The organism is Streptomyces glaucus (assembly GCF_039533365.1).
GTDB classification, from domain to species: domain Bacteria; phylum Actinomycetota; class Actinomycetes; order Streptomycetales; family Streptomycetaceae; genus Streptomyces; species Streptomyces glaucus.
Genome location: NZ_BAAATK010000043.1, coordinates 1 through 57,671 on the forward strand (window position 1 = coordinate 1; position 57,671 = coordinate 57,671).

A 57,671-nucleotide genomic window follows, 5' to 3' on the forward strand; every position below is an offset into this window, starting at 1 on the left:
CGGCGGTGCCCGGCCCGCGGCCCGGGCGGGCGGCCGGGGCGCCGCGCCGGAAGGTGAGCGGGGCGTGCGGCGGCCGGTGACGCGCCCATGCGGAAGGCCCGCCCCCTGGAGAGCTGCTGTCAGGGGGCGGGCCTTCGGTCGTTCACGGGCCTCAGACGGCCGTCGCCGGCACGTAGGGGGCGAGGTCCGCCGCCAGTTCCTCGTGCACCCGCAGCTTGAGCAGGGTGCCCTCCGCGGTGTGCTCCTCGGAGATCACCTCGCCCTCGGTGTGGGCGCGGGCGACGAGCTTGCCGTGGGTGTACGGCACGAGCACCTCGATCTCGACCGAGGGGCGCGGCAGCTCGCTGTCGATCAGCGCGAGCAGCTCGTCGATGCCCTGGCCGGTGCGGGCCGAGACGGCGATGGACCGCTTCTCCACGCGCAGCAGCCGCTGCAGCACCAGCGGGTCGGCCAGGTCGGCCTTGTTGATCACGACGATCTCGGGCACGCCGGTGGCGCCGACGTCCCTGATCACCTCGCGCACCGCGGCGAGCTGCTCCTCCGGAGCCGGGTGCGAACCGTCGACCACGTGCAGGATCAGGTCGGAGTCGCCGACCTCCTCCATGGTGGAGCGGAACGCCTCGACCAGGTGGTGCGGCAGGTGTCGCACGAAGCCGACGGTGTCGGCCAGCGTGTACAGCCGCCCGCTCGGGGTCTCCGCCCGGCGCACGGTCGGGTCGAGGGTCGCGAACAGCGCGTTCTCGACCAGCACGCCCGCGCCGGTGAGGCGGTTGAGCAGGGAGGACTTGCCGGCGTTGGTGTAGCCCGCGATGGCGACGGACGGCACCTTGTTGCGGCGGCGCTCCCGGCGCTTGATGTCGCGGCCGGTCTTCATCTCCGCGATCTCCCGGCGCATCTTCGCCATCTTCTCGCGGATCCGGCGCCGGTCCGTCTCGATCTTGGTCTCACCGGGGCCGCGGGTCGCGAGACCGCCGCGGCCACCGCCCATCTGCCGGGACAGCGACTGGCCCCAGCCGCGCAGCCTCGGCAGCATGTACTGCATCTGCGCGAGCGCGACCTGCGCCTTGCCCTCCCGGGACTTGGCGTGCTGGGCGAAGATGTCCAGGATCAGGGCCGTACGGTCGATGACCTTGACCTTGACGACGTCTTCGAGGTGGATCAGCTGGCCCGGGCTGAGCTCACCGTCGCAGACGACGGTGTCCGCGCCCGTCTCGAGGACGATGTCCCGCAGCTCCTCGGCCTTGCCGGAGCCGATGTAGGTCGCCGCGTCGGGCTTGTCGCGACGCTGGATGACGCCGTCGAGCACGAGCGCGCCCGCGGTCTCCGCGAGGGCGGCGAGCTCGGCGAGGGAGTTCTCCGCGTCCCGCACGGTGCCCGAGGTCCAGACGCCGACGAGGACGACCCGCTCCAGACGGAGCTGGCGGTACTCGACCTCGGTGACGTCCTCCAGCTCGGTGGAGAGGCCGGCGACGCGACGCAGCGCCGCGCGCTCGGAGCGGTCGAACTGGTCGCCGTCCCACTCTCCGTCGATCTCGTGGCTCCAGGCGACGTCCTCTTCCATCAGGGCATCGGCCCGAAGACCCTCGGGGTAGGCGTGCGCGAGGCGCTTGGTGTCCTGGGAAGGGGAAGAAGAGGAGGTCATTGGGTCCTTACGTAGCTGGGAAAGGGATGAGGATCCGTTTGCGTCGACGGAGCGGAACCGGTTTCCGGCCCGTCCCGGGGGATGGTCCGGGGGACATCCGCCCTTCGGAGCCGGCCCGTCGCTGTTCACAACGCACGAGTACCCCGAAGGATTCCCGTGACCCGTGCCGCGCCGGTCCGAAGATGGTCGCACGGCACGAGCCGTCTCGTCACCGCCTTTTGCCGGCCGCCGGCCGCGTCCTGCCGGTCCCTCCGGCCCGCCGGGCGTCGCGGGGACCCGAGTGCGCGCGTGGGGGCGGGCAGCGGGGTCCGCCGCTGCCGGCGCACGCGTACGGCAGCGGGAGACGACGCGCGCCCGGCGCACCCGAACGGGGACCGGGGCGCCCGCCGGGCACGGACTCGGCGCCCCCGGTGCGGGCTCACGTCCCGGTCGGCACGCTCACGCCCTCGTCGTCTGCGGCTGTGCCCGGCACACGTCGTACACGCCGGCCACGTTGCGCATGGCGCGCATCAGGGCGGGCAGGTGGGCGGCGTCCGGGAGCTGGACGGTGTACGTGTGGCGCACCCGCTGCTGGGCCGGGGGTTCGACCGTCGCGGAGACGATCTCGGCGCCCTCGAGGGCCATGGCTTCGGTGAGGTCCGCGAGGAGATGGGGGCGGACGAACGATTCGGCGAGCAGGGTGACCCGGCATTCGGCGGTGTCTCCCCAGCGCACGCCGACCTCCGCGCGTCCCGCGCTCTTCATCCGCGCCACCGCGGCGCACTCGGCACGGTGCACGGTCACCGCTCCCCCGCGGACGGCGAAGCCGGCCACCCGGTCGGGCGGTACGGGGGTGCAGCAGCCGGCCAGTCGTACGGTCGCGTCGGGCAGGTCCACGAGGACGTTGTCGGTGGCGGGGCGGGCGGCCGGGCCCTCCGGGGCGGGCCGCGCGGCCGCCCGTGCCCGGTCGGCGGAACGGGGGGCGGCCCCTTCGCCGGCCGGGCGGAGGGCCGCCGGGGGGACCGTTCCCTCCTCCCGCACCTCGTCCTGCGGGGCGTCGCCGTGCGACGGATGGGCCGCCAGCCACCGCTGGATGGCGATGCGGGCGGCGGGTGTGTGCGCGTGCTCCAGCCATTCCCGGGAGGGCTCGGAGGCCGGGTCCTGCCCCATGAGGAGCTGGACCGTGTCGCCGTCCCGCAGGACGGTGCTCAGCGTCGCCAGGCGGCCGTTGACGCGGGCGCCGATGCATGCGTGCGCGTCCTCGCCGTACTGGGCGTACGCGGCGTCCACGCAGGTCGCGCCCTCGGGCAGGGCCAGCGTGCCGCCGTCGGGCCGGAAGACGGTGATCTCGCGGTCCTGGGCGAGGTCCTCGCGGAGGGTGGACCAGAAGGTGTCGGGGTCGGGCGCGGCCCGCTGCCACTCCAGGAGGCGGGAGAGCCAGCCGGGACGGGTGGGGTCGACGCGTTCGCCGTCGGCGGGGTCGTCGGAGGCCGGCGCGTAGGGGTTGCCGAGGGCGACGACACCGGCCTCGGCGACCTTGTGCATCTGGTGGGTGCGGATCAGGACTTCGACGACCTGGCCGTCCGGGCGCGCCACCGCGGTGTGCAGCGACTGGTACAGGTTGAACTTGGGGACGGCGATGAAGTCCTTGAACTCCGAGACGACGGGCGTCATGCAGGTGTGCAGCTCGCCGAGCACCGCGTAACAGTCGGCGTCCTCGTTGACGAGCACCAGCAGCCGCCCGAAGTCGGCGCCGCGCAGCCGGCCGCGTTTGCGGGAGACGCGGTGCACGGAGACGAAGTGGCGCGGCCGGATGAGGACGTCGGCGGGGATGTCGGCCTCCCGGAGGACCGAGCGCACCTCGTCGGCGACCTCGGCGAGCGGGTCGTCCGCGCGGGCCGCGTTCTCGGCGAGCAGCTCCCGTGTGCGCTGGTACTCCTCGGGGTGCAGGATCGCGAAGACGAGGTCTTCCAGTTCGGTCTTGAGCGCCTGGACGCCGAGCCGTTCGGCGAGCGGGATGAGGACGTCGCGGGTGACCTTGGCGATGCGCGCCTGTTTCTCGGGGCGCATCACGCCGAGGGTGCGCATGTTGTGCAGCCGGTCGGCGAGTTTGATCGACATCACGCGGACGTCGTTGCCGGTGGCGACGAGCATCTTGCGGAAGGTCTCGGGCTCGGCGGCGGCGCCGTAGTCGACCTTCTCCAGTTTGGTGACGCCGTCGACGAGATAGCGGACCTCCTCGCCGAACTGCTCGCCGACCTGGTCCAGGGTCACGTCCGTGTCCTCGACGGTGTCGTGGAGCAGGGAGGCCGTCAACGTCGTGGTCTCGGCGCCGAGTTCGGCGAGGATGAGGGTCACGGCGAGCGGATGGGTGATGTACGGCTCGCCGCTCTTGCGCATCTGGCCGCGGTGCGAGGACTCGGCCAGCAGGTAGGCGCGGCGCAGGGGTTCGAGGTCGGCGTCGGGGTGGTGGGCGCGGTGGGCCTCGACGACGTGGCCGATGGCGTCGGGCAGCCGGTCGCGGGCGGTGGGGCCGAGCAGTGCGGCGCGGCCCAGGCGGCGCAGGTCGATCCGGGCGCGGGCCTTTCTGCGGGGCGCTGTCGGCGTCGTCGCGCCCGGTGCGACCGGGCTCGGCGTGACCGGGCCCGATGTCACCGGGCCTGGGCTCGCAGGGTTCGTGACCTCCGCGCTCATGGGCACCTCCGGCTGCGTGGACCGGCGGACGGGTACCCCTGGCGCACGGGTCCAGGGGATGGTGTCGGTCCCCCGTCCGGGCCGGTGCTTGATGCTACCGAGCCCATCACGTCCCGCTGACCGGCTCTCGCCGAGCCCGAAACGGATCACCCATTCGAGCGAAGGCGGGCGGGTTCACGTTTTCGCCCCGTCTGACCTGCGGCGAGGCGCGGTTCCCGGCCGGGCGGCCGGACGGCGGCCGCTCCCGCGAGGCGCTCCGCCCTGCGTCGGAGATCACAGTTCCGGGCCCGGGGAGGGGGGCCGTCAGGCCCTGCGTCGGGCGGCGTCCGCCAGCCACTCCGCGTCGATCTCACCCTCGGCGACGATCACGGCGGGGCCCGTCATCTCGATCTCGCCGTCGGGCCGCTCGGTGATCACGAGGGTGCCGCCGGGGAGGTCGACGGTGCAGGTGACCGGGGTGCCGGTGACCGCCGGGTCGGCGCCGTCCCGGCGGGCGGTGGCGACGGCGACCGCGCACGCGCCCGTGCCGCAGGAGCGGGTCTCCCCGGAGCCGCGCTCGTGCACGCGCATCGCGACGTGTCCGGGGCCGCGGTCCACCACGAATTCGACGTTCACGCCGTCCGGGTAGGCGGAGGCCGGGCTGTACGACGGCGGCGACAGCAGGTCGCCGGCGTGGGCGAGGTCGGCCACGAAGGCGACCGCGTGCGGGTTGCCCATGTTCACGTTCCGCGCGGGCCAGCTGTGCTCGCCGACGCGGACCGTGACCTCCCCCTCGGGGAGCAGGGCCTTGCCCATGCCGACGGTGATGTCGCCGTCCTTGGCGATGTGCACGGTCTTCACGCCCCCGCGCGTGGCCACCGCGACGTCCCCCTCCGCCACGTGCCCGGCGCGCTGGAGGTAGCGCGCGAACACCCGCACGCCGTTGCCGCACATCTCGGCGACCGAGCCGTCGCCGTTGCGGTAGTCCATGAACCACTCCGCCTCGGCCGCCATGTCCTCGGCCTCGGGATGGGCGGCGGACCGCACCACGTGCAGCACCCCGTCACCGCCGATGCCCGCGCGGCGGTCGCACAGGGCGGCGACGGCGGCCGGGGAGAGGTCGATGACGTTCTCGGGGTCCGGGACGATCACGAAGTCGTTCTCGGTGCCGTGCCCCTTGAGGAAGGCGATCCGCGTGCTCATGCCCCGATCGTACGGGGTGGGTGCGACGGCGCGTCGGGCCCGTCGGCGGCCTCAGCCCCGCAGCCGGGCCACCCGCCACACGGCCAGGACGACCACCGCGGCGACCACCACGACGTACGCGAGGACCACCCGCCAGTCCGGGCGGCGTCCGGAGCCGCGCTGCGGCAGGCCCGGCCAGGTGTAGCCCACCCGGCGGGCGGCCATCATGCCCCAGCCGGCCGCGCACGAGCAGATCAGCAGCCCCAGCATCGCGATCACGGCTCCGCTGTCGCCGAAGTCGAACGCCAGCGGGAAGGCGAACATCAGGGAACCGACCGCGGCCAGGCCGACGATGGGCGCGAGCTGCCAGATGCGCAGCCGGCGCTGTGGCCGCAGCTCGACCTCGACCTCGTCGCCGCCCGCGTACATCTCCTCGGGCTCCGGGCCGTCGGCGGTCACGCCGTCCGGCGTCTCGTCGGGCCCGTCCGGACTGAGACGGCCGCCGTCCGGCTCCGGTTCGCCGGGGCCGGCGGTGAGGTGCTCGGTGTCTTGTGCGGTGTCGCGAGGGCCGGCCTCCATCGCCACGCGCCCTCCCAACTCAGGACTCCACTTGGTCGATCGAAGCTCGATGATGGCACGGCGGCGGAGGCCGGGATGACGGCCTGGGCGTCCCGATGCCATCACGTGATCAGGCTGTAACCGGTCGTTCGACCAACGACAGGGCGAGGCGCGGGAGATCCGTGCGGTCGGCCGCGGCCCCGCTCAACCAGTGCACCCGGGGATCGCGCCTGAACCACGAGTCCTGGCGGCGCGCGAAGCGTTTGGTGGCACGCACGGTCTCGGCGCGGGCCTCCTCCAGCGTGCACTCCCCGGCGAGCGCCGCGAGAACCTGCTGGTAGCCGAGTGCGCGCGAGGCCGTACGCCCTTCGCGCAACCCCTGCGCCTCCAGAGCGCGCACCTCGTCGACGAGACCCGCCTCCCACATCCGGTCGACCCGGCGCGCGATGCGCTCGTCCAGCTCGGGGCGGGAGACGTCGACGCCGATCTGGAGGGTGTCGTAGACGGAGTCGTGGCCGGGGAGGTTGGCGGTGAAGGGCTTGCCGGTGATCTCGATGACCTCCAGGGCCCGGACGATCCGGCGGCCGTTGCTGGGCAGGATGGCCCGCGCCGCCTCGGGGTCGGCGGCGGCGAGCCGGGCGTGCAGCGCTCCGGAGCCGCGCAGCGTGAGCTCCTCCTCCAGCCGGGCCCTCACCTCCGGGTCGGTGCCGGGGAACTCCAGGTTGTCGACGGCGCCCCGGACGTAGAGACCGGAGCCGCCGACGAGGATGGGCCAGCGTCCGGCGGCGAGCAGCGCGTCGATCCGCTCCCGGGCCAGCCGCTGGTACTCGGCGACGGAGGCGGTGGCGGTCACGTCCCAGACGTCCAGGAGGTGGTGCGGGACGCCGCCGCGTTCCTCGGGCGTCAGCTTGGCGGTGCCGATGTCCATTCCGCGGTAGAGCTGCATGGAGTCGGCGTTGACGACCTCGCCGCCGAGCCGTTGGGCCAGGAAGACGCCCAGATCGGACTTTCCGGCCGCGGTCGGCCCGACGACGGCGATGACGCGGGGGGCGGGGGGTGCGCTGCTCACCGCCCCAGTTTCGCAAACCTCCCGCCGTGCCCTCGAACGAGTTATGTGACGGTGCGACCGCGGGGTCGTTGCCCGTTGCGGGGTCTCCGCCCGGCCGCCGCCTGCGGCGGCGCGCCGGACACCCCACCGGGTCCGGTCGGGCGGGGGACGCCCCGAGCTGCGCGGGATGTCATCCGCACGAGTAACGTAGGGAGTTGGCATGGGTGTTTTTGCACGTTTTTTCCGGATGTCGAGGAGCACGGAGGAGGCGCCGGCCGCCGGGACCGCGGCGCGGGACGGAGGGCCGGCCGAGTCCGCGACCGGGGGGCCGGCGGCGACGGGGACCGCCGGTGCCGCCGCCGCGGGGAGCCCCGGGATCCCCAGGCAGCGGTCCGCCGGCACGGCGGCCGACCGCGGGGCGGGCAGGAGCGCCCGCACCTGACCGCCCCGCCGGGGAAGGCGAACCACGGGGAAGGTGGGCCATGGGTCTGCTGGACAGCATGAAGGACAGGCTGGGCCCGGCGAAGGGCAGGGTCTCGGACCTCGCGCAACGGCACGAGGGCAGGATCCTGCACGGCCTCGACAGGGCCGCGCGGGTCGTCGACGAGAGGACCGGGGGCAGGTACAGCGACAGGATCCGGCGGGGCACGGGCAGGGCCAAGGAAGCCGTGGACCGGCTCGCGCACAAGGGCGGCCCCGGGGCCGGGGCGCACGGGCCGGTCCCGGAAGCGGACACGGACGGCAGCGCGCCGCCCCCGTCCGCACCGCCGCCGGTCTCCTGACCGGCATCGGGTTTCCCGGCCGGCGCAGCGGCGGGCGGCCGCGGGGCAGGACGTCCCCGGCCGTCCGCCGTTCCCCGCGGCGGACGGCACGGCCCGGCCGGGCTACGGCCGGTGCCCCGCCGGGATTCCGCTCCGGGACCAGGTGGCCACGAGGTACCCCACCCCGTACGGGGCGTCCTCGTACAGCAGCGCGCCGTCGAGGGCCGTGCCCTGCGCCGCGCCGGCGAGGACCTGCCAGGGTGCCCGGCCGGACACCCGCAGGGCGCGGGCGAGCCCGGCGTCCAGCGCCGCGAGGGCGGGCGCGTCCGCCGCGCCCAGCGCACGCGCGACCGCCGCGTCGAAGGGCGCCGCCCGCTCGTCGAGATAACCGGGGGCCTTGAGCGTGCGGCACGCGCTGGCGTCGCCCATCACCAGCAGCGCCACCCGCCCGGCCCGCGCGGCGATCTCCCGGCCGGCGTCGAGGCACCGCTCGGCCGCGAGGGCCTCCCCCACCGCCAGTCCCTCGACCGGGGCAGCGGCCCACCCGGCCCGCTCCAGCAGCCAGGCGGCCACGGCGAGCGCGTACGGCAGTTCCCGCCCGGCTCCCGCGTCCCGGCCCGGCCGTCCCAGCCGCACGCCGAGATCCACGCCGAAGCCGCGGAACGACCCCCGGGCGCCCTCCGGGTACGTCCGCGGTCCGGCGTCCCCGGGCCCGGCGCCGTCGTCCGGCCCGACGACCACGAGCCGGTCGGGCCGGGCGGCGGCGAGCACGTCCAGCGCGTCCGCGCACGCGGCACGCGCGGTGTCCAGCTCGGGCGCGGCGCCCGCGGCGACCTCGGGCACCAGAAGCGGCGGACAGGGGCAGACTGCTGCGGCGACAAGCATGATCGGCAGCGTAACCCCGTACGGCCGCCCCCACGCATCCGGCACCCGCCGCGTCCGGGGCCGCCGCACGCCCGCCGCCCCCCGCACGCCGCCGTGCCCGCGGGAGCGGACGGCGCACCGCGCGCCGGAACGGGCGGGCCGCCCCGGCCGCGGCCCGGGTGCCGCCGCTGCTCCGTCAGTCCTCGATCAGCACGTCCGTCAGGTCGATCAGAGTCAGGACGAGCACCACGAGCTTGCCGTCACTGATCACGTACTCCACGAACAGGTTCCGGGACAGGGCGATCTCGCGGGTCGACTCGTCGTCGCCCACCGGGTGCGAGAACTTGTGGCGCGGGTCGGCGACCAGGATGGCGAGTCCCCGCTCCAGCACCTCGCGCCGGTCGGCGGGGAGGCTGTCCCGCACGCGTGCCGCGCGCTCCGTGTACTCCACGCTGTACGGCATGGGGCTCTCCTTCCCGCCGTGCTCCGGGATCAGTCGCAGCCGCAGCCGCTCGCCGCGACCGGCAGCGGCTCGGGCGCGCCGATCTTCGGCAGGCCCAGCATCACGCCCGTCGGCCCGGCCTTCTGCGCGGCGTTGCGCTTCTCCCAGGCGTCGCCCGCGCGCGTGCGGCGGACGCTGCGCACCGGGCCCTCGGCGAGGAGGTGGTGCGGGGCCGCGTAGGTGACCTCGACCGTCACCACGTCGCCGGGGCGCACCTGCTGCTCCGGCTTGGCGAAGTGCACCAGGCGGTTGTCGGGGGCGCGGCCGGAGAGGCGGTGGGTGGTGCCGTCCTTGCGGCCCTCGCCCTCGGCGACCATCAGCTCCAGGGTGCGGCCGACCTGCTTCTTGTTCTCCTCCCAGGAGATCTCCTCCTGGAGGGCGACGAGCCGCTCGTAGCGCGCCTGGACGACCTCCTTGGGGATCTGGCCGTCCATCTCGGCGGCCGGGGTGCCGGGCCGCTTGGAGTACTGGAAGGTGAACGCCTGGGCGAACCGCGCCTCGCGCACCACGTGCAGCGTCTGCTCGAAGTCCGCCTCGGTCTCGCCGGGGAAGCCCACGATGATGTCGGTGGTGATCGCCGCGTCCGGGATGGCGGCCCGGACCTTCTCGATGATCCCCAGGTAGCGCTCCTGGCGGTAGGAGCGGCGCATCGCCCGCAGGACCGCGTCCGAGCCGGACTGCAGCGGCATGTGCAGCTGCGGCATCACGTTCGGCGTCTCGGCCATGGCGGCGATGACGTCGTCGGTGAAGTCGCGCGGGTGCGGGGAGGTGAAGCGCACGCGCTCCAGGCCGTCGATCGTCCCGCAGGCCCGCAGCAGCTTGCTGAACGCCTCCCGGTCGCCGATGTCGGAGCCGTACGCGTTGACGTTCTGGCCGAGCAGGGTGATCTCCGAGACGCCCTCGGCGACCAGGGCCTCGATCTCGGCGAGGATGTCGCCGGGGCGGCGGTCCTTCTCCTTGCCGCGCAGCGCCGGGACGATGCAGAAGGTGCAGGTGTTGTTGCAGCCGACGGAGATGGAGACCCAGGCCGCGTAGGCGCTCTCGCGCCGGGTCGGCAGCGTCGAGGGGAACGCCTCCAGCGACTCGGCGATCTCGACCTGCGCCTCCTGCTGCACGCGCGCGCGTTCCAGCAGGACGGGCAGCTTGCCGATGTTGTGCGTGCCGAAGACGACGTCCACCCAGGGCGCCCGCTCGACGATGGTGTCGCGGTCCTTCTGCGCGAGGCAGCCGCCGACCGCGATCTGCATGCCGGGGCGCCTGGCCTTCTTGGGCGCGAGGTGGCCGAGGTTGCCGTACAGCTTGTTGTCGGCGTTCTCGCGGACGGCGCAGGTGTTGAAGACGACGACGTCCGCGTCGCCGTCGGAGCCCTCGGGGGCGCGGACGTAGCCCGCGTCCTCCAGCAGCCCGGCCAATCGCTCGGAGTCGTGGACGTTCATCTGGCACCCGTAGGTGCGGATCTCGTACGTCATGGTGTTTCGAACGTCCACTGCCGGGCTCCGGTCGCTGCTGCTGGTCATGGCTCAAGAGTAGGCGGTGGCCGAAGGGCCCCGTCCCGGCCGTGGCCGGTACGGGGCCTCTCCCGGTGGTCCGCGTCGGGGCACCGGGGCCGTAGGGTGCGCCCGGCGCCGGACGTACCCTACGGCCGCGTCCGGGCAAGGGGCGCCCCTCGGGGCCGCCGGGCGGGCAGGGCGGAAGCGCGGGGCGGGGCCGGGCGCCTCCGGTCCGTGCGGACGCGGGGGCCGGGCCGCCGGCGGGCTGCGGCACCGGGGCGGGCCGGCGAACGCGCCACCCCGCCGCGGGCGGCCGTCGGCCCGGTCGCCGTCGGTGCGGCGCGCTCGCCGGTCCCGGACCGTGGCGGGCAGTTTGGGCGGTCCCGGACGAGGGACTTGCCCCTTACCAGGAAGGGCGGCTTCCGGAAAGTCCGCCGGTCAGCCGGAGGGAGCACCGCCCGAGATCCGCAGGCCCGCCGGCGCAGAAAGGACGTGCTCATGTCCGAGGAAAAGACCAGGACACAGGTGCCGCAGCACGAGACGCTGCCGCTGCCGGACTACGACCACCTTCCGCTGGGCAGTCTCCAGCACCGCATCCGCACCCTCGACGAGCCGGGTCTGCGCGAGGTGCTCGCCTACGAGGAGGCGCACGGCAACCGGCTCCCCGTGGTGCAGGCTCTCCGGACCCGGCTCCAGGAACTGGAGGGGGGCGCGCAGCCGTCGGAGGGCTCGCCGCTGGCGCCCGCTCCCGAGCACGCGCCTGCCGCCGACACCGGGTCCTCGGTGTCGCCCGTCACCTCGGGGCCGAAGATGAACCCGCCGTCCCAGGGCGCCCCGGAGAACCCGACACAGCCCCGCTCCACGGGCTGACGTGCGCGGACCGCCGGCTCGCGGTGCCGAGAGCGTCCCGGGCCCGGTCCGCGGTGACGTCCGGGGCCGGGCCGGCGGCGGGCGCCGAGCCGAAGCAAACGCGTCGCGGGCGTGCCCCGGCCCGGCCAGCGGGCCGGGCGGCACGGCCACGGCCGGCGGACCGCACCGCGTGTCCCGCGCCGCCCATCGGGCACTCGGCTCATCGGCCGGAACGGCTCCCCAGATCCGGTATGCACAAGGAGGAATCGTGCACCTGTCATTCCTGCAACCGCTCTTCGAGCGTCGCGGCCCGTGGGCCACGGTGTACTTCGATCCCGCCCAGAACGACGAGACGGGGGCCAAGCAGCGCGAGCTGCTGGTCCGGCAGGTCTGCCGGACGCTGGAGGAGGAGGGCGCCGACACGGCGACCGTCGAGGCCGTGAGCGACGCCCTGATGAGCGCCTCCCCCGAGGAGGACCCCGCGGGGCGGGTCTTCTTCGCCACCGGCGGGGAGGTGGTGCTCAGCCACCGTCTCTCCCGGCCGCCGCAGCGCCCGCTCGCCTGCTGGGCCCCGCTGCCGCGCCTGACGCCGCTGCTGGAGCTGTCCGGCCAGGACCCGGCCTGCCTGGTGGCGTACATCGACCGCACCGGCGCCGACTTCGAACTGCGCGCGGCGGCCGGCCCGCAGGAGGCCGGGCAGGTCGAGGGGCGGCAGCACCCCGTGCACCGCACGGGCTCGGCCCAGTGGAACGAGCGGCACTTCCAGCTCAAGGTCGAGAACACCTGGGAGCACAACGCGGGCGAGATCGCCGAAGCGCTGGCCGCCGCGTTCGAGGAGTGCGGCGCCGACCTGGTCGTCCTCGCGGGGGATCCGCGCGAGCGGTCCTCCGTGTACGACAGGCTCCCGGAGACGATCCGCAAGGTGACGATCGGGACCGAGCACGGGGGCCGGGCCGCCGGCTCCGACTCCGTCCCCCTGGAGGAGGTCATCGAACAGGCCCGTCGGCAGTACATGCGCCGTCGGGTGGAGGAGGTACTGGAACGCTTCCGCGCCGGGCGGGTGGGCACCGACCGGCCGACGGACGCGGTGGAAGGGGTTCCGGCCCTGGTGGAGGCCGCGCAGGAACACCGCATCGACACGCTGCTGATCCGGCCCGACGGGGCGGAACTGGCCCGTGAGACGTGGGTGGGGGCCGAGCCCGACCAGGTCGCGGTCCGCCGCACCGACGCGCAGACCCTGGGCGAGAGCGAACCCATCCTGGTACGCGCCGACGACGCGCTGCTGAGGGTGGCCGCCGTCACGGCCGCCGACGTCCTGGTCGTCCCTCCGGCGGAGGAGCGGGAGGACGACTCGGACCTTCCCACGGGGGGCCTCGGCGCACTGCTGCGCTGGACCTACGAGCCGTCCGGCGCGTGACGGAGGGCGGTCCCGCCGGCATCGGCCGACGAGCCGGGAGACGCGGTGCCGGCGGGCGGCGCGCCGCGCCGGGGCACGGCGGACGGGAAGCCCCGGCCGGCTCGGGGGAGGGCCGGCCGGGGCGGTCGGGGACGGGGCGGAGGGCGGTCGCCTCGCGGCGAGTGGCTCCGTGGGGCTTCAGCCGAACGATCGTCCCCACGGGCGATAAGTGAGGCCCGGGGACACTGTCCCCTCCGCACCCGCACACAGTTGAACCATGAACCAAAGCTGTTTCTTTCCCCGGGGGATGTGAGCCGCGCCACCCCTGCCCCGCCCGCCGCGGCCGGTCACGGCCCGCTGCGCCCGCGGCGCCGGCGGCTCGCCACCCGCGGGCGCGCCCCTCGTACGCGCGTGCCGCCCGGGATGGGTCCGCCGCCGCCCCGCCCGCGTACGGCGCGCCCCTCGCGCGCCGCGCGCCACCCGCCGGCCGGTTCCGGCCGGCGCGTCCTCACGGCTCGGCGTCCTCACGGCTCGATGAGCCCGGCGCGGATCGCGTAGCGGGTGAGTTCCAGGCGGTCGCGCACGCCGAGTTTGCGGAGCAGGTTCGCACGGTGGCGTTCGACGGTCCTGGCGCTGATGAACAGGAGTTCGCCGATCTCCCTGGAGGTGTGCCCCTCCGCGACCAGCTTGAGGATCTCCTCCTCGCGCTCGGTGACGGCCCGGGCCGGCAGGCCGTCGCCGCGGTGGAGGCGGTCCAGGTAGGAGCGGACGAGGGCGCGTTCGGCGCCCGGGTAGATGAACGGTTCGTCGCGTACCGCCGCCCGGCACGCCTCGACCAGGTCGCGGTCGGCGACGGACTTGAGGACGTATCCGCAGGCGCCGGCGCGCAGCGCCTCGAAGAAGTACTCCTCGTTGTCGTACATGGTCAGGATCAGGATGCGCAGGGCGGGCAGGCGGCGGGAGAGTTCCCGGGCCGCCTGCAGGCCGGTCATGCGGGGCATGGCGACGTCCAGGACGGCCAGGTCCACGGCGGTCTCCCGCGCGCGGGTCACCGCCTCGGCCCCGTCCCCGGCCTCGGCGACGACCTCCAGGTCCGGTTCGCCGTCCAGGATGAGCCGCACCCCGCGGCGGACGAGCGTGTGGTCGTCGGCGAGCAGGACGCGGACCGGCGCGGTCACCGGCCGGCCTCCGCGCCCGCCGGTATTCGCGGGCGCGGGCGGGCGGGCGCGGGACCGGCCGGCACGCACAGCCGCACGTCGGTGCCGCGCCCGGGGGCCGGTCCGAGCCGGAGGGCCGCCCCGGTCAGCAGGGCCCGCTCGCGCATACCGCGTATCCCGGCGCCCTCCGGGGCCGCGCCCGGACCGGTGCCGTTGTCGCGCACGAGGAGTTCGACGCCGCCGGGAAGCGGCCGGAGGTACAGGTCGGCGCGGTCGGCGGCGGCGTGCCGGGCCGTGTTGGTCAGGCTCTCCTGCGCCACCCGGTACAGGACGAGTTCCGATTCCGCTTCGAGCGGGGGCAGGTCGCCGGAGAGGTGGTGGCGCACGGTGAGCCCGTGGGTGGTGAACTCGGCCGCGAGCGAGCGCAGCGCGCTGGCCAGGCCCAGCTCCTCCAGGACGCCGGGGCGCAGCCGGCGCGCGATGCGGCGGATCTCCTCCAGGCCGGCCCGGGTCGCCTCCTGCGCCTGGCCGACCTCCTCGCGCAGGTCCGCGGGGACGCGGTCGGCGACACGCTTGAGCTGGAGGAGGACGGCGGTGAGGGTCTGACCGACCTCGTCGTGGAGCTCGCGTGCGACGCGGTGGCGTTCGCGTTCCTGGGCGCCGAGGGCGCGGGCGGCCCCCGCGGCGCGTTCGGCTTCGAGCCGGTCGAGCATGGTGTTGTACGTCGTGATCAGTTCGGCCGCCTCCGCCGGACCGGCGACCGCCGCGCGGACCCCGAGGCGCAGCAGGTCCGCGGTGGCCATGGCCCGGCCCAGCCTCCTCAGCGGGGCGAGGCCGAGCCGCAGGACGACCGCGTTGCCGGCCAGCAGCAGCGCGAGGCCCGCCAGGAGCAGCAGGGCCTCCCCGGGCAGGACGGGGGTGGACACGGTGACCGGGCCGAGCAGCAGCGCGGTGGCGGCGACCAGGCCCGCGGCGTTGAGCGAGAAGATCCGCCAGAACAACGACACGGTCCCGCTCCCGCTCCCTCCGGCCGGCGCGCACGACACCGCCGGGCCCAGTCTCGCCGCCGCCCGCCGGTCGCGTATATCCGTGATGACACCCATGTCGCCACCGTACGGGCGGATGACACCATGCGAGGACGCCGAGGTGATCACCGGCGTCACCCGCCTCGTCCACCTCGGCGACGAACCAGAGGTGCGCCGAGCGCGCCGCACGCGAGGAACAAGGGGAAGAAACGTGTCCGCTCCACGCCTGAAGGCGACGCCGCTGCCGGGAATCGGTGTCCAGTACGACCTGGTCACCCGGGAACACCGCCACCTGTCGGTCGTGGCGCACCGGGACGGCGCCCGCACGGTGAGCGTGTACCGGGCCGACGACCCCGATTCCTGCGCCCAGTCCCTGCGGCTGACCGGTTCGGAGGCGAGCGCCCTGATCGACGCGCTGAAGCCGTCCCACCACAGCGCGAGCCTGCTGTACACCTCGGACCTGGGGCTCGTCGCCGAGCGGATCGAGGTGGGCGCCGCCTCCCGCTGGAACGGGCGGGTGCTGGGCGACACCCGGATGCGGACCGAGACGGGCGCGTCGGTGGTGGCGGTGCTGCGGCGCGCGGAGGCGATCCCGTCGCCGGCGCCGGACTTCCGGCTGGCGGGCGGTGACACGCTCATCGTCATCGGCACCCGCGAGGGCGTGGACGCGGCCGCGGCGATCCTCGGACGGGGGTGATCCGGATGCACTCGTCCGCTCTCCTGCTGATCGAGTTCGGTTCCATCATCCTCGGCCTCGGCCTGCTCGGCCGGTTCGCCGCCCGCTTCCGTCTCTCGCCCATCCCGCTGTATCTGCTCGCCGGTCTGGCCTTCGGCGAGGGCGGGCTGCTGCCGCTCGGCGCGAGCGAGGAGTTCGTCGCCATCGGCGCCGAGATCGGCGTGATCCTGCTGCTGCTGATGCTGGGGCTGGAGTACACGGCCGGTGACCTGGTGACCAACCTCAAGGCGCACTATCCGGCGGGTCTGGTCGACTGCGCGCTCAACGCCCTGCCGGGCGCGGCGGCGGCGCTGCTGCTCGGCTGGGGACCGGTGGCCGCGGTCGTCCTGGCCGGTGTCACCTGGATCTCGTCGTCCGGCGTGATCGCGAAGGTGCTCGGCGATCTCGGCCGGGTCGGCAACCGGGAGACACCGGTGATCCTCAGCGTGCTGGTTTTGGAGGACCTGGCGATGGCGGTGTACCTGCCCATCGTCACGGCGCTGGTGGCCGGGGCCGGGCTGCTGGCCGGGAGCCTGACGCTGGCGATCGCGCTGGGCGCGGCGGGGCTGGTGCTGTTCGTGGCGGTGCGCTACGGGCGGGTGCTCTCCCGGTTCGTCTCCAGCGACGACCCGGAGAAGCTGCTGCTGGTGGTGCTGGGCCTGACGATCCTGGTCGCGGGCGTGGCGCAGCAGGTGCAGGTGTCGGCGGCGGTCGGCGCGTTCCTGGTGGGCATCGCGCTGTCCGGGGAGGTCGCCGAGGGCGCGCACACACTGCTGAGCCCGTTGCGCGACCTGTTCGCCGCCGTCTTCTTCGTCTTCTTCGGGCTGCACACGGATCCGGCCAGCATCCCGCCGGTCCTGCTGCCCGCCCTGGCGCTGGCCGTCGTCACGGCCGCGACGAAGATCGCCACCGGGTACTGGGCGGCACGGCGGGCCGGGATATCCGTCAGGGGACGCTGGCGGACGGGCGGCTCCCTGGTGGCGCGCGGCGAGTTCTCGATCGTCATCGCCGGACTGGCGGTGACGGCCGGCGTCGAGTCGTCCCTGGGTCCCCTGGCCACGGCGTACGTGCTCATCCTGGTGATCCTCGGGCCCCTCACCGCCCGCTTCACCGAGCCCCTGGCGACCCGCTGGACCCGCCGCCGCGCCGCCGGGAGCGGGCGGACGAGCGAGAGCTCACCGCGGCCGGCGGAGGCGGAGGCGTCCGTGGGGGACTGACGGCGGCACCGCGTACGGCCCCGTCCGGGCGGCGGCCGCACGGCCCGCGGCCGCCGGCCGGTCACCGCCCGGCGTACGCGGCTGCCGTCGGCGGCTCCGCCGCGTCCCGGCGCCCCGGCGTCAGGCGCCCCCACCCGGCGTCCACCCCTGCCGGCGCAGCACCCCCGCCACGTCCGGCGCCTCGTAGTGCTCGCCCTTGAGGACCTTGCCGTCGGAGCGGCGGGCGATCCGGCCGTCGGGACCCCGCTTGGTCATGTTGGAGCGGTGGATCTCGGCGATCACCGCGTCGAGGTCGATGCCGTGGACGAGAGCGGTGCCGTACGCGACGTAGACGACGTCGGCGAGTTCGTGCGCCAGCCGGTCCAGCGGGCCGGTGACGGCGACCTCGGCGACCTCGGCGGCCTCCTCGGCGAGCAGCTCCGCGCGGTGGGCCGCCATCTCCGGCGGGACCTGCGTGGGCGTGCTGCGGACGTCCAGCCCGAAGGCGAGGTGGAAGGCGCGGACCAGTTCGGCGGGTGAGGAACTCATGCGCCGACTGTAACGACCGCCGCCGGCAGCCTCCGCCCCCGGCCGCGGCACCCTGCCCCGCCCACGGCCCGCGTCCGGTCCCGCCCTGGTCAGTTCCCCGCCCCACCTGGCAGGATCGCGCGCATGTCCAAGGTGTTCCCCCGGATCGGCGGGCGCCGGGCCCTGCAGGGCGCGGCCGCCGGCGCCGTCGCGCTCGGGCTGCTGCTGTGGTGGCTGCTGCCGCTGGGCGAGAAGCCGCCGAGCGGGACGATCACGTTCAGCACGGGAACGCGCGCCGGCGTCTACCAGGAGTACGGCGAGCGGCTGCGCACCGCTCTCGCCGAGGACATGCCCGACCTGAGGGTGCGGCTGCTGACCAGCGCGGGATCGCAGGAGAACGTCGAGCGCGTGGCGACCGGGAAGGCCGACTTCACGATCGCCGCGGCCGACGCGGTGCAGACGTACGCGCTCGCCGGCCGGCCCGGCGCCGGCCGGCTGCGCGGTGTCGCCCGTCTGTACGACGACTACGTGCAGCTCGCCGTCCCGGCGGACTCGGACATCCGGTCCGTGGCGGACCTGCGCGGCAAGCGGGTGGCGGTCGGGCTGCCGGACTCGGGGGTCCGGCTGATCGCCGACCGGGTGCTCAGGGCGGCGGGCATCGACCCGGAGAAGGACATCACGCCCCGGTCCGACGGCATCGACACCGGGCCCGAGCGGCTCGGGCACGGGCTGGACGCGTTCTTCTGGTCGGGCGGGCTGCCGACGGACGGGCTCAAGCGCGTCGTCGAGACCTCCGGTCTGCGGTTCGTGCCGATCGGCGCCGACCTCGTCGCCGAACTGCACGAGCAGGGCGGCGCCACCCGCCACTACCGCGCCACGCAGATGCCGGAGTCGGCCTACCCCGCCGCGCAGAACGGTTCCGCCGTGCCGACACTCGCGGTGTCCAACCTGCTGATGACCCGCGAGGACACCGATCCCCGGCTCACCGAGTGGCTGACCCGGACCGTGATCAGGAGCCGGGACGGCATCGGCGCCCACGTGCACTCGGCGCAGCTGGTGGACGTGCGCACCGCGATCTACACCCAGCCGCTCGTCCTGCACGACGGCGCCCGGCGCTACTACCGCTCGGTCAAGCCGTAGGGCGGTTGCGGGGCACGGCCACGGTCACCTTCAGCCCGTGCGGCTCGTGGTGGTCGTAGGCGATCGAGCCGCCGCCGGCGGCGAGCAGTGCCCGGCAGATGGACAGGCCGAGGCCGGAGCCCTTGACGTTCTGGTGGCGGCCGCTGCGCCAGAAGCGGTCGCCGACGCGGGCGAGTTCCTCGTCGGTCAGGCCGGGGCCGTCGTCGGTGACGACGACGGTCGAGGTGGCGCCGTTGGAGGCGACGGCCACCGTGACGGTCCCGTCCTCGGGCGTGAACTTGACCGCGTTGTCGATGACCGCGTCCAGGGCGCTGGACAGCGCCACCGGGTCGGCCCACGCCGTGGTCGCCGGGCAGCTCCCCACCAGCCGGACGCCCTTGGCCGCGGCGGTGGGCGCCCAGGCCGCCACCCGTTCGGCGGCGAGGGCGCCGATGTCGATGAGTCCCAGGTCGGCCTCGGTGTGCTCGGCCAGGGCCAGGTCGAGCAGGTCGTCCAGGACCCGCGCCAGGCGCTTGCCCTCGGCCCGGACCGAGGCGATCTCCTCGTTGCCCTCGGGCAGTTCGAGGGCGAGCAGCTCGATGCGCAGCAGCAGCGCCGCCAGCGGGTTGCGCAACTGGTGCGAGGCGTCGGCGACGAAGGCGCGCTGCTGCTCCAGGACGTTCTCCACGTGGTCCGCCATCTCGTTGAACGACCGGGCCAGGCGCCTGAGTTCCGGCGGGCCCCCGGTGGCCGCGACCCGGGACTTCAGCCGCCCGGTGGCGATGTCGTGGGTGGTGGCGTCCAGCACCCGTACCGGTTTGAGCACCCAGCCGGTCAGCCGCAGCGCGGCGCCGACGGCCAGCAGCATCGCGCCGGCCTCGCCCGCGCCGATGACCAGCCAGCCGTGCAGGATCCGCGACCGCATCGGCCCGGTGGGCGAGTCCGTCACGACGACCGCGACGACGTCCCCGTCCCGGATGACCGGCGAGGCGACGACGAGGCGGCTGCGCTGCCAGGGCCACACCTGTTCCGGGTCGTGGCTGCGGCGGCTGAGCAGCGCCTCGTCGAAGGCCGCGCGCACCTCGCCGTGCTCGGGCAGGAACCAGTCCTCCGGCGCGTTGGCCATGCGCACGTCGTTGCGGTAGAAGACGCCCGCCCGTATGCCGTAGACGTCGTAGTAGCTGGCCAGTTCGCTGCGCAGGGTCTCCAGGCGCTCGTCGGGGCTGGTGGGCCGGGAGCCGTAGGGGGAGTCGGTGACGTACTGGGCGAGCGCGGCGAAGCGCGCGGTGTCGTCGATCCGGTCGACGACGACCTTCTGCTGCTGGGCCGCCGCGACGCTGGCGGCGAGCGGGACGCCGAGCGCGAGCAGCACGGCCGCCATCAGGACGATGAGCAGCGGCAGGAGACGCGTGCGCACCCCGGACCCGCTACGAGCCCGGGGCGACGAGGCGGTAACCGACGCCGCGTACGGTCTCGATGAGCGCCGGCATGCGCAGCTTGGCGCGCAGGGACGCCACGTGCACCTCCAGGGTGCGCCCGGTCCCCTCCCAGCTGGTGCGCCAGACCTCGCTGATGATCTGCTCCCGCCGGAAGACCACCCCGGGCCGCTGGGCGAGCAGGGCCAGCAGGTCGAACTCCTTGCGGGTGAGCTGGACGACCGAACCGTCCACGCTGACCTGGCGCGTCGGCAGTTCGATGCGGACGGGGCCGAGGCGCACCACGGTCCCGTCGGCCCCCGGGGCGTCCTCGTGGACGGTGCGCCGGCTGACGGCGTGGATCCGGGCGAGCAGCTCTCCGGTGTCGTACGGCTTGACCACGTAGTCGTCGGCGCCGAGGTTGAGGCCGTGGATGCGGGAGCGGACGTCGGAGCGGGCGGTGACCATGATCACCGGGGTGCTGGTCCGCTTGCGGATCTTGCTGCAGACCTCGTAGCCGTCCTGGTCGGGCAGGCCCAGGTCGAGGAGGACGACACCGAAGCCGTTGCCCTCGGGGACGAGTGCCTGGAGGGCCTCCTCACCGCTGCGCGCGTGCGTGACGTCGAACCCGTGCCGCGCCAGGACCGCCGACAGGGCGGCGGCGACGTGGTTGTCGTCCTCGACGAGCAGCAGTCTCATCCCGGCCCCCTTCGGTTCATCGGTCGTACGATCGGAGCGTGTACACATCGGTGTGCACGCGCGCGTGTTCCTCGTGCAGTCACGCTGATAGGACAGGACGGCGTCAAGAGGGTTCCGGTTGCTCGCCGGTTCCGTTATCTGGCCGATATGCACCCTGCTCACAAGTGCTACGACATGTGTCCGATTGCTATCGGATCGTGATCCTCAGATTCCCCTCAGATGTAATGACGCAGGTCGCACCGCGTTACTACTGTCCTCCGGAAACCGAGGAGGACGGAGCCTGAGAGCGATGACCGAAGTATCGGTGGCCGAGAAGGATGTGGCCGCGACCGACGAACTGGTCGTCCTGAAGAGCGTCAACAAGCACTTCGGCGCGTTGCACGTACTCCAGGACATCGATCTGACGATCGCCCGCGGCGAGGTCGTCGTGGTCATCGGACCCTCCGGGTCCGGGAAGTCCACCCTGTGCCGCACCATCAACCGTCTGGAGACGATCGACTCGGGCTCGATCACGATCGACGGCAAGCCGCTGCCCCACGAGGGCAAGGAGCTGGCCCGGCTGCGCGCCGACGTCGGCATGGTCTTCCAGTCCTTCAACCTCTTCGCGCACAAGACCGTGCTGGAGAACGTGACCCTGGGCCAGATCAAGGTCCGCAAGGCCGACAAGCGGAAGGCCGAGGAGAAGGCCCGCGCCCTGCTCGACCGGGTCGGCGTCGCCACGCAGGCGGACAAGTACCCCGCACAGCTCTCGGGCGGCCAGCAGCAGCGCGTCGCCATCGCCCGGGCGCTGGCCATGGACCCGAAGGTGATGCTCTTCGACGAGCCGACGTCGGCTCTCGACCCGGAGATGATCAACGAGGTCCTGGAGGTCATGCAGCAGCTCGCCCGCGACGGCATGACCATGATCGTCGTCACCCACGAGATGGGGTTCGCCCGCTCGGCCGCCAACCGCGTGGTCTTCATGGCGGACGGCCGCATCGTCGAACAGGCCACGCCGGACCAGTTCTTCAGCAATCCGCGCAGTGACCGCGCCAAGGACTTCCTGTCGAAGATCCTGCACCACTGACCGTCCGCCCCGATCCGTCGTCCGACCGCCCGCACGGATCCGTCACCGACGGCCCTCGTCTCTTCCTCACCCAAGGATGTGCACCATGAAGCTCCGCAAGGTCACCGCCGCCTCGGCCACCGTGCTCGCGCTCGCCCTCACCGCCACCGCGTGCGGCTCCGGGGACGGCGACGACAACGGCTCCGGCTCCGGCTCCGGCGGCGACAAGAAGATCGCCATCGGCATCAAGTTCGACCAGCCCGGCCTCGGCCAGAAGACCCCGCAGGGCTACGCCGGCTTCGACGTCGACGTCGCCACGTACGTCGCCGGGAAGCTCGGCTACAGCGAGGACCAGATCGAGTGGAAGGAGTCGAAGAGCGCCGACCGCGAGACCATGCTGCAGCGCGGTGACGTCGACTTCATCGCCGCGACCTACTCGATCACCCCGGAGCGCCAGGAGAAGGTCGACTTCGCCGGCCCGTACCTGCTGGCCCACCAGGACGTGCTGATCCGCGCCGACGACGACTCCATCAAGTCGCCGGAGGACCTGAACGACAAGAAGCTGTGTTCGGTGACCGGCTCGACCTCGGCGCAGAACATCAAGGACAAGCTGGCGCCCAAGGCCCAGCTGCAGCCGTACCCGACGTACTCGGCCTGCCTGCCCGGTCTGCAGAACGGCGCCATCGACGCGCTCACCACCGACGACTCGATCCTCGCCGGGTACGCCGCCCAGGCGCAGTTCAAGGGCAAGTTCAAGCTCGGCGGTTTCAAGATGACCAACGAGAACTACGGCATCGGCGTCAAGAAGGGCAGCGACCTCAAGGCGAAGATCAACGACGCGCTGGAGGCCATGGTCGCCGACGGCTCCTGGGAGAAGGCCGTGAAGGACAACTTCGGTCCGGCCGACTACAAGTACGAGCCCGCGCCGAAGATCGGCGACATCAAGAGCTGAGGCAGCGCCTGACAGGGTGCGCCGTCCCGGGCGAGGGAGGCGCACCGGGGCGGGTATCCCTACACGCGGAAGCGCGGGAGATCGTGTTCGACTTTCTTGGAGATTACGACCTGCTGGGAGCCTTCTGGACGACAGTGCAGCTCGCCGTGCTGTCGGCCGTCGGCTCCCTGATCTGGGGCACTCTGCTGGCCGCCATGCGCGTCAGCCCGGTGCCGCTGATGCGCGGTTTCGGCACCGCGTACGTGAACACCGTGCGGAACATCCCGCTCACCGTCATCATCCTGTTCACCTCGCTGGGCCTGAACCAGACACTGGGGGTCGCTCTCGGCGCGGACAGGGTCGAGACGGTCAACTTCCGGCTCGCCGTCCTCGGTCTGGTGCTCTACACCTCGGCCTTCGTGTGCGAGGCGCTGCGCTCCGGCATCAACACGGTGCCGGTCGGGCAGGCGGAGGCGGCCCGCGCGATCGGTCTCAGCTTCCGCCAGGTACTGGGTCTGGTGGTGCTTCCCCAGGCGTTCCGCTCGTCCGTCGGCCCGCTGGCGAACGTGCTCATCGCGCTCATCAAGAACACCACCGTGGCCGCCGCGATCGGTGTCGCCGAGGCGGCGGTGCTGATGAAGGAGATGGTCGAGAACGAGGCGCAGCTGCTGCTGATCTCCACGGTCATCGCGTTCGGCTTCGTGGTTCTGACGCTGCCGACCGGCCTGGTCCTCGGCTGGGTGGGCAAGAAGGTGGCGGTGAAGCGATGAGCTCCGTTCTGTACGACGCCCAGGGCCCTCGCGCCAAGCGGCGGAACATCGTCCTCACCGTGGTCTTCGTGGTCGCCCTCGCGGCCCTGCTGTGGTGGGTGTTCAGCACGCTCAAGGACAAGGGCCAGCTGGAATGGGTCCTGTGGGAGCCGTTCTTCACCAGCGGCGAGGCCTGGTCCACCTACATCTGGCCGGGCCTGGAGAACACCCTGAAGGCCGCCGCGCTCGCGATGATCATCGCGTTGCCGCTCGGCGCCGTCCTCGGCATCGCCCGGCTGTCGGACCACGTCTGGATCCGGGTGCCGGCCGCGGTCGTGGTCGAGTTCTTCCGGGCCATCCCGGTGCTGGTCCTGATGATCTTCGGCCTCGCCCTGTTCGCCGAGTACACCGACGTCAGCTCCGACGACCGCCCGCTGTACGCGGTCGTCACCGGTCTGGTGCTGTACAACGCCTCGGTCCTCGCGGAGATCGTCCGGGCGGGCATCCTGTCGCTGCCCAGGGGACAGTCCGAGGCGGCGGCGGCGATCGGCCTGCGCAAGAACCAGGTGATGCGGCTGATCCTGCTGCCGCAGGCGGTCACCGCGATGCTCCCGGCCATCGTCAGCCAGCTCGTCGTGATCGTGAAGGACACCGCCCTCGGCGGCGCCGTCCTCACCTTCCCGGAGCTGCTCTCGTCGGCCAACACGATGAGCGGCTACTACGGCGCCAACGTCATCGCCAGCTTCACCGTCGTGTCCGTGATCTTCATCGTGCTCAACTTCTCGCTCACGTCCTTCGCGAGCTGGCTGGAGGGCCGGCTGCGGCGGGGCAAGAAGTCGACGGGCGCGGTGGTCGGCGCCGGCGCGGTCGAGGAACTCGCGGCCCCCGGCGAGCACGAGGAGCTGCAGAAGACGGCCTGACGACGGATCAGGCCACCCGACGGGAGGCCGGACGGGACGGCAGGGACTCAGGAGGCAGTGGGCATGATCGCCACTGCCTCCTTCGCTTGACGCGAGCTGTGGCAATGGGTTGCATACGTTCTGTGATCGTGCACCCTGCTCCGACTTCCTGTTCATCCACGTTCCTCGCCAGGACGCCGCCACGGGCAGGGGGCGCCGCACCGTGGACCCGGTGATCATCGCCGGAGCGGGGCCCGTCGGGCTCACGCTCGCCCTGGCGCTGGCGCGCCAGGAGGTGCCGTGCGTCCTCCTCGACGAGGGGCCGGGCACGGACGAGCCCCGTCCCGCGCGCACCGTCGTCCTGCACGAGGACACCGCCGCCCTCGTGCAGCGGCTCAGCGGCGTACCGCTGGCGCGGGCCGGGTTCCGCTGGGCCGGATGGCGGTCGATGCGGCGCAGGCAGGTGATGCGCGAGATCGCGTTCGACGACACCGACCCCGCCCCCCTGCACATCGCCCAGCACGTCCTGACCGGCGCCCTGCGCGCGGCCCTGGCCCGCGAACCCCTGGTGAGGACCGCCGTGGACAGCCGCCTGGACGGAGTCGAGCAGGATGCCTCCGGCGTCACGGTCCGCACGCGCGGCCCCAAGGGCACCTGGTGGCGCGGCAGTTACCTGGTCGGCTGCGACGGCCCCCGCTCCACCGTGCGCAAGCTCCAGGACATCCGCTTCCCCGGCCGTACGGCGGTGGAGCGGCACGCCGTCGCCGCGCTGCGCACCGAACTCCCCTGGCAGGACCAGGCGTTGCTCCACCGGGCGCCGCCGTGGCGGACGTCCGGCCCGTCGGCCGGGGAGATCACCGCCCGTCCCCTCCCGGACGGCGTCTGGCGGGTGGACTGGCTGCTGCCGCCGGGCAAGGACCTGGTCACGCCCGAACTGCTGGTGACCCGGATCCGCGAGACGCTGGCCGGCTGGACCGGCGGCTCGGTCCCGCCGTACGAGCTGGTGGACACCGGCGTCCACACCGTCCACCACCGCCTGGCCCGCCGCTGGCGGGTCGGCCGGGTGTTCCTCGCCGGGGACGCCGCGCACCTGCTCGGCGCGCTGGGCACCCAGGGCCTCGACGAAGGACTCCGGGACGCCGACAACCTCGCCTGGAAGCTGGCGCTCGCCTGGCACCACGGGCCGCACGAGGCGCTGCTCGACAGCTACCAGACCGAACGGCGCGCGGTCGTCGCCGCCCGGCTGCGCGCCGCCGACCAGGCGCTGCCGCTGCTGCGCGGCGGCAAAGGGCTGCGGTCGGTGGTGCCCGGCTCCGCCCGCGGGCACGACGCGCTGCTCACCGACGGTCACCTGGGGCGCGGGTCGCTGGGCGCGCCGGGGGCGTACGCCGACTCGCCGCTGATGCCTCCGCGCCTCGAAGGGGAGGTCCCCGTCGAGACACCGCCCGGTTGGCCCGTCACGGACGTCGTGGTCACGGCGGAGGACGGCTCCTTCGTACGGCTGCGGGACCGGCTCGGCCGCGGGGCGCTGCTGGTGGTGCTGGTCGCGCCGGGCACGGGGGTGTGGGAGCGCAGGCACTGGGCGAGCGCCGGCCTCATGCCCCGGCTGGCCGCCGCGGTGGACTCGCTGCCGCGCCCCGCCGAGCTGCTGGTCGCCGAGAGCTATCCGGGCGCGGCCGCCCACACGGTGCTGCTGGTGCGGCCCGACGGCCACCTGGTCACGGCGCTGAGCGGGGTGCGCCCCGCCGACCTGCACGCGGCGGCGGAGGCCGCGCTGGGCGGGACCGGGCGGACGGCCGAGGAGGCGGAGGCCGGGGCCGGGGCCGGGACGCGCTGAAGGAGCGGAGGGGAGGCGGCCGCGGAACGCGCGCCGGGGCCCGTCGGGGACGTGCGCACCGGCACCGCGTCGGCCGCGCGGCGGGGCGGGGCCGTGTGATCCGTACGGTGACGGTGTCCGTCCGCCCGGTGCCGATGGGTTTGACCGGTGAGCACCGGCATGGTGTACTCCGGATCGTGATCGACACCTGCGTGCGCCTGTGGCGGAGGGTCCACATGGACCTCGTCCGCTACGCGGGCTGCGTGTGTCGCCCGTCCTGCTGAACTCGCATCGCTTCCCCGCGCGCTTCGCTCCCACACCCTCGCGCGCCCTTCGCGAACACCCCTCAGGACGGTACCCGTGTCTGTCTCTCCCGCCGCGTCCACCACCGCGTCCCCCGCGGCTTCCTCCGCCGCTGCCGCCTCCGTTCCCCCGCCCGATCAGGCCGGCCTGCTCGACTTCGTACGGCGTGCCGCCGCCGACGCCGAGCTGATCGCCTCGCTCCCGCTCGACCCGCAGGGCCGCACCTGGGTGCGGCTGGAGGGGCCCGGCGGCAGCGAGGCCTGGCTGATCGGCTGGCCGCCCGGCACGGGCACCGGCTGGCACGACCACGCCGACTCGGTCGGCGCGTTCGTGACCGCGTCGGGGGAGCTGAAGGAGAACTCGCTCGCCGCCCGGCTGCCCACCGAGGGCTGGAAGACCCTGGAGCTCACCGACGGCGTGGACCGGGAACGCCGGCTGCCGGCCGGGAGCGGCCGCGCCTTCGGCCGGCACCATGTCCACGAGGTGCTCAACGAGTCCCCCGACCGGCACGCCGTCTCCGTCCACGCCTACTACCCGCCCCTGCCGCGGATCCGCCGCTACAGCCGCAGCGGGCGGATTCTGCGCCTGGAGCAGGTCGAGCGCCCCGAGGACTGGCAGTGAGCGGCACGGGTGAACGGCCCGTCGGCATCGACGAGCTGCTGGAACGCGTACGCGCCGGGTATGCGCGGATCGGGCCCCGGGAGGCGTACGAGGCCGCCCGGGCGGGCGAGGCGCTGCTCGTGGACATCCGGTACGCCGCGCTGCGCGATCGGGACGGCCTGATCCCGGGCGCCCTGGTGATCGAGCGCAACGAACTGGAGTGGCGGCTGGACCCCCGAGGCAGCCACCGCGTCCCCGAGGCCACCAGCCACGACCTGCGCGTCGTCGTGATCTGCAACGAGGGCTACGCCTCCAGCCTGGCGGCGGAGTCCCTGCACCGGCTGGGCCTGCACCGGGCGACCGATCTGGCCGGGGGGTTCCAGGCGTGGCGAGCGGCGGGGCTGCCGGTTGCGGCGTAGGACCCCGGCGCTCCGGGCGTCGTGCGGTCACCCGGGAACGGCACCGTGTCCAGGCCCGGAGGACGGTACAGCGGTGCCGGGTCCGCGTCGGCCCCGGTGATGAGGAGGGGCCGGCGGAAGCCACCCCCGGTCCGCACCGTGCGCTCCCGTACGCCGGCGCACCCCGGCATGCGCGGCACGTGTCCTCGTCCGGGATGCCCGGGTCCGCGCGGAACCGTTCAGCACCCCTCGTCCTGCAGGAACTCCGTGTCCTCGCCCTCCTCCTCCAGCGCCTGCCGGACCACGCGCAGGGCCATGCCCTCGGAGTAGCCCTTGCGGGCGAGCATGCCGGCGAGGCGGCGCAGGCGCTTGTCGCGGTCGAGGCCGCGGGTGGCCCGCAGCTTGCGGGCGACGAGTTCGCGCGCGGTCGCCTCCTCCTGCTCGGAGTCCAGTCGGGCGACGGCCGCGTCGACCAGCGTGGCGTCGACGCCCTTGGTCCGCAGTTCCCGGGCGAGGGCGCGCCGGGCCAGTCCGCGGCCGTGGTGCCGGGACTCCACCCAGGCGTCCGCGAAGGCGCCGTCGTCGATCAGGCCGACCTCCTCGAACCGCGACAGCACCTCCTCGGCGGCGTCGTCCGGGATCTGCCGCTTGCGCAGCGCGTCCGCGAGCTGCTTCCGCGTGCGCGGGGTCCCGGTGAGCAGGCGCAGGCAGATCGCCCGTGCCTGCTCCACCGGGTCCCCCGGAGACCCCGCCTCCTCGGCCCTCGACGAGGAAGGGGCGCCTCCGTCCTCTCCGGACGGTTCCCCGCGGCCGCGCCGGCGGCCTCCGCGTGGGCCGTCCGCGCCACGGAGCCCGGCGCCGCCCCGCCGCGGCGAGCCGCCGCCCGCGGAACCGTCGCCGCGCTCCGCGCCGCCGTCCGGCCACGCTCCGCCGTCCGGCTCGTCGCCGTGCGTCCCGTACCGCTCGTCCGTGCCGTACGGCGCCGCGCGGCCGTGTCTCCGGCCCGCGCCGCGCGGCACGTCTCCCCCGTACGCGCCGTCTCCCGCCCCGGCGGAGCCGGCACCGTCCTGACCGGCACCGCCCGCCCCGGCGGAGCCGGTGCCGCCCGCCCCGGCGTGCGCGCGCACGGCGGCGTCCGGGCAGGCGTGCTCGGCCCAGTCGGTTCGTCGTGTCACGGGTCAGCTCTTGGCCGCCGCGGCCTTGGACTTGACCGCCTTGGCCGCCGATGCGGGCACCGCCGCGGCGGTCTCGGCCGGAGCGGCGACCGCAGCGTCCGCGGCCGGCTCGGCGGCCGGCTCCTCGGGCCGCACGCCGACGCCCAGCTTCTCCTTGATCTTCCTCTCGATCTCGTTGGCCAGGTCGGGGTTGTCCTTCAGGAAGTTGCGCGCGTTCTCCTTGCCCTGGCCGAGCTGGTCGCCCTCGTAGGTGTACCAGGCGCCGGCCTTGCGGACGAAGCCGTGCTCCACGCCCATGTCGATCAGGCCGCCCTCGCGGCTGATGCCCTGGCCGTAGAGGATGTCGAACTCGGCCTGCTTGAAGGGCGGCGCGACCTTGTTCTTGACGACCTTGACCCGGGTGCGGTTGCCGACCGCCTCCGTGCCGTCCTTCAGGGTCTCGATGCGGCGGATGTCCAGGCGCACCGAGGCGTAGAACTTCAGCGCGCGGCCACCGGTCGTGGTCTCCGGCGAGCCGAACATCACGCCGACCTTCTCGCGGAGCTGGTTGATGAAGATCGCGGTGGTCTTGGACTGGTTGAGCGCACCGGTGATCTTCCGGAGGGCCTGGCTCATCAGACGGGCCTGCAGACCCACGTGGCTGTCGCCCATCTCGCCCTCGATCTCCGCGCGCGGGACGAGCGCGGCGACGGAGTCGATGACGATGAGGTCGAGGGCGCCGGAGCGGACCAGCATGTCGACGATCTCCAGCGCCTGCTCGCCGTTGTCCGGCTGGGAGAGGATCAGCTGGTCGATGTCGACGCCGAGCTTCTTGGCGTACTCGGGGTCGAGGGCGTGCTCCGCGTCCACGAAGGCGACCGTGCCGCCCGCCTTCTGCGCGTTGGCCACGGCGTGCAGGGTCAGGGTGGTCTTGCCGGAGGACTCCGGGCCGTAGACCTCCACCACACGGCCGCGCGGCAGGCCGCCCACGCCCAGGGCCACGTCGAGCGCGGTCGACCCGGTCGGGATGACCTCGATGGGCTCCTTCGAGCGCTCGCCCATGCGCATGACCGCGCCCTTGCCGAATTGCCGTTCAATCTGTGCGAGTGCGGCGTCCAGGGCCTTCTCGCGGTCGGTTCCTGCCATGGGTTCCACCCGGTTTGCTTGAGTCGATCGCTTCACGTCAAAGACGCTAACGCCTGCCACTGACAATGCGCCCCGACGCAGGCCGGCCTGTGGATAACTCGGGCATATCTCCACCAGAGCCGCGGCGAAACGCCCTCGTCGCCCATGCCGGAGCCCTCATAAGAATAGATGTTCGATTTTTGTGTCAAGCGCGTCACACGGCACCCGGAAGCCCCGCCCGCACCGCCGCGGCGCTCCGGCGGGCGGGGACGTCAGGAGGGCGTCCCGCCGGGGTCCTCCGGACCCGGCGGCGTCTGCGGCCGCCGCCCCCACAGCCGCCGGGTGCGCGTGAGCAGGCCGGCGCCCGGCCCGCGTGTCCCTCCCCGGTGCCCGTGGACGCGGGGATCGTCCGTGACGGCGTACCGCTTCACGTACGCCCCCAGGAACGCCTGCAGCGTGGCCACCGCGGGGATGGCGATCAGCGCGCCGACGGCACCGAGCAGGGCGGTGCCCGCGATGACCGAGCCGAAGGCGACCGCGGGATGGATGTCGACGGTCTTCGAGGTCAGCTTGGGCTGCAGCACGTAGTTCTCGAACTGCTGGTAGACCACGACGAAGATCAGCACCCACAGCGCGTACCAGGGATCGACCGTGAAGGCGATCAGCATGGCCAGGGCGCCCGCGAGATAGGTGCCGATGGTGGGGATGAACTGCGACACCAGCCCCACCCACACGGCGAGCACGGGCGCGTAGGGCACCTCCAGGACCTGCAGCAGGACGTAGTGCGCTATGCCGGAGATCAGCGCCATCAGACCGCGCGAGTACAGATAACCGCCGGTCTTGTTGACGGCGATCTCCCACGCGCGCAGCACCTCGGCCTGCCGGGCGGGCGGCAGCACGGAGCACAGCGCGCGGCGCAGCCGCGGACCGTCGGCGGCGAAGTAGAAGGAGAACAGCGTGACCGTCAGCAGCTGGAAGAGGCCGCCGAGGACCTGCGCGGACACGTCCAGGACGCCGGTGGCGCTGTTCTGCACGTAGGTGCGCAGCCAGTCTGAGCGGAGCAGGCCCTCCTGGACGTCCACCCGGCGCAGCTCGGTGTTGAAGTGGATGTTGACCCAGTTGATGACGGAGTCGAGGTAGGCCGGGAAGTTCTCGACCATCGTGATGATCTGGCCCGCGAGCATGGAGCTGAGCAGGGTGACGAAGCCCGCGGACGCGATCATCACGGCCAGGAAGACGATGCCGGTGGCCAGCCCCCGGCGCAGACCGCGCGCGGCCATCCAGCTCACCGCGGGCTCGATGGCGAGGGCCAGGAAGAACGCGATGAGGATGTTGATCAGCAGGCCGGTGAGCTGGTGGAAGGCCCAGCTGCCCAGCTGGAACACGGCGTAGAGCGCGAGCGCGAGCACCAGGGCGCGCGGCAGCCAGCGGGGCATCCGGGCGTCCGGGCCGGCGGTGCCGGGGGCCGGGGGCCGGGGGCCGGGCGGCGTCGTGCCGGACGGGGAAGTGTGCGGGGCTGCCTGCCCGGTCTCGTCAGTCGGTGCCACGGTGCAAGTCTCGCCCACGTCATCGGCGGCCGGCTGCCGTCCCACGATCTTCGTGACCGATCAGCGCCTGTCCTGTGGCACGTTCATGACCGTGCACACCACGCGCCACACGTCCTTGGCCGCCCAGCCGGCGTCCAGGGCCTCCAGCACCGTGCGCCCGCCGAGCTCCGACATCACGTGATCGCGCGCGAAGGTGTCGGCGTAACCCGGACCGAAGTGGTCCGCCATCCGCTGCCAGAAGACCGTCAACCGCATGCCTCCAGTATCCCGCTCCCGGGGTGGGCCTGCGCCGTGGCCCCTCGCCGGGACCGCTTTCCGCCCTACGGTCTGACGCATGGCCGAAACAGGAGTTTCCGCGCTCCCCCCGACGCCGCCGGCGTCCACCCCGCTCGCGCGTGCCGAGCACTTCGTCTGGCTCACCGCACGCGTGCTGGAGCAGCGCCTCTTCGCGCACCACTTCCGGGGCGGCGGCGCGGACCCGGTGGAGACGGCGCTGGACGCCTACCGCAACGAGGACGGCGGGTACGGTCACGCGCTGGAGCCCGACCTGCGCGGCCCGGCCAGCCAGCCCCTGCACACCGCGTACGCGCTGCGCGTCCTGGACTCCATCGGCCGCTGCGGCGGACAGCGCGTGGAGCGCCTGTGCCGCTACCTGACCACCGTGTCGACGCCGGACGGAGCCCTTCCGGCGTTCCCGTCCGACCGGGACGGCCGTCCGGCCGCACCCTTCGTCCGGGGCGCCGGCGCCCCGTCCGGTGATCTCCTCGCCACCGGCCCGGTGGTGGGCCTGCTGCACCGCAACGAGGTGTGGCACGCCTGGCTGTTCCGGGCCACGGACTTCTGCTGGCAGGCGGTCGAGTCGCTGCGGACGGCCCGCCCGCACGAGGTCGAGGCCGCCGTGACCTTCCTGGACTCCGCTCCCGACCGTCCGCGCGCGGAGGCGGCCGCCGACCGCCTGGGGCGTCTGGTGCGCGAGCAGCGGCTCGCGGCCCTGGACCCGGACCGCCTCGGCGCCCGTCCCGTCCCGCCCGGCCACGCCCCCGGCGAGCCCCGCCTCCCGCACGACTACGCGAGGACGCCGCGCTCCCTGGCACGCGCGTGGTTCACGGACGCGGAGATGAGCCGCTCCCTGGACTTCCTCGCCGCCGCGCAGCAGCAGGACGGCGGCTGGCCCGCCCGCCGGCGGGCTCCGGCCCCCGCCCCGGAGGCCCGCTCCATGGCGACGGTCGAGGCCCTGCGCACCCTCCGGGCGTACGGCCGCGACCTCGGCTGACCCGGCACGGCCCCCTCATCCGCCCAGGGCCCGCACCCCGGCGGTCACCACCACCGCCACCCCGACGACCAGCAGGAACGGGGCGCGCAGCACCAGCGCCACGGCGGCCGCGGCGACCCCCGCGGCCCGGGCGTCCAGCACGAGCGCGGTCCCGTCGGCGAAGGTCTGCTGGGCGGTGAGCGCGGCGAGGAGGGCGACGGGCAGCAGGGCGGCCAGCCGCTTGACGAGCGGCCTCTCCAGGGCGGCCGCGGGCACCAGCAGCCCGGCCAGTTTGACGGCGTAGCACCCGAGGGCGGTCGCGCCGATCGCGATCCAGGTGTTCACCGTCCCCCCTCCCGCGCGCCGCCCCCGCGGCGTCCCTCCGCCCACAGCACGGCCGGCGCCGCCAGCGCGGCCACCAGGACCGGCGTCCCGGCGGGCAGCACCGGCAGCAGGCCGAGCCCCAGGAGCACGGCGAGACCGGCGACGACCCGTTCGACCGCGGTCCTCAGCATCGGCGCGAGCAGCGCCAGGAAGACCGCGGGGCCCGCCGCGTCCAGCCCCCACGCCCCGGTGTCCCCGACGGCCTCCGCGCCCAGCGCGCCGAGCAGCGTGGTGAGGTTCCACAGCACGTACAGGCTGAGTCCCGTCACGACGAACCCGATCCGGGCGCCGCGCCGCGTGGTCTGCGCGAGCGCGACGGCGGCCGTCTCGTCGATCACCCACTGGGCGGCCGGCGGCCGCACCGCGCGCGGGAGGGCCAGCAACTGCGACAGGCGCAGCCCGTAGAAGGCGTTCCGCACGCCCAGGAAGAAGGCCCCCGCGGCCGCCGTCAGCGGGTTGCCGCCGGCCGCGAGCGCCCCGACCAGCGCGAACTGCGAGGCCCCGGTGAACACCAGGAGACTGAGCGCACAGGTCTGCCCCAGGGTCAGTCCGCTGCCCGCCGAGGTCACCCCGAAGGCGAACCCGGACAGTCCCACCGCGACGCCGACTCCGAGGGCGTCCCGTACGACGGCGCTGTCCGGCCTTTCCCCGTCATGCGGGCGTATGTCCGGAAGAGTTGTCTGTTCTGCCACGGGCCGGACGGTAGGGCATCCGCCGCCGGGCGTCTTGTACGTTCTTGCGCTCCCGCTGGTAGGCCCCCGGGGGCACGCCGACGATCCGGGTGAAGTGCCGGTTCAGGTGCGGCTGGTCGGTGAACCCCACCGCCACGGCCGCCTCGGCCGGTGACGTGCCCGCGTCCAGCAGCCGCCGCGCCCGGCGCACCCGCGCGTCCGTCAGCCAGGCGTGGGGCGGCATGCCGTAGGCGTCCCGGAAGGCCCGCAGCAACGCGAACGGGCTGGTGGCGAACTCGGCGGCCAGCTGTTCCAGGCTCGGCGGCCGGGCCAGCCGCTCCTCCAGCACGGCACGCGCGCGTGCCGCGGTCCGGGCCCCCGCCGTCCGCGCCTCCCGCCGCGGCAGCGGCCCGCCGTTCAGCCGCAGCAGCCGGGTCACGGCGACCCGCAGCAACGTGTCGGCGGCCAGCGCGTTCCCTTCGTCCGCCGCCCGCAGCACCCGGTGCACCAGGCCGGCCGTGTACGGGTCGTCGACCACCGGCCGGACGAACCCCGGCGTGCCCCGCAGCGTGGTGGTCTCGGCCGCGATCCCGGCCACCACCTCGGGCGACGGGTAGACGGCCCCGTACCGCCACCCCTCGGGCACCCCGGCCCGCCCGGTGTGCGGGGTGTCCGGATTGATCAGCGCCAGGGCCCCGGCGCCCGCGTACTGATCGGCCCCTTGGTGGTGGAAGACCTCGACCCCGTCGGCGATGGCGGCGATCACGAAGTGCTCGTGCGTGTGCCGCACGAACGTCTTTCGGATGTAGCGGGCGCGCAGCAGATCGACCCCGGGCAGCTCGGCGTACCGCCAGTGCCGTGCCCGCTCGCCAGAACCTGCCATGAGGCCATTCTCCGTGCGGCCCGCCGCAGGGTCCGACCCGCCTCCGCGACCGCCCGCGGCGGGAGGGGGCGTGCCGGGATGTCCACCCGGCGGCGGGCGGCGTCCGGCACGGCCGCCATCGGGCCGGCAGCCCCGCCGGACGCCCCGTTCGCGCGGGCCGGCCGGATTGTCAGTGCCCGGGTGCACGATGGACGCATGGTCAGCGACACGCACCCGGCCCTGGACGGCTTCTCCCCCGCGACCCGCAACTGGTTCACGGGGGCCTTCGCCGCGCCCACCGCGGCCCAGGCGGGCGCGTGGCAGGCCATCCGCGCGGGCTCGGACGTGCTGGTCGTCGCCCCCACCGGCTCCGGCAAGACCCTGGCCGCCTTCCTCGCCGCCCTGGACCAGCTGACCTCGACGCCCCCGCCCGCGGACCCGAGGAAGCGCTGCCGCGTGCTGTACGTCTCCCCCCTCAAGGCCCTGGCCGTCGACGTCGAGCGCAACCTCCGCAGCCCGCTGACCGGCATCCGCCACGAATCCGTCCGCCTGGGCCTGCCCGAGCCCGAGGTGACGGTGGGCATCCGCTCCGGCGACACCCCCGCCGCCGAGCGCCGCGCCCTGTCCACCCGTCCCCCGGACATCCTGATCACCACGCCGGAGTCGCTGTTCCTGATGCTCACGTCGGCCACGCGCGAGGCGCTGACCGGCGTGGAGACGGTCATCCTCGACGAGGTGCACGCGGTCGCCGGCACCAAGCGGGGCGCCCACCTCGCCCTCTCCCTGGAGCGGCTCGACGAGCTCCTCCCCCGGCCCGCCCGGCGCGTCGGCCTGTCCGCGACGGTCCGCCCGGTCGACGAGGTCGCCCGCTTCCTCTCCCCCCGCCGCAAGGTCGAGATCGTCCAGCCGGAGTCGGGCAAGGAGTTCGACCTCTCGGTCGTGGTGCCGGTCGAGGACCTGGGCGAACTGGGCGGCTCCCCGGTCGCCGACGGCGGCGGGGGCGCGGAACGCCCGTCGATCTGGCCGCACGTGGAGGAGCGGATCGCCGACCTGGTCCGGTCCCACCGGTCCACCATCGTCTTCGCCAACTCCCGCCGTCTCGCGGAGCGCCTGTGCAACCGCCTCAACGAGATCGCGTACGAGCGGGCCACCGGCGAGCCCTTGGACGAGCACCACTCCCCCGCGGACCTCATGGGCAACTCCGGAGCCGCCCGGGGCGCGCCCCCGGTCATCGCCCGCGCCCACCACGGCTCGGTCTCCAAGGAGCAGCGCGCCCTCGTCGAGGAGGACCTCAAGGCGGGCCGCCTGCCCGCCGTGGTCGCCACCTCCAGCCTGGAGCTCGGCATCGACATGGGCGCGGTCGACCTCGTCGTGCAGGTGGAGTCCCCGCCCTCCGTCGCGTCGGGCCTGCAGCGCGTGGGCCGCGCGGGCCACCAGGTCGGCGCGGTGTCCACCGGCGTCGTCTTCCCCAAGTACCGCGGCGACCTGGTGCAGGCCGCCGTCGTCACCGAGCGGATGCGCGCCGGCGCCATCGAGTCCCTGAGGATCCCCGCCAACCCCCTGGACGTCCTGGCCCAGCAGCTCGTCGCCATGACGGCGATGGACACCTGGCACGTCGACGACCTGCTCGCCACGGTCCGCCGCGCCGCCCCCTTCGCGTCGCTGCCCGAGTCGGCGTTCACGGCCGTCCTGGACATGCTCGCGGGCCGCTATCCCTCCGACGCCTTCGCCGAGCTGCGCCCGCGCGTGGTGTGGGACCGGGTCGCGGGCACGGTCTCCGGCCGCCCCGGCGCGCAGCGCCTCGCCGTCACCTCCGGCGGCACGATTCCCGACCGCGGGCTCTTCGGGGTCTTCCTCGCCGGGGCCGACCCGAAGAAGGGCGGCGGCCGGGTCGGCGAACTCGACGAGGAGATGGTGTACGAGTCCCGCGTGGGCGACGTCTTCACGCTCGGCACCAGTTCCTGGCGCATCGAGGACATCACGCGCGACCGCGTCCTGGTCTCGCCCGCCCCGGGCGTGCCGGGCAGGCTCCCGTTCTGGAAGGGCGACCAGCTGGGCCGCCCGCTGGAGCTGGGCCGCGCGGTGGGCGCGTTCCTGCGCGAGATCGGCTCGCTGCCCGAGAAGGACGCCCGGCTGCGCCTCCTCGCCGCGGGCCTGGACGCCTGGGCCGCCGACAACGTGCTCTCCTACCTCGACGAGCAGCGCCGGGCCTGCGGCCACGTCCCGGACGACCGCACGATCGTCGTGGAGCGGTTCCGCGACGAGCTCGGCGACTGGCGGGTCGTCGTGCACTCCCCGTTCGGCGCCCAGGTGCACGCCCCGTGGGCCCTCGCCCTCGGCGCCCGGCTCTCCGCGCGGTACGGCATGGACGCGCAGGTCATGCACGCCGACGACGGCATCGTCCTGCGGTTGCCCGACGCCGATCTCATGGGCCTGGACCTGCTCGACCAGGAGCCGGTGCCGACCGGCCCGGAGTACGACGCGGACCGGGCGCCCGTCGGCGCGGCGGACGTCGTCCTCGACCCGGGCGAGGTCGACCGGGTCGTCACCGACCAGGTGGGCGGCTCGGCCCTGTTCGCCTCCCGGTTCCGCGAGTGCGCCGCCCGCGCGCTGCTGCTGCCGCGCCGCAACCCCGGCAAGCGCACCCCGCTGTGGCAGCAGCGCCAGCGCGCCGCCCAGCTGCTGCAGGTGGCGAGCGAGTTCGGCTCGTTCCCGATCGTGCTGGAGGCGGTCCGCGAATGCCTCCAGGACGTCTTCGACGTCCCCGGCCTGATCGAGCTGATGGGCGACCTGGAGTCCCGCAGGGTCCGCCTCGTCGAGGTCACCACCCCCGAGCCGTCCCCGTTCGCGCGCTCCCTGCTGTTCGGATACGTCGCCCAGTTCCTGTACGAGGGCGACTCGCCGCTCGCCGAGCGCCGCGCCGCCGCCCTGTCGCTGGACTCGCGGCTGCTGGCCGAGCTGCTCGGCCAGGCGGAGCTGCGCGAGCTGCTCGACGCGGACGTCCTGGCCGAGCTGGAGCGCGAGCTGCAGTGGCGCACCGAGGACCGCCGCGTCAAGGACGCCGAGGGGGTCGCCGACCTGCTGCGACTGCTCGGCCCGCTCACCGACGCCGAGCTGGCGGAGCGGGGCGCACAGCCGCGGTGGGCCCGGGAGCTGGCCGGTGCCCGCCGGGCGATCCGGGTGCGCATCGCCGGCGCCGACCACTGGGCGGCGATCGAGGACGCGGGCCGGCTGCGGGACGCGCTCGGCACCGCGCTGCCCGTGGGCGTCCCGGAGGCCTTCACCGAACCGGTGAAGGATCCGCTCGGCGACCTCCTGGCCCGCTACGCCCGTACGCACGGCCCGTTCACATCGGCCGCGGCGGCGGCCCGCTTCGGCCTGGGCGTCGCCGTCACCGAGGGCGCCCTGCACCGCCTGGCGGCGTCGGGCAGGGTCGTCCAGGGCGAGTTCCACCCGGCCGGGATCGGCCAGGAGTGGTGCGACGCGGCCGTGCTGCGCCGCCTGCGCCGACGGTCGCTCGCCGCTCTGCGGCACGAGCTGGAGCCGGTGCCGCCGGCCGCGCTCGCCCAGTTCCTGCCGCAGTGGCAGCACGTCGGCCGGGGGCACGCGCTGCGCGGCGTCGACGGGCTGGTGCGCGCCGTCGAGCAGCTGCAGGGCGCCGCCGTGCCCGCGTCCGCCCTGGAGAGGCTCGTCCTGCCGTCCCGGGTGACGGACTACACCCCGGCGATGCTCGACGAGCTCACGGCCGCCGGGGAGGTGGTGTGGGCCGGGGCCGGCGCCCTGCCCGGCAAGGACGGCTGGATCTCCCTGTACCTGGCGGACGCGGCCCCGCTGCTGCTGCCCTCCCCGCACCCCCTGGAGCCGACCGCCCTCCACCAGTCCGTCCTGGACGCCCTCTCCGGGGGCTACGGCCTGTTCTTCCGCCAGATCGCCGACCAGGTCCGCGCCGCCACCACGCACCCCGACGTCACCGACCCGCAACTGGCCGACGCCCTCTGGGACCTGGCCTGGTCCGGGCGGCTCACCAACGACACGCTCGCGCCCCTGCGCTCCCTGCTGGGCTCCGGCCGCACCGCGGGCGCCACGGCCCACCGCGCCAGGCGCGCGGTCCCGCGCGGGCGCTACGGCTCCCTGACGGCCGCCGCCCGTCCCGCCTCCCGCGGCGGGCCGCCGACCGTCGCCGGCCGCTGGTCCCTGCTGCCCGCCCGTGAGGCCGACCCCACGGTGCGTGCCCACGCCCTGGCCCGCACGCTCCTCGACCGGCACGGCGTGGTGACCCGGGGCGCCGTCACGGCCGAGGGCGTCGAGGGCGGTTTCTCGGCGGCGTACCGCGTCCTGTCCGCCTTCGAGGAGAGCGGTCAGGCCCGGCGCGGCTACGTGGTGGAGGGGCTCGGCGCCGCGCAGTTCGCCATGGACGGCGCGGTGGACCGCCTCCGCGCGGTGGCCGGCGCCCGCGAACGCGGCGACGACCTGCCGCGGCCCGGCTTCGGCAGCCGGCTTCCCGAGGGCTCCGCAGCCGTGTCCGCCGGCTTCGGACCACCCGGTGCCCGCGACGCCTCCGGCTCCCTGGACGACTGGGACGCCTCCGCCCCCGGCGCCGGCCGAGCCGGCTCCGCTCCCGACGGGCACGGCGAACACGACGGGCACGACGAGCACGACAGGTACGACGGGCACGGCAGGTACGGCGCGCACGAGGGGCACGACCCCACCGGCCTCGACGACGATCTCGCCTGGACGGCTCCCGGCCCGTCCGCCCCCGGCGATCACGTCTCGCCCCGCGCGTACTCCTCCCCCGACGGCGGCGGCCCGGGGAGCGGCTTCCCGTACGGCACCGGCGGCCCGGGCGGCGACGGCCGCCACACCCCCGGCAACGGCTTCGCCGGCCACTCCCGCGCCGGCTCCCGAGCCGTCGTCCTCGCCGCCGCCGACCCCGCGAACGCCTACGGGGCGGCGCTTCCCTGGCCCGAGCCCCCGGCCGGCGCCGGGCACAAGCCGGGCCGGAAGGCGGGCTCCCTCGTGGTGCTCGTCGCCGGCGATCTCGCGCTCTACGTGGAGCGCGGCGGCAAGACGCTGCTGGCCTGGCCCTCCGACCCGGACCAGGAGCCCGCCGACGACGCCCGCCTGCGGGCAGCCGCCGAGGCCCTCGCGGAGGCCGCCCGCGCCGGCCGCCTGGGCACGGTCACGGTGGAGCGTGTCAACGGCGCCCCGGCCCTGACCTCCCCCCTCGGCGCCCTCCTGGAAGCGGCGGGCTTCGTCGCCACTCCCCGGGGCCTGCGCCTGCGCGCATGAGCAGGACCATCCGCGGTACCGGGGAAAACCCGCACGGACGCACCCGGCCGCGGCACCGGAGGACGCCTCAAGGACACGCCCGCCCCGCGGAGCCCGCGCATCCGGGAGGACGCCCGCGTCGGGGCATCCCCGCTCCCGCCCGTGCCACCCTGGAACCATGCCCGAAGGAGACACGGTCTGGCAGACCGCGAGGCGGCTGCACGGCGCCCTCGCGGGCAAGGTGCTGACCCACAGCGACCTCCGGGTGCCCAGGTACGCCACGGCCGACCTCACGGGGCGCACCGTCCTGGACGTCACCCCGCGCGGCAAGCACCTTCTCACCCGCGTCGAGGGCGGCCTGACCCTCCACTCGCACCTGCGGATGGACGGTGCCTGGAAGGTGTATCCCCACGGCCGGCGCTGGAGCGGCGGCCCGGGCCATCAGATCCGCGCGGTCCTCGGCAACACCGAGCACACGGCCGTCGGCTACCGCCTTCCCGTCCTCGAACTCCTCCGCACCGCCGACGAACACCGCGCCGTGGGCCATCTGGGCCCCGACCTGCTGGGGCCGGACTGGGACGCCGGCCGCGCCCTCGCCAACCTCCTCGCCGACCCCGCCCGCCCCCTCGGCGAGGCCCTCCTCGACCAGCGCAATCTCGCCGGCATCGGCAACATCTACAAGTGCGAGCTGTGCTTCCTGCTCGGCGTCACCCCCTGGCTCCCCGTCGGCGAACTTCCCGCCGAGCACGCCGGCAGGCTCCCCGCACTGGCCAAGAAGCTCCTGGAGGCCAACCGTGACCGCCCGGTCCGCACCACGACGGGCCGCCGCGGCCAGGAACTGTTCGTGTACGGCCGCGCGCCTCGCCCCTGCCTGCGCTGCCACACGCCCGTCCGCGTGGGTGAGCAGGGCGACGGCTCCCGCGAACGCCCCACGTACTGGTGCCCGGTCTGCCAGCAGGGCCCGGCTCCGCGAACCCCGCACCCTTGGCAGGGGAACCGGCGCCGCACCCCTCGGTGACCCGCCCGGCCGGCACCCGTCCACACCGGCCCGGCCCAGCGCGCCCCCGCCGCGGGCGCGCTTCTCGGCCGCCTCGCCGGGAAAGCCGCCCTCTTCCCGGCCGTGCCGGACCGACGAGGCGGAGGATGCCGCCGCACCGTCTGCCGCCGGCCCGTCCCCGCACCCGGCCGCACCCTCCGCAGCCGGTCGCGCCCCTGTACCCGCCCCGGACGCGCCCGTCCCACACCCGGCTTGATCATCCGGCCGGCGGGCGGCGCGACGATTCCCCGGCGGCCGCCCGCCGGCCCCGCCACGCCCGCCGCCACCGTCCCGCGTCCACGGCCCCTGCCGCCCGGTCGCCGGGCGCGCAGTGCACCGGCAGCACGCTCAGTCCCCATCCCCCGGCGGCGACCACCCCCTCGACCGCTCCCGCGCCGGGCACCAGCGCGAGCCGCAGCACGGCCCACCACCACAGCCCTCCGAACCCCAGAACGGCTCCCCAGCGCACGATCCGCCCCGACATGGCCCGCCACCACCTCCAGCCCGACGCCGAACGGCCCCCGGCGTTCCGAAAGGACGCGCCGAGGACGCACAGGCGCACCGCCCGCCGGGCGGCGGGCGCCGGCCGCTGCCCGGCGGGCGTCAGCCGTTCTCGGCCTGGAACATCCAGTGCTGCTTCTCCAGGCCCGCCGTGATCCGGACGAAGACGTCCTGGCTCACCGGATCCGCCTCCCCGGTCGCCCGGATCCGTTCCCGCATCCGGGCGATCACCGCCCCCAGCGCCTCGACCAGCGTGCCGACCGCGGCCGAGTCGTCGACCCATCCCTCGGGCGTCACTCCGATCCCGCTGCCGACAGCCACCGTCGCCGCGCGCCCGTCCGGCGGGACCCCCAGCGCCGCGGCGCGCTCGGCCACGGTGTCGGAGTGGACGCGCGCGAAGTCCACGACCTCGTCGAGCTGCGTGTGCACGGAGCGGAAGCGCGGCCCGACCACGTTCCAGTGGATCTGCTTCGCCACGAGGGCGAGGTCCACCAGGTCGGCCAGGGCGCCCTGCAGCGCCTCGGCCACGGTCTTCAGGTCCACGTCGGACAAGGAGCTCTTCACGACGTACATCCGCACCTCCTCGGGGGTCCCCGCCAGATCCCTCCACGATGACCGGGCCGCCCGGACCCGGCAAACGCACCGCGGCGGCCTTCGGCGCGCCCGGAGCCGCCCTCGCCGCCCGCGCATACGAAAACCCCGGCCGCGCCCCTCCGGGTCTCCCCGGAGAAGCCCCGGCCGGGGCCTCGCACGTCGTTCAACGCCGCGTCGGCATCAGGGATGCCGCACAACAGGTGCGGTTCGGTGCCGCGCTCACGCGGCGACGACGTCCACCGCCTCGGAGGGCGCCTTGATGGTCACCCGTTCCGGTGGCACACCGGTCACCGACACGGAGCCCAGCATCGGACGAACCGGCGTGGGCACGGGCTCGCTGGGGGTGGCCGCAGCGGACTGGGCCAGTTCGGCGAGGGCGAGTTCGTCGCTCACTTCCCGCATGAGTTCGGACATCCGTACGTCCAGCGCGTCGCAGATGGCGGCGAGCAGCTCGGAGGAAGCCTCCTTCTGCCCCCGCTCCACCTCGGAGAGATAGCCGAGTGAGACTCGGGCGGACGAGGAGACTTCGCGCAGAGTACGGCCCTGGCGTTGGCGCTGCCGACGCAGCACGTCACCCAGCAGGCGACGGAGCAGAATCATCGGTGGCTCCCTCCTCGGACCGCGTAGCCGCATCCTTCTCGCCCCACCGTACCGCCTCGCGCCGCGGCCGTGCGGGGAGCGATGTCGTGTTCACTCAGGGCTGCAAACATCAAAACCCCCCGTTCCGTTCCGTATCCTGTGCCCGCTCATTCCCGGTCTGTTCGCCCGCAAGCTCCTTCAGGAGCAGTGCGAGTACGCTCCGTACACTCTCTCTACGAATTTCCGCGCGGTCGCCGTTCAACCGCAGGGCCTCCACTTTTCCGCCGGCGGCGGAACCGGAATCCGCTCCGAACGGCCCGTCCACGGCCACGAAGACCGTCCCGACGGGCTTGCCGTCCTGTGGCTCCGGACCCGCGACACCCGTCGTCGCGATCCCCCAGTCCGCGCCGAGCGCCTTGCGCACGCCGGCCGCCATCTGGAGCGCGACCTGCGGATCCACCGCTCCACGTGCCGCCAGCAGGCCGGCGTCGACGCCGAGCAGTTCCTGCTTCAGTTCGGTGGCGTAGGCGGTGACCGAACCCCGGAACACCTGGGACGCCCCGGGAACCGAGGTGATCTCCGCCGCGACCAGACCGCCGGTCAGCGACTCGGCGACCGCGAGGGTCCCACCCCTCACCGCCAGTAGTCGCACCAGGTCGACGGCCGGGGAACTCACGCTTCCGTCTCCTCCAACGCGCTTTCGCGCTCGGCGATTCCCCGCCTGCGCAACACAATGGCCTGTTTCACATAGTCCAGTCCGGTCACGACCGTCAAAACGACCGCCACCGCCATCACCCAGAACCTCAGGGTCGCCAGCGGTCCCGTCAGCGCCAGCACATACATCCCCACGGCGATGCCCTGGGTGAGGGTCTTGAGCTTGCCGCCGCGGCTCGCGGGGATGACGCCGTACCGAATGACCAGGAAACGCAGCAGCGTGATCCCGAGTTCCCGGCCGAGGATCACCGCGGTCACCCACCACGGCAGATCGCCCAGGGCGGAGAGGCAGATCAGCGCCGCCCCCATGATCGCCTTGTCGGCGATGGGGTCGGCGATCTTCCCGAAGTCGGTGACCAGGTTGTAGGTGCGCGCCAGATGCCCGTCGAAGAGGTCGGTGATCATGGCGATGGCGAAGGCCGCCCAGGCGAGCGAGCGCCAGGCCGGGTCGTAGCCGCCGTCGGCGAGCATCAGCGCGACGAAGGCCGGTACGAGGATCAGCCGGAGCATCGTCAGGAGGTTGGCGACGTTCCAGACGCCGGCCTGGTCGACGGCCGCGGCGGCCAGCTTCGCCCCGCGCGCCGGCCGGGCGCCGCCCGCCGTACCGGAAGCGGCGCCGGAGACGGTGCCCGAGGCGTCCGCGGCATCCGGGGCGCGACCGGAGCCGACCGCGTGGGAGGTGTCTTTGGAAGCGGTCCCCCCGCTCCCCGGCGCTCCACCGCCGGCTCCCGGGGCCCGGCTGCTCCCCGCCGCCCCGCCGGCACCCGGGGTCCCACCGGAGCCGGACGTCCGCCCGCCGGGCTGCTCGGCAGCGGCCCGCGCGGCGGTCCCGCCCGGGGCCGCACGCCCCACCGCCCCCGGCACGGCACCCGATGCCGCGCCCGGAGCGGCCCTCCGCGCGCCGGAGGCGCCTCCCGCCGCGGACGCCGGAACTCCGGTCATCTGCCCGCCTCCTCACTCCCCGCGTACGAGCCCTGGAGCGGCTCGGCGACCAGGTCGACACCTTCCGTACCGACCACCTTCGCCTCGACCATACGGCCGACGCTCAAGCCCGCGCCGCCCGTGAGCAGCACCTGGCCGTCCGTCTCGGGCGCCTGGTGCGCCGCACGGCCCTGGACGCCCTCCTCGCCGTCCACGGACTCCACGAGGACGCGCACGGTCTCGCCCACGCGCTCCTCGGCCCGCTGCGAGACCAGTTCCTCCGCCAGCCGGGAGATGTGGGCGAGCCGCTCGGCGACGACGTCCTCGTCGAGCTTGTTGTCGTACGTCGCCGCCTCCGTGCCCTCCTCGTCGGAGTAGCCGAAGACGCCGATGGCGTCCAGCCGCGCGTGGTTCAGGAACCGCTCCAGCTCGGCGAGGTCGGCCTCCGACTCGCCGGGGAAGCCCACGATGAAGTTGGACCGCACGCCGGCCTCGGGGGCCTTGCCGCGGATGGTGTCCAGCAGCTCCAGGAAGCGGTCGGTGTCGCCGAAGCGGCGCATCGCGCGCAGCACGCCGGGCGCGGAGTGCTGGAAGGACAGGTCGAAGTAGGGGGCGACCTTCGGGGTCGAGGTCAGCACGTCGATGAGGCCGGGCCGCATCTCGGCCGGCTGGAGGTAGCTGACCCGCACCCGCTCGATGCCGTCGACCTCGGCGAGTTCGGGCAGCAGGGCCTCCAGCAGGCGGATGTCGCCCAGGTCCTTGCCGTAGGAGGTGTTGTTCTCGGAGACCAGCATGATCTCCTTCACGCCCTGCTCGGCCAGCCATCGCGTCTCGTTGAGCACGTCGCTCGGGCGGCGCGAGATGAAGGAGCCGCGGAAGGACGGGATGGCGCAGAAGGAGCAGCGCCGGTCGCAGCCGGAGGCGAGCTTGACCGAGGCGACCGGGGAGCCGTCCAGGCGGCGGCGCAGGGGCGCGCGGGGGCCGGAGGCCGGAGCGACGCCCTCCGGGAGGTCGGCCGGCCCGTGCCCCGGAATCGCCACCTCCGTGCCCGCTCCCTGCCGCTCGACCGGGCTGATCGGCAGCAGCTTGCGCCGGTCGCGCGGGGTGTGCGCGGCGTGGATGCCGCCGTTCAGGATGGTCTGGAGCCGGTCCGAGATGTTCGCGTAGTCGTCGAAGCCGAGCACGCCGTCGGCCTCGGGGAGGGCCTCGGCCAGTTCCTTGCCGTACCGCTCGGCCATGCAGCCCACCGCCACCACGGCCTGCGTTCTGCCGTGTCCCTTGAGGTCGTTGGCCTCCAGGAGGGCGTCGACGGAGTCCTTCTTGGCGGCTTCGACGAACCCGCAGGTGTTCACGACCGCGACGTCCGCGTCCGCGGCGTCCTCCACGAGCTGCCAGCCGTCCGCCTCCAAACGACCTGCGAGCTCCTCCGAGTCCACCTCGTTACGGGCGCAGCCAAGGGTGACGAGTGCGACGGTACGGCGTTCAGGCATGGGCTCAAGACTACTTCGTCCCGCTGACGGCCCACGCCGACGGGGCTGGCGCCCGCTCCCGCGGACCGGCACGGGCCCGCGGGAGCGGGCGCCGTCCGTGTTCCCCGCCCGGTCCGGCCGGCTCCGCCCGGCCCCCGCGTCCGTGCTCAGCCGGCCGGGCCGCGGCACCGGCAGCCCGGGGACCGCTCACCCGGCCTCGGGGTCACCCTTGGTGTAGGTCAGACGCTCCACGGACCCCGGCTGGAAGTCGTCCTGGATCTTCTTGCCGTTCACGTACAGCTCGATCGCCCCGGCGTCGCCCAGGACGAGGTTGACCTTGGAGCTGTCCTGGAAGGTCCTGGACTCGCCCTGCTTGAGCAGCCCGTCGAAGAGCAGCCGGCCGTTGTGGTCCTTGGCGGAGATCCAGCTGCGCCCGTCGGTGGCGCTGACCCGGACGGTCACCTTGTCCTGCGGCGCGGCCGCGATCGCGCTGTCCGTCGGCTCCGGCTTCGGGTCGGTGGGCTCGCTGGACCCCGGCGTGGGCGAGGCGGACGTGTCACCGGTCGGCGCGGTCCCCCCGGCGACCGGCGTCCGGTCGCCGTCGTCGCCCTTGAACGCCGTGAACGCCACGAAGCCGATCACGGCGACGATCGCGGCGACCATGGCGGCGGTCCAGTTGGGCCCGCGCCGTTCGGGACGGATGCGTTCCGCCTCGAACAGGGGGGCGGCCGGGGTCGGGGCCGGGTGCCCGCCGCGCTCGGCGTCGTACTGGGCGAGCAGCGGGGCCGGATCGAGGTGCACGGCCTTGGCCAGGGTCCGGATGTGCCCGCGGGCGTAGACGTCCCCGCCGCACGGAGCGAAGTCGTCCGCCTCGATGGCGCGCACGATCGCGATGCGGACCCGGGTGGCGGTGCTGATGTCGTCGACGGTCAGCCCGGCGGCGATGCGCGCCTGCCGCAGGGCGGTGCCGATGGAGGGGCGGTCTTCCTCGCGGTCGTCTTCGACGCGGTGGTCTTCGAACGGACGCTCGTCTTCAGGGGAGTTGCCGATGGACACGGGGGCGCCTTTCGAGCGTGTAGCCGCCTGTGCTGGACGTTCAGTCTAGGGGGGGTGCAAAAGGGTGGGGCAACCGGGCGGTCGGACTTTGTACGCCATCGGAATGGCCCGGCCTCCCGATGGTGGAGTGGCTGTTTGTCGCTTCCCTCAACTTGACGTACGGCGGGGGGAAACGGTTGCCCAATGATCCCTTACGGATGGGTCACGACCGGCCCGGCCGGGGCGCCGCGTCCCGCTCCCGCGGGGCGACCACCGCGCCCGTCTCCCTACCCTTCGGACTCCCCCCGGATCATCGCCAGCACACCGTCCAGCTCGTCAGGTTTCACAAGAACGTCACGCGCCTTCGACCCCTCGCTCGGGCCGACGATGTTCCGCGACTCCATGAGGTCCATCAGCCGCCCGGCCTTGGCGAAGCCGACGCGCAGCTTGCGCTGGAGCATGGAGGTCGACCCGAACTGCGTGGAGACGACCAGTTCGGCCGCCTGGCACAGCAGGTCGAGGTCGTCGCCGATGTCCTCGTCGATCTCCTTCTTCTGCTTGCCGCCGACGACGACGTCGTCCCGGAAGACGGGCGCCATCTGGTCCTTGCAGTGCTGGACGACGGCCGCGACCTCCTCCTCGGTCACGAACGCGCCCTGCATGCGGATCGGCTTGTTCGCCCCCATCGGCAGGAACAGCCCGTCGCCCTTGCCGATCAGCTTCTCCGCGCCCGGCTGGTCGAGGATGACCCGCGAGTCCGCCAGCGAGGACGTGGCGAAGGCGAGCCGCGACGGCACGTTGGCCTTGATCAGGCCGGTGACGACGTCGACGGACGGACGCTGCGTGGCGAGCACCAGGTGGATGCCGGCCGCGCGCGCGAGCTGGGTGATCCGCACGATCGCGTCCTCGACGTCGCGCGGCGCGACCATCATCAGGTCGGCCAGCTCGTCGACGATCACCAGCAGGTACGGGTACGGCTGCAGCTCGCGCTCGCTGCCCTCGGGCGCCTTGACCTTGCCCTCGCGCACGGCCCGGTTGAAGTCGTCGATGTGCCGGTAGCCGTACGCCGCGAGGTCGTCGTAGCGCATGTCCATCTCGCGTACGACCCACTGGAGCGCCTCGGCGGCCCGCTTGGGGTTGGTGATGATCGGCGTGATCAGGTGCGGGATGCCCTCGTAGGCGGTCAGCTCGACGCGCTTGGGGTCGACCAGGATCATCCGGACGTCCTCCGGGGTCGCCCGCATCATGACCGAGGTGATCAGGCAGTTGATGCAGGACGACTTGCCGGACCCGGTGGCGCCGGCGACCAGCATGTGCGGCATCTTCGCCAGCGAGTGCATGACGTAGCCGCCCTCGACGTCCTTGCCGAAGGCGACCAGCATCGGGTCGTCGTCCTCCGCGGACTCCGCGAGGCGCAGCACGTCACCGAGGTTGACCATCTCCCGGTCGGTGTTCGGGATCTCGATGCCGACCGCCGACTTGCCGGGGATCGGGCTGATGATCCGTACGTCCGGGCTGGCGACGGCGTACGCGATGTTCTTGGTCAGCGCGGTGATCCGCTCGACCTTCACGGCGGGGCCGAGCTCGACCTCGTAGCGCGTGACCGTCGGCCCGCGCGTGAAGCCGGTGACCCGGGCGTCGACCTTGAACTGGGTGAAGACGGTGGTGAGCGCCTCGACGACGGCGTCGTTGGCGGCGCTGCGCGCCTTGCCGGGGCCGCCGCGCCGGAGGAGGTCCAGGGACGGCAGGGCGTAGGTGATGTCGCCGGACAGCTGGAGCTGCTCGGCGCGCGGCGGCAGCTCGCGGGGCTGGGCGGGCGGGGTCTTCGTGAGGTCGGGCACCGCCGTCGTCGGCTGCTTCCGCGGGGGCTCCTCCTGCCGGGGGCGCGCGGCCGGCGCGGGCGCCGGGACCGGCGCGGTCGGCTCGCGGTCCCCCGCGCGCACGCCCTGGGTGAGGTCGGCGACGACCGGCGAGGGCGGCATGCCGTGCAGGACGGCGCCGTCGAGCGCGGCGGCGGCCGCCGCGGCGACGTCCACGGCGTCCATGGGCCGGTCCGCGCCGGGCTGCGGCGCCGCCGCGGACCGCCGCGGACGGCGGCGCCGGGACAGGGCCTCCTGCTCCGCGCGGTCGGGTTCGTACGCCTCCGGAGCGGGCCCGCGCCTGCGGGGCCCGGCGGGCAGTGCCTCGCGCCACTGCTGCTCGTACCGCTCGTCGTCCTCGCCGTACGCCTCCGCGCCGGGGTCGTGCACCAGGCCGAGGCGCACGCCGAGCAGCCGCAGCCGCTGCGGGATGGCGTTGACCGGCGTGGCCGTGACCACCAGCAGCCCGAAGACCGTCAGCAGCACGAGCAGCGGTACGGCCAGGACGTCGGTCACGGTGTACGACAGCGGGGTCGCCGCCGCCCAGCCGATGAGGCCGCCGGCGTCCCTTATCGCCTGCATGCCGCCGTCGCGGGCGGGCGAGCCGCAGGCGATGTGCACCTGCCCGAGCACGCCGATGACCAGCGCGGACAGGCCGATCACGATGCGGCCGTTGGCCTCGGGCTTCTCCGGGTGCCGGATGAGACGGACGGCGACGACCGCGAGCAGGATCGGCACGAGCAGGTCCAGCCGGCCGAAGGCGCCGGTGACGAGGATCTCGACCAGGTCGCCGACGGGCCCCTCCAGGTCGGCCCAGGTGCCTGCGGCGACGATCAGGGCGATGCCGAGCAGCAGCAGCGCGACGCCGTCCTTGCGGTGCGCCGGGTCGAGGTTCCTGGCCCCCTGCCCTATGCCGCGGAACACGGCCCCGACGGCGTGCGCGAGGCCGAGCCAGAGCGCGCGCACGAGCCGGAAGACGCCCGCCGTGGGGCTGGGCGCCGGTCTGGGCGCGGGCTTCCTCGCCGCGGCCTTCCTGGCGGGCGGCCGCTTCGCGGGGGCCTTCTTCGCGGGGACCCTTGGGGCAGCGGCCTTCCTCGCCGGAGCCTTCGCGGAAGCGGCCGCCTTCTTCGCGGGCGGCTTCTTGGCTGCGGAGGGACGTGAGGCCATGGGTGTGAGGTTACCGGGGGAGACGACGGCGGACACGTGTGCCCACGGCTTCACCCGTTCGTGTCGCTCTGCCGAAGGGGCGGAACTGGCGCGCCCGGCGTGCCTGGTGATGCGACTTCACCGAAGGCGCCCGGGCACCGGCGGACCGTCTCGGCCCGGCCGCGCGGCACCGGCCCGCGCCCCGGCGCGACGGACCGCCCCGGCCCGCGGCGACCGGCGTCAGTTCACCGCGGCCTGGCCTCCGGAGGTCCCCGGTTCCAGTGCGTCCAGCGCTCGCCGCAACCCTGTGAGCTTGCGTTCCAGATGGGCCGCCGTGGCCACCGCCGCCGCGTCCGTCGACTCGTCTTGAGCTGCTTGGACAGCGCCTCGGCCTGCTCCTCGACCGCCGCGAGCCGCGCCGACAGCTCGGCGAGCAGCCCCGCCGGCTCCCGCGCCTCGCCGTCCGCGTCCCTGCCGCTGCCCTCCAACTGGAGCCGCAGCAGCGCCGCCTGCTCCCGCAGCTGGCAGTTCTTCATGTACAGCTCGACGAAGACGGAGACCTTCGCGCGCAGCACCCACGGGTCGAACGGCTTGGAGATGTAGTCCACCGCGCCCGCCGCATACCCGCGGAAGGTGTGGTGCGGGCCGTGGTTGATCGCGGTGAGGAAGATGATCGGGATGTCCCGGGTCCGCTCCCGCCGTTTGATGTGCGCGGCGGTCTCGAACCCGTCCATGCCCGGCATCTGGACGTCCAGCAGAATGACCGCGAAATCGTCCGTGAGCAGTGCTTTGAGCGCTTCCTCCCCGGACGATGCCCGCACCAGCGTCTGATCGAGCGCAGAGAGGATCGCCTCCAGCGCCAGCAGATTCTCCGGCCGGTCATCGACCAGGAGGATCTTGGCCTTCTGCACCATGGCCCGCCCTCCTCGCCCCGGCTTGGGGCCTCCCCGGTCCGCAGGACTTGGGGAGACACCGGTGGGTGCCGCCCCGGGGGACGACTCCCTTGCGCCGCCCGTCCTTGTGCCGGTCATCGTAGTCGCACCCCACCCTTCGCCACACCCTGTCACCACGATGTCACTGTGCACGTAGCAGAAACGTGGCGGGAGACCAGAAGGTTCCCCGAATCCTCTACTTCTACACGACGCCGGACGCGCCGCGTCAGCGGCCGCGCGCACACACCAAAGGTTCCCGCCACCTGCGCACGGCCTCCGGACACTCCCCTCACTCTCCTCGCATCCACCGCTCCATCACCGACAGCAGGTGATCGGGGTCGACCGGCTTCGTCACATAGTCCGAGGCGCCCGACTCGAGCGCCTTCTCCCGGTCGCCCTTCATCGCCTTGGCGGTCAGCGCGATGATCGGCAACCCGGCGAACTGCGGCATCCTGCGGATCGCCGTGGTCGTGGCGTACCCGTCCATCTCGGGCATCATGATGTCCATCAGGACGACCGCCACGTCGTCGTGCTGCTCCAGGACCTCGATGCCCTCGCGGCCGTTCTCGGCGTACAGCACGGACAGGCCGTGCTGCTCCAGGACGCTGGTGAGCGCGAAGACGTTGCGGATGTCGTCGTCGACGATCAGCACCTTCTGGCCGCCGAACCGGATGCTCCGGCGTGCCTGCGGCGCCGCCTCCTGCTCCGCCGCCGGCCACTGCTCCTGCTGCTGCCGCCCGGCGCGCTGCTCGGCGAACGGCGAGGTCCTGCGCCGGCGCCGGAAGAGCGCGGCGGGACCGTTCTGCGTCTCCTGGTACGACTTCACCTCGGCCGGCGTCTCGATCTCCACGTCGGACAGCTCGGACGTCCCGGCCGCCGACGCCACCAGCTCACCGGCCTCCAGGGCGGGCACCGGCTGCTGGTAGCCCTGCGGCGGCAGCTCGGCCGGGTGCAGCGGCAGGTAGAGCGTGAACGTCGAGCCGCGGCCCGGCTCGCTCTGCGCGTGGATCTCACCGCCGAGCAGCTGCGCGATCTCCCGCGAGATGGACAGCCCGAGCCCGGTGCCGCCGTACTTGCGGCTGGTGGTGCCGTCGGCCTGCTTGAACGCCTCGAAGATCACCCGCATCTTGCTGGCCGCGATGCCGATGCCGGTGTCGGTCACCGAGAACGCGATCAGGTCCGCGTCCGGGTCGGTCAGCGAACCGGCCTCCAGCAGCTGCTCCCGGATCTGCTGCGGGACGTCGTCCCGCGCGGGCCGGATGACCAGCTCCACCGATCCGGAGTCGGTGAACTTCACCGCGTTGGACAGCAGGTTGCGCAGCACCTGCAGCAGCCGCTGCTCGTCGGTGTGCAGGGTGGCCGGCAGCTCCGGCGACACCCGTACGGACAGGTCCAGGCCCTTCTCGGCGGTCAGCGGCCGGAAGGTGGCCTCCACGTAGTCCACGAGCTGGACGAGCGCGATCCGCGTCGGGGAGACGTCCATCTTGCCCGCCTCGACCTTCGACAGGTCGAGGATGTCGTTGATGAGCTGGAGCAGGTCGGAGCCGGCGCCGTGGATGGTCTCGGCGAACTCGACCTGCTTCGGGGAGAGGTTGCCCTCCGCGTTGTCGGCGAGCAGCTTGGCCAGGATCAGCAGCGAGTTGAGCGGGGTGCGCAGCTCGTGCGACATGTTGGCCAGGAACTCGCTCTTGTACCGCATCGACACGGCGAGCTGCTCGGCGCGCTCCTCCAGGACCTGCCGCGCCTCCTCGATCTCGGTGTTCTTCACCTCGATGTCGCGGTTCTGCCGGGCCAGCAGCTCGGCCTTCTCCTCCAGTTCGGCGTTGGACGCCTGCAGGGCCTTCTGCCGCTGCTCCAACTCGGCCGACCGCTCCCGCAGTTGCTCGGTCAGCTCCTGCGACTGCTTCAGCAGCTGCTCGGTCTTGGTGTTGACGGAGATGGTGTTGACGCTCGTCGCGATCATCTCGGCGATCTGGTTGAGGAAGTCCTTCTGGATCTGCGTGAACGGCGTGAAGGACGCCAGCTCGATGACGCCGAGCACCTTCCCCTCGAACAGCACGGGCAGCACGATCACCTGGGCGGGCGGCGCCTCCCCGAGACCCGAGGAGATCTTCAGGTAACCGCTCGGCGCGTTCTCCACCAGGATCGTGCGCTTCTCCTTGGCGGCCGTCCCGACCAGCGCCTCCCCCGGCCGGAACGACGTCGGCATGGAGCCCATGGAGTAGCCGTACGAGCCGAGCATGCGCAGCTCGTACTGGTCGTCGCCCGCCACACCCGCGTCCTGGCCGTCGACCAGCGGCATCGCCAGGAAGAACGCGCCGTGCTGCGCCGAGACCACCGGGGTCAGCTCGCTCATGATCAGCGAGGCGACGTCCTCCAGGTCGCGGCGGCCCTGCATCAGCGCCGAGATACGGGCGAGGTTGCCCTTGAGCCAGTCCTGCTCCTCGTTGGCGATCGTGGTGTCGCGCAGGTTGGCGATCATCTTGTTGATGTAGTCCTGCAGCTCCTGGATCTCGCCGGACGCGTCGACGTCGATCTTCAGGTTCAGGTCGCCGCGGGTCACCGCGGTCGCCACGCGCGCGATGGCGCGCACCTGCCGGGTCAGGTTCCCGGCCATCTCGTTCACGGACTCCGTCAGGTCCCGCCAGGTGCCGTCGACGTCCCGCACCCGGGCCTGACCGCCGAGCCGGCCCTCCGTGCCCACCTCGCGGGCCACCCGCGTGACCTCCTCGGCGAACGAGGACAGCTGGTCGACCATCGTGTTGATGGTGGTCTTCAGCTCCAGGATCTCCCCGCGCGCGTCGATGTCGATCTTCTTGGTCAGGTCGCCCTTGGCGATGGCCGTGGTCACCATGGCGATGTTGCGGACCTGGCCGGTCAGGTTGGACGCCATCTGGTTCACCGACTCGGTGAGGTCCTTCCACGTGCCGGCCACACCCGGTACGTGCGCCTGCCCGCCGAGGATGCCGTCCGTACCCACCTCGCGGGCCACCTTGGTGACCTGGTCGGCGAACGAACTCAGCGTCTTCACCATCGTGTTGATGGTGTCCGCGAGCTGCGCGACCTCACCGCGCGCCTCGATCGTCACCGTCCGCGTCAGGTCGCCGTTGGCGACCGCGGCGGCCACCTGGGAGATGTTCCGCACCTGCACGGTGAGGTTCTTCGCCATCAGGTTGACGTTGTCGCTGAGGTCCTTCCAGATGCCCGTGACGCCCGGCACGTTCGCCTGCCCGCCGAGGATGCCCTCGGTGCCCACCTCGCGGGCCACCCGGGTCACCTGCTCGGCGAACGAGGACAGCTGGTCGACCATCGTGTTGACGGTGGTGACGAGTTCGAGGATCTCGCCCTTGGCGTCGACGGTGATCTTCTTCGACAGGTCGCCCTTGGCGACGGCGGTGGTGACCTCGGCGATGTTGCGCACCTGCATGGTCAGGTTGTTGGCCATGCCGTTCACGGACTGCGTGAGGTCCTTCCAGGTGCCGGCGACGCCCTGCACCTCGGCCTGGCCGCCGAGGATGCCCTCGGTACCGACCTCCCGGGCCACCCGCGTGACCTCCTGGGCGAACGACGACAGCTGGTCCACCATCGTGTTCAGGGTGTTCTTCAGCTCCAGGATCTCCCCGCGCGCGTCCACGGTGATCTTCTGGGAGAGGTCGCCGCGGGCCACGGCGGTGGCGACCTGCGCGATGTTGCGCACCTGCGCGGTCAGGTTGCCCGCCATGCCGTTCACGGAGTCGGTCAGGTCGCGCCACACCCCGGCGACGCCGTCCACCCTGGCCTGACCGCCGAGCCGGCCCTCCGTGCCCACCTCCCGGGCCACCCGGGTCACCTGGTCGGCGAAGGCGGAGAGCTGGTCGACCATCGTGTTGATGGTGTTCTTCAGCTCCAGGATCTCCCCGCGCGCGTCGACGTCGATCTTCTGGGAGAGGTCGCCCCGCGCCACCGCCGTCGTCACCTGGGCGATCTGCCGCACCTGGGAGGTGAGGTTGCCCGCCATGAAGTTGACGGAGTCGGTGAGCTCCTTCCACGTCCCGGACACGCCCGGCACCACCGCCTGACCGCCCAGGCGGCCCTCGGTGCCCACGTCCCGGGCCATGCGGGTGACCTGGTCGGCGAAGGACGACAGCTGGTCCACCATCGTGTTCACGGTGTTCTTCAGCTGGAGCATCTCGCCGGAGACGTCCACGGTGACCTTCTGCGACAGATCGCCGTTGGCCACCGCCGTCGTCACCTGGGCGATGTTCCTCACCTGTCCGGTGAGGTTGCGGAACGCCGTGTTGACGGAGTCCGTCAGGTCCTTCCACGTGCCCGCCGCGCCCGGCACCTGCGCCTGCCCGCCGAGCTCCCCCTCGACGCCGACCTCGCGGGCCACCCGCGTGACCTCGGAGCCGAACGCCGAGAGCTGGTCCACCATCCCGTTGACGGTGTTCTTCAGCTCCAGCATCTCCCCGGCCACGTCCACGGTGACCTTCTGCGACAGATCGCCGTTGGCCACCGCCGTGGTGACGGCGGCGATGTCCCGCACCTGGGTCGTCAGGTTGCGGAACACGGTGTTGACGGAGTCCGTCAGGTCCTTCCACGTGCCGGCCGCGCCCGGCACGTTCGCCTGCCCGCCGAGCCGCCCCTCGGCGCCGACCTCGTTGGCCACGCGCGTGACCTCGTCCGCGAAGATCCGCAGCGTCTCGGTCATCTGGTTGATGGTCTCGGCGAGCTGCGCGACCTCGCCGCGCGCCGGCACGGTCACCTTCCGCGACAGGTCGCCGTTGGCGACCGCCGTCGTCACCTCGGAGATCCCGCGCACCTGGGCGGTGAGGTTCCCGGCCATGGTGTTGACGGAGTCGGTGAGCTCCTTCCACACGCCGGCCACCCCGGGCACCTGCGCCTGCCCGCCCAGCGCGCCCTCGGTGCCCACCTCGCGCGCGACCCGCGTCACCTCCGAGGAGAACGCGGAGAGCTGGTCCACCATCGTGTTGACGGTGTTCTTCAGCTCCAGCATCTCCCCGGCCACGTGCACCGTGACCTTGCGCGACAGGTCCCCCTTGGCGACCGCCGTCGTCACCAGCGCGATGTCCCGGACCTGGGCCGTCAGCCGGTGCGCCATCGTGTTGACGGACTCCGTGAGGTCCTTCCACGAACCGGACATGCCGCGCACCCGGGCCTGCCCGCCCAGCTTGCCCTCGGTCCCCACCTCACTGGCCACCCGCGTGACCTCGTCGGTGAACGTCGACAACTGGTCGACCAGGTTGTTCACCGTACGGGCGACCTTGAGGAACTCGCCCCGCAGCGGATGCCCGGTCCCGTCCGGCCCCTGCGTCCGCAGCTCCATACGCGGCGACAGGTCGCCCTCCGCCACCGCGGACAGCACCCGGCCGACCTCGGAGACGGGCTGTACCAGGTCGTCCACCAGCGCGTTCGAGTTGTCGATCGCGGCCGCCCAGGACCCCTCGCAGGCGCCCGTCTCCAACCGCTCGGTGAGTTTTCCCTCACGTCCGACCATGCGCCGCACCCGCGCCAGCTCACCCGTGAGGTGGAGATTGCGGTCGGCCACCTCGTTGAAGACCGCCGCGATCTCGGACATCACGCCGTCCCCGGACACCGTGAGCCGTTTGCGGAAGTTCCCGTCCCGCATGGCCGTCAGAGCCGCCAGCAGCCGGTTCAGGGCAGCGGTGTCCACCGCAGTGGTCCCATTGCGCGTACTGCGCCGGTTGTTCAGGGACGGTCCGCCTTTCGCGCGCGTCTTCGTGCCCCGCGTCGCTGCGCCAGACTCCACTGTGTCCCTCCCGCAGGGGTCGACCATTACCGCCGTGCCCGGGTACCGCCGCTCGGCGTACCGGTTACCACCGCGTGTTTTCCGTACTGTTGTGTGTTCCCGCCCGGCCCGGCGGGCCGCCGCCGGGGCTGCTGCCCGCTCCGCACGGAAGACACTCGGCGTGCCCGGACCTTCACAGGAACCCTGCCCAGTGTTTCACTCCCGCCGAACCAGGCCATAACAGTTCGGCAGCTTCGCACATCGTCCGCACTCCCTCGGGCGGAAACACCGCGGACCGGCATCCGCACGGACGGCGAAGGTAAGTAACCTTGCTTGCGGCTGTCCAGCCACGCCGGTCCGTCCGGCCTGGGCGGTGGCACGGAGACGAGCGGGCATCGGAGGGGCGGCCGGACACATGACCACCGGACTGATCCCGGGGGGACAGCCCCCGGACCCCGGGCCGGCAGACGGCCTGCCGCAGCAGCGGCACGAACCGGCCGGCGTCGAAGCCCTGCACGTGGAGAAAGAGTCGAGGAGTCCTGTGATCACCGCGCGCGCGGCCGCCAGCTTCGAGCCCGTCGGACGATCGGTCGCGAGCGCCCGCTCCTTCGTCCGGGACACCCTGCAGGGCTGGGGCTTCGCCGACATCGTCGACGACGCCGTCGTCCTCACCAGCGAGCTGGTGACCAACGCCGTGGTGCACGCCGGCACCTCCGCGGAGGTCGTGTGCCTGCGCAGCGACGGCGGCGTACGGATCGAGGTCTCCGACCGCTACCCGGAACGTGAGATTCCTCTCCAGGGGGCGGCCGTCACCATGGGCAGTCCCGACTGCGAGGGCGGCCGCGGTCTCCAGCTGTGCGCGGCCCTGGCCGACCGCTGGGGCGTCGACTACACGCCCACCCACAAGAACGTCTGGTTCCAGCTCGCCCTCCCCGAACGCCCGGTCGGCACCCGCACCGCGGGCCCCGCCCTCCCGGTCGAACTCCTCCCGCTCGCCGACGGCCGCGTCCGCGTCGCCGTCGTCCAGATCGACCGCACGGGCGCCATCAACGCCTGGAACGAGGACGCCGAGGAGCTCTTCGGCTACCCGGCCGAGCAGGTCGTCGGCAAGCCCCTGACCGACCTCGCGGCCTGGCCGCACACCCCGGGTACCGGCACCGGCATCGCCGAGGCGCTCCAACTCTCCCGCTGGGAGGGCAGCTACGGCATCCGCGCCGCCAACGGCCGGGTGACACCGGTGTACGCCTCCCATCTGCGCGTCCGCGACACCGGCGGTGAACCGTCGACGGTCTGCCTCCTGGTCCGGGACCACGAACGCGCCGTCCTGCAGACGC

Annotated in this window: 47 protein-coding genes and 1 pseudogene (1 of these 48 running past the window's edge); 18 read left to right on the forward strand and 30 right to left on the reverse strand. The window is 73.6% G+C overall.

The features are described from left to right. Positions 1–151 precede the first annotated feature (151 nt). The 5 genes from hflX to miaA all read right to left on the reverse strand — a co-directional run bounded on the left by hflX (position 152) and on the right by miaA (position 7,103). Positions 152–1,642, reverse strand: coding sequence for a GTPase HflX (hflX, locus tag ABD363_RS25380; protein WP_344607507.1), 1,491 nt, complete (start codon positions 1,640–1,642; stop codon positions 152–154). 438 nt (positions 1,643–2,080) lie between these two features. Next, entirely contained in the window at positions 2,081–4,315 is a 2,235-nt protein-coding gene (locus ABD363_RS25385; protein WP_344607509.1) for a RelA/SpoT family protein, read from the reverse strand. Positions 4,316–4,618: 303 nt separating this feature from the next. Further along, the gene (gene dapF / locus ABD363_RS25390; RefSeq protein ID WP_344607511.1) at positions 4,619–5,497 is read right to left on the reverse strand and encodes a diaminopimelate epimerase; all 879 of its coding nucleotides are present in this window, start codon (positions 5,495–5,497) and stop codon (positions 4,619–4,621) included. Between the two features lie 51 nt (positions 5,498–5,548). Then, entirely contained in the window at positions 5,549–6,055 is a 507-nt protein-coding gene (locus tag ABD363_RS25395) for a hypothetical protein (RefSeq protein ID WP_344607513.1), read from the reverse strand. A 109-nt stretch (positions 6,056–6,164) separates the two neighbouring features. Further along, positions 6,165–7,103: a tRNA (adenosine(37)-N6)-dimethylallyltransferase MiaA gene (gene miaA / locus ABD363_RS25400; RefSeq protein WP_344607515.1), complete on the reverse strand. Its 939-nt coding sequence runs from the start codon at positions 7,101–7,103 to the stop codon at positions 6,165–6,167. A 461-nt stretch (positions 7,104–7,564) separates the two neighbouring features. On the opposite strand from miaA, the gene ABD363_RS25405 reads away from it, so the two are divergent. Beyond that, positions 7,565–7,864, forward strand: coding sequence for an antitoxin (locus ABD363_RS25405; protein WP_344607517.1), 300 nt, complete (start codon positions 7,565–7,567; stop codon positions 7,862–7,864). A gap of 102 nt (positions 7,865–7,966) precedes the next feature. Here ABD363_RS25405 and ABD363_RS25410 read toward each other — a convergent pair whose 3' ends face one another. From ABD363_RS25410 to miaB, 3 genes are all read right to left on the reverse strand, one after another. Next, the gene (locus ABD363_RS25410; RefSeq protein ID WP_344607519.1) at positions 7,967–8,728 is read right to left on the reverse strand and encodes a class III extradiol dioxygenase subunit B-like domain-containing protein; all 762 of its coding nucleotides are present in this window, start codon (positions 8,726–8,728) and stop codon (positions 7,967–7,969) included. A gap of 175 nt (positions 8,729–8,903) precedes the next feature. Beyond that, positions 8,904–9,170, reverse strand: coding sequence for a hypothetical protein (locus ABD363_RS25415; protein WP_344607521.1), 267 nt, complete (start codon positions 9,168–9,170; stop codon positions 8,904–8,906). A gap of 29 nt (positions 9,171–9,199) precedes the next feature. Further along, entirely contained in the window at positions 9,200–10,726 is a 1,527-nt protein-coding gene (gene miaB, locus ABD363_RS25420) for a tRNA (N6-isopentenyl adenosine(37)-C2)-methylthiotransferase MiaB (RefSeq protein ID WP_344607523.1), read from the reverse strand. Between the two features lie 471 nt (positions 10,727–11,197). Between miaB and ABD363_RS25425 the strand changes: the two genes are divergently transcribed. Together ABD363_RS25425 and ABD363_RS25430 are read left to right on the forward strand one after the other, a co-directional pair. Beyond that, positions 11,198–11,569 (forward strand): DUF8129 domain-containing protein, encoded by a 372-nt coding sequence (locus ABD363_RS25425; RefSeq protein ID WP_344607525.1) that lies wholly within the window; start codon positions 11,198–11,200, stop codon positions 11,567–11,569. 247 nt (positions 11,570–11,816) lie between these two features. Continuing rightward, positions 11,817–12,965 (forward strand): baeRF2 domain-containing protein, encoded by a 1,149-nt coding sequence (locus tag ABD363_RS25430; RefSeq protein ID WP_344607527.1) that lies wholly within the window; start codon positions 11,817–11,819, stop codon positions 12,963–12,965. Positions 12,966–13,468: 503 nt separating this feature from the next. Here ABD363_RS25430 and ABD363_RS25435 read toward each other — a convergent pair. Both ABD363_RS25435 and ABD363_RS25440 read right to left on the reverse strand, forming a co-directional pair. Continuing rightward, complete coding sequence (locus ABD363_RS25435) at positions 13,469–14,122, reverse strand: response regulator (protein ID WP_344607529.1); 654 nt, start codon at positions 14,120–14,122, stop codon at positions 13,469–13,471. Further along, a complete protein-coding gene (locus ABD363_RS25440) occupies positions 14,119–15,108 on the reverse strand; it encodes a sensor histidine kinase (RefSeq protein WP_344607531.1) in 990 nt (329 codons plus the stop codon). Before ABD363_RS25440 ends, ABD363_RS25435 begins: the two co-directional genes overlap by 4 nt. Before the next feature lie 229 nt (positions 15,109–15,337). Here ABD363_RS25440 and ABD363_RS25445 point away from each other — a divergent pair, with 229 nt between their 5' ends. Both ABD363_RS25445 and ABD363_RS25450 read left to right on the forward strand, forming a co-directional pair. Further along, positions 15,338–15,823 carry a cation:proton antiporter regulatory subunit gene (locus tag ABD363_RS25445; RefSeq protein ID WP_344607533.1) on the forward strand — a complete coding sequence of 162 codons (486 nt, stop codon included), beginning with the start codon at positions 15,338–15,340 and terminating at the stop codon, positions 15,821–15,823. Between the two features lie 5 nt (positions 15,824–15,828). Beyond that, entirely contained in the window at positions 15,829–17,058 is a 1,230-nt protein-coding gene (locus ABD363_RS25450; RefSeq protein ID WP_344607535.1) for a cation:proton antiporter, read from the forward strand. Between the two features lie 120 nt (positions 17,059–17,178). Here ABD363_RS25450 and ABD363_RS25455 read toward each other — a convergent pair whose 3' ends face one another. Next, positions 17,179–17,586 carry a pyrophosphohydrolase domain-containing protein gene (locus ABD363_RS25455; RefSeq protein WP_344607537.1) on the reverse strand — a complete coding sequence of 136 codons (408 nt, stop codon included), beginning with the start codon at positions 17,584–17,586 and terminating at the stop codon, positions 17,179–17,181. Positions 17,587–17,709: 123 nt separating this feature from the next. Here ABD363_RS25455 and ABD363_RS25460 point away from each other — a divergent pair, with 123 nt between their 5' ends. Beyond that, entirely contained in the window at positions 17,710–18,705 is a 996-nt protein-coding gene (locus tag ABD363_RS25460) for a TAXI family TRAP transporter solute-binding subunit (RefSeq protein ID WP_344607539.1), read from the forward strand. On the opposite strand, the gene ABD363_RS25465 is transcribed toward ABD363_RS25460, so the two are convergent. Further along, a complete protein-coding gene (locus ABD363_RS25465) occupies positions 18,695–20,101 on the reverse strand; it encodes a sensor histidine kinase (protein WP_344607541.1) in 1,407 nt (468 codons plus the stop codon). The genes ABD363_RS25460 and ABD363_RS25465 overlap by 11 nt on opposite strands. A gap of 10 nt (positions 20,102–20,111) precedes the next feature. Then, a complete protein-coding gene (locus ABD363_RS25470) occupies positions 20,112–20,798 on the reverse strand; it encodes a response regulator transcription factor (RefSeq protein WP_344607543.1) in 687 nt (228 codons plus the stop codon). Positions 20,799–21,087: 289 nt separating this feature from the next. On the opposite strand from ABD363_RS25470, the gene ABD363_RS25475 reads away from it, so the two are divergent. The 8 genes from ABD363_RS25475 (at position 21,088) to ABD363_RS25510 (ending at position 27,560) form a co-directional block, all read left to right on the forward strand. After that, positions 21,088–21,864, forward strand: coding sequence for an amino acid ABC transporter ATP-binding protein (locus tag ABD363_RS25475; protein ID WP_344607545.1), 777 nt, complete (start codon positions 21,088–21,090; stop codon positions 21,862–21,864). Positions 21,865–21,949: 85 nt separating this feature from the next. After that, positions 21,950–22,795, forward strand: a complete 846-nt coding sequence (locus tag ABD363_RS25480; protein WP_344607547.1) for a glutamate ABC transporter substrate-binding protein — start codon at positions 21,950–21,952, stop codon at positions 22,793–22,795. Positions 22,796–22,878: 83 nt separating this feature from the next. Then, the gene (locus tag ABD363_RS25485; protein WP_344607549.1) at positions 22,879–23,544 is read left to right on the forward strand and encodes an amino acid ABC transporter permease; all 666 of its coding nucleotides are present in this window, start codon (positions 22,879–22,881) and stop codon (positions 23,542–23,544) included. Then, positions 23,541–24,443 carry an amino acid ABC transporter permease gene (locus tag ABD363_RS25490; protein WP_344607551.1) on the forward strand — a complete coding sequence of 301 codons (903 nt, stop codon included), beginning with the start codon at positions 23,541–23,543 and terminating at the stop codon, positions 24,441–24,443. The genes ABD363_RS25485 and ABD363_RS25490 overlap by 4 nt, the downstream gene beginning before the upstream one ends. Before the next feature lie 202 nt (positions 24,444–24,645). Next, positions 24,646–26,259 carry an FAD-dependent monooxygenase gene (locus ABD363_RS25495; protein WP_344607553.1) on the forward strand — a complete coding sequence of 538 codons (1,614 nt, stop codon included), beginning with the start codon at positions 24,646–24,648 and terminating at the stop codon, positions 26,257–26,259. A gap of 134 nt (positions 26,260–26,393) precedes the next feature. Continuing rightward, on the forward strand, positions 26,394–26,522 hold the full coding sequence (locus ABD363_RS25500) for a putative leader peptide (RefSeq protein ID WP_344607596.1): 129 nt from the start codon (positions 26,394–26,396) through the stop codon (positions 26,520–26,522). Positions 26,523–26,598: 76 nt separating this feature from the next. Then, the gene (locus ABD363_RS25505; RefSeq protein ID WP_344607555.1) at positions 26,599–27,162 is read left to right on the forward strand and encodes a cupin domain-containing protein; all 564 of its coding nucleotides are present in this window, start codon (positions 26,599–26,601) and stop codon (positions 27,160–27,162) included. Next, positions 27,159–27,560, forward strand: a complete 402-nt coding sequence (locus ABD363_RS25510) for a rhodanese-like domain-containing protein (RefSeq protein WP_344607557.1) — start codon at positions 27,159–27,161, stop codon at positions 27,558–27,560. The genes ABD363_RS25505 and ABD363_RS25510 overlap by 4 nt, the downstream gene beginning before the upstream one ends. A 218-nt stretch (positions 27,561–27,778) precedes the next feature. On the opposite strand, the gene recX is transcribed toward ABD363_RS25510, so the two are convergent. The 4 genes from recX to ABD363_RS25530 form a co-directional block, all read right to left on the reverse strand. Further along, positions 27,779–28,714, reverse strand: coding sequence for a recombination regulator RecX (gene recX / locus ABD363_RS25515; protein WP_344607559.1), 936 nt, complete (start codon positions 28,712–28,714; stop codon positions 27,779–27,781). Positions 28,715–28,717: 3 nt separating this feature from the next. Beyond that, positions 28,718–29,839, reverse strand: a complete 1,122-nt coding sequence (gene recA / locus ABD363_RS25520) for a recombinase RecA (protein WP_344607561.1) — start codon at positions 29,837–29,839, stop codon at positions 28,718–28,720. Between the two features lie 251 nt (positions 29,840–30,090). Next, positions 30,091–31,365 (reverse strand): AI-2E family transporter, encoded by a 1,275-nt coding sequence (locus ABD363_RS25525; RefSeq protein WP_344607563.1) that lies wholly within the window; start codon positions 31,363–31,365, stop codon positions 30,091–30,093. A gap of 60 nt (positions 31,366–31,425) precedes the next feature. Continuing rightward, positions 31,426–31,620, reverse strand: a complete 195-nt coding sequence (locus ABD363_RS25530; protein WP_344607565.1) for a DUF3046 domain-containing protein — start codon at positions 31,618–31,620, stop codon at positions 31,426–31,428. 79 nt (positions 31,621–31,699) lie between these two features. On the opposite strand from ABD363_RS25530, the gene ABD363_RS25535 reads away from it, so the two are divergent. Beyond that, entirely contained in the window at positions 31,700–32,638 is a 939-nt protein-coding gene (locus tag ABD363_RS25535; RefSeq protein ID WP_344607567.1) for a hypothetical protein, read from the forward strand. A gap of 15 nt (positions 32,639–32,653) precedes the next feature. On the opposite strand, the gene ABD363_RS25540 is transcribed toward ABD363_RS25535, so the two are convergent. From ABD363_RS25540 to ABD363_RS25550, 3 genes are read right to left on the reverse strand one after another with little or no spacing between them, the layout of a single operon-like run. Beyond that, the gene (locus tag ABD363_RS25540) at positions 32,654–32,962 is read right to left on the reverse strand and encodes an AzlD domain-containing protein (RefSeq protein ID WP_344607569.1); all 309 of its coding nucleotides are present in this window, start codon (positions 32,960–32,962) and stop codon (positions 32,654–32,656) included. Then, entirely contained in the window at positions 32,959–33,693 is a 735-nt protein-coding gene (locus tag ABD363_RS25545) for an AzlC family ABC transporter permease (RefSeq protein ID WP_344607571.1), read from the reverse strand. The genes ABD363_RS25540 and ABD363_RS25545 overlap by 4 nt, the downstream gene beginning before the upstream one ends. Next, positions 33,653–34,555, reverse strand: a complete 903-nt coding sequence (locus ABD363_RS25550) for an AraC family transcriptional regulator (protein ID WP_344607573.1) — start codon at positions 34,553–34,555, stop codon at positions 33,653–33,655. The genes ABD363_RS25545 and ABD363_RS25550 overlap by 41 nt, the downstream gene beginning before the upstream one ends. A gap of 195 nt (positions 34,556–34,750) precedes the next feature. Between ABD363_RS25550 and ABD363_RS25555 the strand changes: the two genes are divergently transcribed. Then, positions 34,751–39,823 carry an ATP-dependent helicase gene (locus ABD363_RS25555; RefSeq protein ID WP_344607575.1) on the forward strand — a complete coding sequence of 1,691 codons (5,073 nt, stop codon included), beginning with the start codon at positions 34,751–34,753 and terminating at the stop codon, positions 39,821–39,823. Between the two features lie 157 nt (positions 39,824–39,980). Then, positions 39,981–40,820: an Fpg/Nei family DNA glycosylase gene (locus ABD363_RS25560; RefSeq protein WP_344607577.1), complete on the forward strand. Its 840-nt coding sequence runs from the start codon at positions 39,981–39,983 to the stop codon at positions 40,818–40,820. 235 nt (positions 40,821–41,055) lie between these two features. Here the strand turns inward: ABD363_RS25560 and ABD363_RS25565 are convergent, their stop codons facing one another. From ABD363_RS25565 to ABD363_RS25610, 10 genes and pseudogenes are all read right to left on the reverse strand, one after another. After that, positions 41,056–41,322: a hypothetical protein gene (locus ABD363_RS25565; RefSeq protein ID WP_344607579.1), complete on the reverse strand. Its 267-nt coding sequence runs from the start codon at positions 41,320–41,322 to the stop codon at positions 41,056–41,058. A 119-nt stretch (positions 41,323–41,441) separates the two neighbouring features. Then, a complete protein-coding gene (locus tag ABD363_RS25570) occupies positions 41,442–41,912 on the reverse strand; it encodes a Dps family protein (RefSeq protein WP_344607581.1) in 471 nt (156 codons plus the stop codon). 240 nt (positions 41,913–42,152) lie between these two features. Next, complete coding sequence (locus ABD363_RS25575) at positions 42,153–42,533, reverse strand: helix-turn-helix domain-containing protein (protein ID WP_289937380.1); 381 nt, start codon at positions 42,531–42,533, stop codon at positions 42,153–42,155. A gap of 109 nt (positions 42,534–42,642) precedes the next feature. Continuing rightward, entirely contained in the window at positions 42,643–43,188 is a 546-nt protein-coding gene (locus tag ABD363_RS25580) for a CinA family protein (RefSeq protein WP_344607585.1), read from the reverse strand. Then, entirely contained in the window at positions 43,185–44,168 is a 984-nt protein-coding gene (gene pgsA, locus ABD363_RS25585) for a CDP-diacylglycerol--glycerol-3-phosphate 3-phosphatidyltransferase (protein WP_344607586.1), read from the reverse strand. The genes ABD363_RS25580 and pgsA overlap by 4 nt, the downstream gene beginning before the upstream one ends. After that, positions 44,165–45,637 carry a 30S ribosomal protein S12 methylthiotransferase RimO gene (rimO, locus tag ABD363_RS25590; protein ID WP_344607587.1) on the reverse strand — a complete coding sequence of 491 codons (1,473 nt, stop codon included), beginning with the start codon at positions 45,635–45,637 and terminating at the stop codon, positions 44,165–44,167. Before rimO ends, pgsA begins: the two co-directional genes overlap by 4 nt. 186 nt (positions 45,638–45,823) lie before the next feature. Beyond that, positions 45,824–46,672, reverse strand: a complete 849-nt coding sequence (locus tag ABD363_RS25595; protein WP_344607588.1) for a helix-turn-helix domain-containing protein — start codon at positions 46,670–46,672, stop codon at positions 45,824–45,826. A gap of 266 nt (positions 46,673–46,938) precedes the next feature. After that, positions 46,939–49,677 (reverse strand): DNA translocase FtsK, encoded by a 2,739-nt coding sequence (locus tag ABD363_RS25600; RefSeq protein ID WP_344607590.1) that lies wholly within the window; start codon positions 49,675–49,677, stop codon positions 46,939–46,941. A 219-nt stretch (positions 49,678–49,896) separates the two neighbouring features. Continuing rightward, a pseudogene (locus ABD363_RS25605) lies at positions 49,897–50,570 on the reverse strand (response regulator). A gap of 307 nt (positions 50,571–50,877) precedes the next feature. Further along, positions 50,878–56,358: a HAMP domain-containing protein gene (locus tag ABD363_RS25610; protein ID WP_344607592.1), complete on the reverse strand. Its 5,481-nt coding sequence runs from the start codon at positions 56,356–56,358 to the stop codon at positions 50,878–50,880. Positions 56,359–56,752: 394 nt separating this feature from the next. Between ABD363_RS25610 and ABD363_RS25615 the strand changes: the two genes are divergently transcribed. Continuing rightward, positions 56,753–57,671 carry the beginning of a SpoIIE family protein phosphatase gene (locus ABD363_RS25615; protein WP_344607594.1) on the forward strand. The gene runs 1,835 nt beyond the window's last position, so 919 of the gene's 2,754 nt are visible here — the first part of the coding sequence; the start codon lies at positions 56,753–56,755; its stop codon lies off the right edge, out of view.

Coding starts and splice junctions, on each gene's coding strand:
- ABD363_RS25425 (WP_344607525.1), top strand. CDS start 11,198: ATGTCCGAGGAAAAGACCAGGACACAGGTGCCGCAGCACGAGACGCTG.
- ABD363_RS25565 (WP_344607579.1), bottom strand. CDS start 41,322: ATGTCGGGGCGGATCGTGCGCTGGGGAGCCGTTCTGGGGTTCGGAGGG.
- ABD363_RS25550 (WP_344607573.1), bottom strand. CDS start 34,555: ATGGCAGGTTCTGGCGAGCGGGCACGGCACTGGCGGTACGCCGAGCTG.
- ABD363_RS25480 (WP_344607547.1), top strand. CDS start 21,950: ATGAAGCTCCGCAAGGTCACCGCCGCCTCGGCCACCGTGCTCGCGCTC.
- ABD363_RS25560 (WP_344607577.1), top strand. CDS start 39,981: ATGCCCGAAGGAGACACGGTCTGGCAGACCGCGAGGCGGCTGCACGGC.
- rimO (WP_344607587.1), bottom strand. CDS start 45,637: ATGCCTGAACGCCGTACCGTCGCACTCGTCACCCTTGGCTGCGCCCGT.
- ABD363_RS25470 (WP_344607543.1), bottom strand. CDS start 20,798: ATGAGACTGCTGCTCGTCGAGGACGACAACCACGTCGCCGCCGCCCTG.
- ABD363_RS25530 (WP_344607565.1), bottom strand. CDS start 31,620: ATGCGGTTGACGGTCTTCTGGCAGCGGATGGCGGACCACTTCGGTCCG.
- ABD363_RS25490 (WP_344607551.1), top strand. CDS start 23,541: ATGAGCTCCGTTCTGTACGACGCCCAGGGCCCTCGCGCCAAGCGGCGG.
- ABD363_RS25385 (WP_344607509.1), bottom strand. CDS start 4,315: ATGAGCGCGGAGGTCACGAACCCTGCGAGCCCAGGCCCGGTGACATCG.
- ABD363_RS25455 (WP_344607537.1), bottom strand. CDS start 17,586: ATGAGTTCCTCACCCGCCGAACTGGTCCGCGCCTTCCACCTCGCCTTC.
- ABD363_RS25450 (WP_344607535.1), top strand. CDS start 15,829: ATGCACTCGTCCGCTCTCCTGCTGATCGAGTTCGGTTCCATCATCCTC.
- ABD363_RS25415 (WP_344607521.1), bottom strand. CDS start 9,170: ATGCCGTACAGCGTGGAGTACACGGAGCGCGCGGCACGCGTGCGGGAC.
- ABD363_RS25535 (WP_344607567.1), top strand. CDS start 31,700: ATGGCCGAAACAGGAGTTTCCGCGCTCCCCCCGACGCCGCCGGCGTCC.
- ABD363_RS25600 (WP_344607590.1), bottom strand. CDS start 49,677: ATGGCCTCACGTCCCTCCGCAGCCAAGAAGCCGCCCGCGAAGAAGGCG.
- ABD363_RS25405 (WP_344607517.1), top strand. CDS start 7,565: ATGGGTCTGCTGGACAGCATGAAGGACAGGCTGGGCCCGGCGAAGGGC.
- ABD363_RS25570 (WP_344607581.1), bottom strand. CDS start 41,912: ATGTACGTCGTGAAGAGCTCCTTGTCCGACGTGGACCTGAAGACCGTG.
- ABD363_RS25410 (WP_344607519.1), bottom strand. CDS start 8,728: ATGCTTGTCGCCGCAGCAGTCTGCCCCTGTCCGCCGCTTCTGGTGCCC.
- pgsA (WP_344607586.1), bottom strand. CDS start 44,168: ATGACCGGAGTTCCGGCGTCCGCGGCGGGAGGCGCCTCCGGCGCGCGG.
- ABD363_RS25395 (WP_344607513.1), bottom strand. CDS start 6,055: ATGGAGGCCGGCCCTCGCGACACCGCACAAGACACCGAGCACCTCACC.
- ABD363_RS25460 (WP_344607539.1), top strand. CDS start 17,710: ATGTCCAAGGTGTTCCCCCGGATCGGCGGGCGCCGGGCCCTGCAGGGC.
- recA (WP_344607561.1), bottom strand. CDS start 29,839: ATGGCAGGAACCGACCGCGAGAAGGCCCTGGACGCCGCACTCGCACAG.
- hflX (WP_344607507.1), bottom strand. CDS start 1,642: ATGACCTCCTCTTCTTCCCCTTCCCAGGACACCAAGCGCCTCGCGCAC.
- dapF (WP_344607511.1), bottom strand. CDS start 5,497: ATGAGCACGCGGATCGCCTTCCTCAAGGGGCACGGCACCGAGAACGAC.
- ABD363_RS25555 (WP_344607575.1), top strand. CDS start 34,751: ATGGTCAGCGACACGCACCCGGCCCTGGACGGCTTCTCCCCCGCGACC.
- miaB (WP_344607523.1), bottom strand. CDS start 10,726: ATGACCAGCAGCAGCGACCGGAGCCCGGCAGTGGACGTTCGAAACACC.
- ABD363_RS25575 (WP_289937380.1), bottom strand. CDS start 42,533: ATGATTCTGCTCCGTCGCCTGCTGGGTGACGTGCTGCGTCGGCAGCGC.
- ABD363_RS25500 (WP_344607596.1), top strand. CDS start 26,394: ATGGGTTTGACCGGTGAGCACCGGCATGGTGTACTCCGGATCGTGATC.
- ABD363_RS25475 (WP_344607545.1), top strand. CDS start 21,088: ATGACCGAAGTATCGGTGGCCGAGAAGGATGTGGCCGCGACCGACGAA.